The sequence below is a fragment of the Xanthomonas sp. LMG 12461 genome (genome assembly GCF_009192935.1).
Taxonomy (GTDB): Bacteria; Pseudomonadota; Gammaproteobacteria; order Xanthomonadales; family Xanthomonadaceae; genus Xanthomonas_A; species Xanthomonas_A sontii.
On record NZ_NQYT01000074.1, the window covers coordinates 1 to 44035 of the forward strand.

The window sequence follows — 44035 nt, forward strand, 5'->3', positions numbered from 1 at the left end:
GCCGGCGCGACCGCTGCTGGACCTGTTGATCGAGCAGAACCGCTACCTGCTGAGCCAGGAACATCCACCGTCGCCGCAGCGGCAGGCGGCGCTGGCCGAGCTCGAGCGCCGCGTGGCCAAGGTCCGCGGCAGTGGCGAGGTCGCGCGCAGCGATTCGCCATTGGACGTACCTGCCACCTATTGGCGCGCGATCGAACAGGTCGATCCGGTCGCCGACGTCCGCGCGCTCGGGCCGATGCCGGTGCTGTGGCTGCAGGGCGAGCGCGATTTCCAGGTCACCGCGCCGGACTGGCAACGGTGGCAACAGGCGCTGGCCGATGATCCGCATGCCACCCTGCACCGCTACGACGCGCTGAACCACCTGGGCATCGCCGGCAGCGGCGCCCCCGGACCGGCCGAGTACGCCACGCCCGGCCACGTCGACCCGGCCCTGATCGCCGATGTCGCCGCCTGGGTGCGCGCCCTGCCCGCCAGCCACGGCGCCACACCATGAGCCGGCTGCGATCCACGTCACCCTCCCCGGCACGGCGGTATCCGGTGGCGCCGGCGCATCGCCTGGGCCTGGCCTTGTGGCTGTGGCTGCCGCTGCTGCTCGTCGCCGCCGTGATCGGTGGCTTCGCGCTGCATGCCGCGCGGCCTGGTGCGCTGTGGTGGCATTTCGGGCTGCTGGCGCTGATCGGCGTGGCCGGCACCGCCACCTTCGCGCGGCAGCGCGTGCTGCTGCACGAGGGCCTGGTGGACGTGCGTGCGACGTTCCTGACCAAGCGCGTACCGCTGGCCGCGCTGCGCCTGGGGGACGCGCGCGTGATCGCGCTGTCCGAGCACACCGGCTTCAAGCCGGCCTTGAAGCTGCTCGGTTTCGGCTACCGCGGTTTCCATGCCGGCCACTACCGCACCCGCGACGGGGACAAGGCGTTCTGCCTGATCACCAGCGATCGCGTCCTGGCCGTTCCGCTGCACGCCGGCGGCTGGCTGCTGCTCAGCGTCGAACACCCCAGGCAGGTGCTGCAGGAATGGCAGACACTCGCGGCGCAAGCACACTGCGGCGAAGACACGCGCGGCACGGCGCGCCGCATGGCCTGAGTCCGGCGGGCCTCGCCGCGTCGGTCGCTGCTGCGACCGGCCGCGCAGGGCACGACATGCTGCGCGGTGCGGCAAGGTCTCGCCGCGCGACGCGCCCGATCCGTGGAGCACACCGCGTCGAGCGTTCTGGCGTACGCGAAGCGATATATGCTGGAACACCAGCCACGCGCGTCCTCGTCGCCAGCCGCGCGCGTCGCGACGACGGCGACGACGCCGCCTCCACATGACGCCTCAAGGATCGGTCCGATGGACCACACCGCGCCCCGCGAGACTCCCGCCACCGCACCGGCGCTGCCGCCGACGCTGTCGGCGCGGCTGCACGGCCTGCACTGGCACCGCAATCTGGTCGGCGAAGCAGGCGCCATGGTCTATCGGCTCGGCGGCACCGGCACGCCGGACCTGTACCTCAAGCGCGGCACCGGCGCCTCGCACGACGACGTGGTAGACGAGTTCGCGCGGCTGCACTGGCTGCGCGGAACGGGCTGCGTGCCGCGCGTGCTGCATTTCGAGGCCGACGCCGCCGGCGCCTGGCTGCTGAGCGAAGCGCTGCCGGGCAGGACCGCCTACCAATGGCTGCAGGACGCGCCCGCGCAGGCGCAACGCATCGCACAGGCGCTGGCCGAGTTCCTGCGCCGCTTCCACGCCACGCCGATCGATACCTGTCCGTTCGACGCCACTCACCCGCTGCGCCTGGCCGCTGCGCAACGCCGGCTGCAGGCGGGCCTGGTCGACACCGAGGACTTCAACGAGGCGCGTGCCGGCTGGTCGGCGGAGGCGGTGTGGCAGGCGATGACCGCGCTGCTGCCGCTGGCCAGCGAGCGCGTGCTGTGCCACGGCGACTACTCGCTGGACAACATCCTGCTCGATGCGCCAGACCACGTGGTCGGCGTGATCGACCTCGGCCGCGCCGGCGTCGCCGACCCGTACCAGGACCTGGCGATCCTGGCCAGTTGCCTGGACGAATTCGACCCGGCGCTCGCCGATCGCTTCTTCGCCGCGTACGGCATCGCCACGCCGGACCTCACGCGGCTGCAGTTCCACCAGTTGCTCGACGAGTTCTTCTGAGCCGCGTCTGCCGCGTCGTGTGCAACGCGGCAGGATCGCCCCACGACTGGCCGCCCGCGCTGCTTGGCCCTACCCTGTGCCGATGCGCACCGTCCCCAGCCTGCTGCTCAACACCGAGACCATCGAACTGCTACCGGCCGCGCGACTGCGCGCGCGCAGCAACGCCGACGCGCGCCAGCTCACGCAGGCGACCTGGCTGCTGCGGCGCAAGCACGACGGGCGCTACCTGGCGACCGCGAACGCACACGGACTGCACGCGCTGGTGCCGCGACTGATGCACGAACCCGGCATCGACGCGGCCCTGGATCGGCTCGACGCGCTGCCCGCACGCGGCACGATGGCGGCTGATGAGACCTGGTTGCCGCTGCACGCGCTGCAGGAGCAACTGGACCAGTTGGGCCTGGCCGCCGACGCCTACGCGCAACGCACCGGCCTGCCGCTGCAGCCGGAACCGGCCACCCTGCACGCGGCCGGCAACGACCGCTACCGACGCCCGCTGTGGCTGAGCGCCGGCGCCGCACGCGCCTGGCACGCGCTGCGCCATGCCGCCGCGCGCGATGGCGTGGTGCTGGAGGCGATCTCCGGCTATCGCAGCCACGCGTATCAACTGGGCATCTTCGCGCGCAAGTTCGCCCGCGGGCAGAATCTCGAGCAGATCCTCGCGGTCAATGCCGCGCCGGGGTTCAGCGAGCACCACAGCGGGCACGCCCTGGACATCGGCACACCCGGCGAGCCGCCGGCCGAGGAAAGTTTCGAGCGCACGCCGGCCTTCGCCTGGCTGCACGACCACGCCGGCGCCTTCGGCTACCGCATGAGCTATCCGCGCGACAACCCGCATGGCATCGTCTACGAACCCTGGCACTGGTGCTGGCAGGAGGCCGCTTGCGCATGACCCGTTCCGATACCCGCCGGCCGCGCGCCGGCACCGCCGCCTGGCGGGCCTTGACCCTGCTGGCCCTGGCCCTGCCCACCTGCGCCGCCGCGCAATGGCACGACCGGCAGGGCCAGGCGCTGCCGGACAGCGCCGAGCGCGGCCACGACAAGGCCTTCGCCGCCGCACTGCAGATCGCCGACGACGCCGACTTCAGCGCGTTCGCGCAGGAGTGGGGGCAGACCGAGGCCGCGCATGCGCCGAACCTGCGCACGATCGCGCGCGTGCAGCGCGGCCAGTTGCTGCGCGTGGCGCTGCTGTACTCCGGCTGCGCGCCCAGCCCCAACAACGGTGGCGCCTGCGATGCGCAGATGAGCCTGCGCGTGCTCGGCCCCGACGGCGGCACCACGCTGCAGGACCCAATGCGGCCCCTGGGCATGGGCGGCCCACCGGCCGCCGCCGGCCTGCTGGAACTGGCGCCGCTGTCGGTGCAACTGCGTTTCGAGGACAGCGACCCGCTCGGCACCTACACCGTGCAGGTCACGGTCAACGATCCCAGCCAGGACGCGTGGGTGCGGCTGCAGACGCGGATCGAGTTGGTGGCCGCCCCCTGAGCGACCCACTGCCCCATCGGCTCCAAGGACAGCGTCGTTGATGGACGAGCACATCGATCATAGCCGCCGTGCCGCCTGCGCCACGCTGCTCGGCGCGGGCACCGCCCTGGCGCTGCCGGGATGCGGCCGCAGCGCCCCGGATCCACTGGAGGTCGGCGACATCGCCGCCATCGACCGGACCCGCGTCGCACGTATCGCGCAACCGCGCAGCACCGCGGAGGTGGCCGCCCTGCTGCGCGACAGCAACGGCACGGTGTCGGTTGGGGGCGCGTGCTACAGCATGGGCGGCCAGGTCAGTGCCGCCGATTCGCTGCATCTGGATCTGCGCAGCCTGGTCGGCGTGGTGCGGCTGGATCGGGAAGCGCAGCGGATCCGCGTGCGCAGCGGCATGCGCTGGCGCGATGTGCAGGACCGGATCGATCCGCACGATCTTTCGATTGCGGTGATGCAGAGCTACAGCAACTTCAGCGTCGGTGGCTCGATCTCGGTCAATTGCCACGGCCGCTACCTGCACGCCGGCCCGATCGCGCACACGGTGCAGGCACTGCAACTGGTCGATGCGCAAGGCAACGTGCACGAACTCGATCGCCAGCGTGAACCGGCGCTGTTCGCCGCGGCGATCGGCGGCTACGGCGGGCTCGGCGTGATCACCGAGGCCGAGCTGTCGCTGGCCCACAACGATGTACTCGAACGCCACGTCCAGCAGCTACCACTGGCCGACTACCCGGCCTTCTTCGCCGAACGCATCGCCGGCGATCCGCTGGCGGTCATGCACAACGCCGATCTGATGCCACCACGCTTCGACCGGCCACTGGCGGTGACCTGGCGACGCAGCACCGCGACACCGACCGAGCCCCGCCGGTTGCTGCCCCGCGGGCAGGACTACGCGCGCGAACAGACCATGATCTGGGCTGCCTCGGAGCTACCGATAGGCCCGTGGCTGCGCGAGCGCTATCAGACCGAACCGCTGCTGCACACACCAGCGGTCATGCGCCGCAACTGCCAGGCCAGCCTGGATGCGAATGCGCTGGAACCGCGCACCCGGCGGCTATCCACCTTCCTGCTGCAGGAATACTTCGTGCCGGTGTCCGCATTCGCCGCATTCGCGCAGGAAATGGCCGCGATCCTGCGTCGCCACGCGGTCACTGCGCTCAACGTGTCCATCCGCCACTCGCCCGCCGATACGGTGGCGTTGCTGCGCTGGGCGACGCAACCGGTGTTCTCGTTCGTGCTGTACCACAAGCAGCGCAGCGGAATGGCCGCGGACCGCGCCTCGGCGATATGGACGCGGCAGCTGATCGATGCCGCACTGGCACACGGCGGCCGCTACTACCTGCCATACCGTCTGCATGCCAGCACACGCCAGTTCGCCGCGGCCTATCCGGAGGCAGCGGCGTTCGCGCGGATCAAGCGTCAGGTGGACCCAGAGGGACGTTTCCGCAACCATCTGTGGGACAAGTACCTGCCGCGCGCGTAGCCCGGTACGCGCGCCCGACACTGCCAGGGCCGGGACGGCATGCGGCGAATTGCCGGCCTCAGCGCCGCAACGCGTCCACCGCCCACAGCAGCCAGCCCAGCATCAGCGTGGTGCCACCGATCGGCGCCAGACGCGTCGGCCACTGCGCCAGCGCGTTGCCGGCCAGGCTGCCGGAGAACAGCACGGTGCCGAGCAGCAACAGGCACAGCGCCAGGCGCCCGAGCAGTCGCTCGCTGCGGCGTCCCAGCGCCGCCAGCGCCACGCCGTGGCCGAAGGCGTACAGCGCCGCGGTCTGCAGGTGCGATTGCGCCAGGGGCTCGGCCACGCCGTGCGAAGCATAGGCGGACAGGCCGATGGACACGGCCGCCAGCAGCGCGCCGGCACTGCACAGCCAGAACGGCCCGCGCGTACGGCGATCGAACGTCAGCATGAGGGTTTCCTCCGGGAGCGCGGCAGCGTTTGCCGGCCCCATAAACAGAACGCGCCGCAAGATGCGGCGCGTTCCGGTTCACTCGTCCACCAGGGCAGGACTTACTTGATCGCCCAGTAGATGTCGTAGGTGCCTTCCGGCGTGAACGACTTGTCCACCCCGCCCTTCCAGGCTTCGTACGGACGGTCGGTCACGTCGTAGCCGCTGGTCGCGGCCCAGGCGCGCAGCGCATTGCGCGCCGCATCCAGACCCGCCATGTGGCCGGTGTAGCTGGCGAAGGCGGAGCGGTGTGCTTCGGTACGCAGGTAGGTGACCGGGGCGCCCTGCGGGATGGTCACCTTCAGCGGCTCGCCGGAGGCGGCAACCGGGGTGGCATCGACCGGCGCGGCGGCCACGTCGTCCTTCTTGTCGTCCTTCTTCTCATCCTTCTTGGCGTCGTCCTTCGGCGCGCCACCGGCACGCTTGCGGACCGGCTGGGCGACGTCGAACGCGTACTTGTCCGAGCCGAAGTCGGTGGTGACGATGCGCACCGGACCGGCCGCTTCCAGGCCGTTGGCGTCCATCACCCGCTTGATCCACTCCTGGTTGTCCTTGATGGACTTCTTGATGGAGTCGTTGTCGCGGTCGATGTTGCCGGCGTTGACCACCAGCAGGTCCTCGGCCGGGACGTCGACGACCTTCAGGTCCTTCAGCGGGGTGTCGTCGGAGCGGTAGTCCACGTTCGGCACGGTGGCCAGCACGTTGCTCAGGCGCGACAGACCTAGCTTGATGTCGTCGCCGACATGGCGGCTGACGTACAGGCCGGCGTAACGACCCAGCAGGTCCCAACCGTACTTGACGGTGTAGTCCTGGGTGATCTTCACGTTGCGGCCGTTCTTGCCGGTCGACTCGAGCTTGAAGGTGGTGGTCTTGTCCTTGCCCTTGGTCTCGTCCTCGATGGCGATGACCACGTCCTTGTTCTTCTCGGTCGAGGTGATGGTCCAGCTACCCTTGCCGATGTAGCCCTCCTTGGAGCTGTAGTCCAGGCGCGCGCCGACACCGGATTCCGGGCCGGAGAGCTTCAGCTCGATGCGCGGGTCGCGCAGCACCAGGGGGTTCCAGTCCTTGAACCGACGCAGGCTGTTGACCGTGTCATAGACGATGGTCATGCGCCGATTGGTCTCGACGCTTTCGGACATGTGACGCTCCGAGGGCAGCACCACGCCGACAATGACGAACAGGCCAGCCACGATCCCCAGGGCGATCAGGAACTCGATAATACGGGTCATTCAGGAGGTCTCCGGGGCCGATCCCACGGCCGGGTTGATGAAGCGAAGCGCCCATCCTAGCAGGCTTCGCTGTCCGTGGTCAGCACATCACGGAATGCCGCTTCGCCCCGCGCCGCAACGGCCTTGCGCGTTGCCGGCAGCGCCGGTGCGCGCGACGCTGGGGACGACCAGACCATTGTCCCGGCGACGGCGGCGGACAGGCCGACGCACTCAGGACCTGCCCGCATCGAATCGAGCAACGGCGGCACTCTCGGACAGCCGGACGTGTCCGGGCCACGCCTAGCCGAGGCCAGACCACTTGCCTGCGTGCGACAGGCGCGACAACGCCATGCCTGCACGGTTTGCATGGCCTCCGGTGACACGGGACCCGGCCGGCGTGCGCGCGACCCGCCTCCGCCGGCAGTCATCCTGTCTCGTTCAGACCACCTGCGGCGCCGGGCGGGGGCATCCTGCTCGGTCAGACCAACTGCAGCTCGAACGCCTTCAGCACCGCACGGGTCCGGTCGCGCACGCCGAGCTTGGAGAGAATGTTGGAGACGTGGTTCTTGATCGTGCCCTCGGCCACGCCCAGCGAGTTGGCGATCTCCTTGTTGGAGAAGCCGCTGGCCATCAGCCGTAGGATCTCGGTCTCACGGTCGGTCAGCGGGTCGGGCCGGTCAAGGCTGACGAAGTCGTTGCGCATATGCTCCAGGCCGGACAGCAGGCGCTGGGTCACCGCCGGCTGCACCAGCGAGCCGCCGGCGGCCACGGTGCGGATCGCGCCGACCAGTTGCTCCAGCGACACGTCCTTGAGCAGATAGCCCTTGGCCCCGGCCTTGAGCCCGGCCAGCACCAACTGGTCGTCGTCGAAGGTGGTCAGGATGATGGTCGGCGGCAGCGCGGCGGCGCGCGACAGCGTCTGCAGCGCCTCCAGCCCGGACATCGACGGCATGCGCATGTCCATCAGCACCACGTCGGGCAGCACCTGCGGGATCAACTCCACCGCCTGGCGGCCATCGCTGGCCTCGGCCACCACCTCGATGCCGCCGTCCAGCGCCAGCAGCGAGCGGATGCCCTGCCGCACCAGGGTTTGATCGTCGACCAGACACACACGGATCATCACAACACTCCTTGGGGAACGGCGGGCGGCAGCAGGGTGGCGGCGCCGGGAACGGCGGCGCGCAGGCGGAAGCCGGCGCCCGGCGCGGCCGCCACGTCCAGGCTGCCGCCGTACTGGCTCAGGCGCTCGCGCATGCCGCGCAGGCCGTTGCCGGGGGCCAGGGTCTCGCAACCGCGGCCGTCGTCGCGCGCCTGGATCACCACCTGCGGGCCGTCGCGGCGCACCTCGATCCACAGATTGTCGGCCTGGGCGTGGCGCACCGCGTTGGTGATGATCTCCTGGGTGCAGCGCAGCAACACGTGCGCACGCTCGGGATCCTCCACGGTCAGCGGCTCCTCCACCTGCAGATGGATCTGCAGCGACGGCACCCGCTCGGCCAGCGGCCGCAGCGCCGCCGCCAGGTCGATCGCGCCGCTGTCGCGCAACTGGCTGACCGCCTCGCGCACGTCGGTCAGCAGCAGCTTGGCCAGGGTATGCGCCTGCTGCACGTGCTCCTGCGCGCGGCCCTCGGTGATGTGGCCGGCCACTTCCAGGTTCAGGCTCAGCGCGGTCAGGTGGTGGCCGAGCAGGTCGTGCAGTTCGCGCGAGATCCGCGTGCGCTCGTTGACCCGGGCGCTCTCGGCCAGCAGCGCACGGGTGGCGCGCAACTCGGCGTTGAGCTGGCGCTGCTCCTCCCGCGCCTGGGTCTGCTGGCGCGCGACCAGGCTGGTGACGAAAATGAACATGGAAAAGCCGCCGTACAGCAGCGACTGCATCAGCGCCTCGAATGGCGGGAAGCCGATGGTCAGGTACACCGGCAGCACCGCCAGCTGGCTCAGCAGCAGCCAGGCCACGCCGGCGCGCACCGGCAGCAGCCAGGGGATCACCCCGGCCGCGACCATCATCAGGATGCTGCCCAGCCCCGAGCGGTGCAGGTAGCCGACCGCCAGGGCGCAGATGGTCAGCAGCACCAGCATGCCGCGGTCGTACCAGCGTACGCCGTCGCCGCTGTGCAGGCGCCGGGTCAGCAGGAAATAGACCACGCCGAAGCCCAGGTAGCTGGCCAGCAGCAGCCACACCTCGCCGCTGGGCATCCGCCCCGATTCCTCGACCGGCTCCCAGTACAGGTACAGCAACGGCATGCAGATGACGGCCCAGGTGAACAGGCCGGCATAGCGCAGGACGCGGGTATGGCTGAGATATCCCAACATGCAGCCATCTTAGGATGAACGGCGCGCATTGCACTCCCACGGAAGTCATGCCGGCGCGGCTCGCCGCCCCGGGTCGCGCGTGCGATAATCCGCCCCTGCGGTCCGCACGGGGCCGCGCGCGCATCAGCAATGGAGTCTCAATGTCGATCGTCATCCGCGACGTGCGCGAGCACGAGCTCGATTCGGTCCTGGCCCTGAACAACAACGCCGGACTGGCGATCCTGCCGCTGGATTCGGCCAAGCTGCACCGCTTCTACGAAACCGCAGAGTACTTCCGCGTCGCCGAGCGCGACGGCAACCTGGCCGGCTTCCTGGTCGGCTTCGGCAGCGACAGCGACCACGACAGCAGCAACTTCGCCTGGTTCCGCGAGCGCTACCCGCAGTTTTTCTATATCGACCGCATCGTGGTGGCCAGCCGCCGCCGCGGCGGCGGCGTCGGCCGGGCGTTCTACGCCGACGTGCAGAGCTACGCCGAGTTGCGCTACCCGCAACTGGCGTGCGAGGTTTTCCTGGATCACGGCGCCGATGCGGCGCTGCTGTTCCATGGCAGCTTCGGTTTCCGCGAAGTGGGCCAGAACACGATGAACGAAGTGGAGGTGCGTGCGAGCATGCTGTTGAAGGATCTGTGCAGTTACGCCTGGGTGCGCGAAACCTACGGCGACACCCTGCCCGACCTGCCCTGGGCCGGCCACGCCCATCGTCTGCAGCGGGCGCAGCGCCCGACCGGGACCTGAGCGTGTCGTCGGTGAATCTGGACTTCGAGCAGGCCGGCGAACTGAAGATCGGCCAGGTCGGCATCGCCAACCTGCGCGTGCGCACGCTGGACGTGGCGCGGCTGAGCCAGGAGATGCGCGAGCGCGTGCAGCGCGCGCCCAAGCTGTTCGGCCGGGCCGCGGTGATCATCGATTTCGGCGGGCTGGCACAGACCCCTGACGTGGCCACCGCGCAGGCGCTGCTGGACGGGCTGCGCGACGCCGGCGTGCTGCCGGTGGCGCTGGCCTACGGCACCCGCGAGATCGAGGAGCTGTCGGTGGCGCTGGGGCTGCCGCTGCTGGCCAAGTTCCGCGCACAGTACGAGCGCTTCGATGGCGGCGCGCCCGCTGCGGCGGCGGCACCGGTCTCGCCGCCGCCCCCGCCTCCGCCGCCGCCCGCTCCGGCGGCACGGCCGCAACCCGGGCGCATGCAGAAGAGCGCGGTGCGCTCCGGGCAACAGCTGTATGCGGAGAACTGCGACCTGACCGTAGTGGCCACCGTCGGCGCCGGCGCCGAGGTGATCTCCGACGGCAGCATCCACATCTACGGCACGCTGCGCGGCCGTGCGCTGGCCGGCGCCCAGGGCAACACCGAGGCGCGGATCTTCTGCCGCGACTTCCACGCCGAACTGGTCGCCATTGCCGGCCACTACAAGGTGCTGGACGATATTCCCAAGGAACTGCGTGGCAAGGCCGTCCAGGTCTGGCTGGAGCAGGACCAGATCATGATCGCCGCGCAAGACTGACGCGGCCCAACCTCGAACGTATCAGGAGATAGTCCTTTGGCTGAAATTATCGTTGTCACCTCCGGCAAGGGCGGCGTCGGCAAGACCACCACCAGCGCGAGCCTGGCCTGCGGGCTGGCGCGACGCGGCAAGAAGGTCGCCGTGATCGACTTCGACGTGGGCCTGCGCAACCTCGACCTGATCATGGGCTGCGAGCGCCGCGTGGTGTACGACTTCGTCAACGTGGTGCACAACGAAGCCACGCTGAAGCAGGCGCTGATCAAGGACAAGCGCTTCGACAACCTGTTCGTGCTGGCCGCCTCGCAGACCCGCGACAAGGACGCGCTGACCCAGGAAGGCGTGGAGAAGGTGCTCAAGGACCTGGCCGCCGACGGCTTCGACTACATCGTCTGCGATTCGCCGGCCGGCATCGAGAAGGGCGCGTTCCTGGCGATGTACTTCGCCGACCGCGCGGTGGTGGTGGTCAACCCGGAAGTGTCCTCGGTGCGCGACTCCGACCGCATCCTCGGCCTGCTCGACTCCAAGACCCACAAGGCCGAGAGCGGCAAGAGCCTGCCCGCGTTCCTGCTGCTGACCCGCTACAGCCCGGCGCGCGTGGAAACCGGCGAGATGCTTAGCATCGGCGACGTGGAGGAAGTGCTCGGCCTGAAGGCGATCGGCGTGATTCCCGAATCCGGCGACGTGCTCAACGCCTCCAACAAGGGCGAGCCGGTGATCCTGGACGCCGAATCCCCGGCCGGCCAGGCCTACGAGGACGCCGTGGCGCGCATTCTCGGCGAGGAACGTCCGATGCGTTTCATCTCCGTGGAGAAGAAGGGCTTCTTCACCAAGTTGTTCGGAGGGTGAGCATGGGACTATTCGATTTCCTCAAGACCAAGAAGAACACCGCCGAAACCGCGAAGAACCGCCTGCAGATCATCATCGCGCAGGAACGCAGCCAGCGCGGCGGCCCGGACTATCTGCCGCTGCTGCAGCGCGAACTGCTGGAAGTGATCAAGAAGTACGTCAACATCGACGCCGACGCGGTCAAGGTGGACCTGGTCAAGGACGGCGAGCACGACGTGCTCGACATCTCCGTCGCCCTGCCGGAAGGGCCGACGCCCTGAGGCCGCGCGTCGGCCGTGGCAGCCGCCGCGGCTGACGCGTCGATCCGGGCCGGCGCCGCGACGCGCTGTGCCTGCCGTGATCGGGCGCGCCCGCCGCGCCTTTTCCATCCCGACGACCTCCACACGATGCAGACCGATACCGCCCTCCCCGCCGCCGCCCAGGTGCTGACCGTGGGCGCCATCGGCCTGGACGCGCCGCGTGCGCTGCTGGCCGGCTACGGGCTGACCCTGCACCGCGTCGCCGACGGCGCCGCCATTCCCGGCAGCTACTGGGGCGAGCCGGAGGCGGGGGTGATCGCCAGCGACGTCTATGTGCGCGACGACACGCCGGTGCATTCGCTGCTGCACGAAGCCTGCCACCTGATCGTGCTGCCGCCGCAGCGGCGCGCGCAGGTGCATACCGACGCCACCGACTCGGTGGAAGAAGAAGACGCCACCTGCTACCTGCAGATCGTGCTGGCTGACGCCCTGCCCGGCGTGGGCCGTGCGCGGCTGATGGCGGACATGGACGCCTGGGGCTACACCTACCGGCTGGGCTCCACCCGCGCCTGGTTCGAACAGGACGCCGACGACGCGCGCGCCTGGCTGGCGCAACGCGGGCTGCTGCCGGCGCAAGCCTAGCCCGTCGTCCTTACGACGCGGGCGACGGCGGCGACGCGCCGGGGCGCTTCAGCGCGCTGCTCAGGTCCAGCGTCGCGCGGGTGCCGCTGCCGGCCAGCGAATCCAGGTGCAGCGCCCAGCCCAGGTGCTCGCACAGCCGCGCGATCAGGTCAAGGCCGATACCGCTGCCCTCGCGGCTGCCGCCGCCGCGCGCCATGCGCATGTAGATCGCGCTGATCTCTTCCGGGCTCATGCCGTGGCCGGGATCGTCGATGCAGACCACGCCCGGCGCCAACATCGTGATCTGGATCTGCCCCTTGTCGCTGTTCTCGATGGCGTTGCGCAGCAGGTTACCGATGGCGACCTGCAGGATCGCCAGCGGCGTCTCCACCTCGCACGGCGGCATCGGCGCCAGGGCCAGCTCCAGGCGCTTATCCGCGCACAGGTGGCGGTGGTCTTCGACGATCTCCGGCAGCAACTGGTCCAGCCGCACCAGGTCGCTGCCACGCGCCATCCGCGCCGGATCCTTGGCCAGCACCAGCAGCAGCGAGATCAACTGGCCGACACCGTTGGCGGTGCGGCGGATGCGCAGCAACTGGTTGCGCACGCTGGGCGGTACGTCGTGCTGCTCCAGCGCCAGCTCGGCGGCGCCGCCGATCACCGCCACCGGCGTGCGCAGTTCGTGGCTGGTGCTGTCGATGAAGGCGCGCTCGCGCTCCACGAACAGGTCGTTGCGCGCCAGGTAGTCGTTCAGCGCTTCGGCGATCACCACCTGCTCGGCGCTGGCGCGCGGATGCACCTCGATGCGCTGCCCGGGCCGGTCCGGGCGCAGGCTGCCGATGCGCTGGGCCATGTCGATCAGCGGCTGCACCACCCGGCCCATGCCCCAGGCCACCAGCGCGCCGAGCAGCAGCACCGCCACCGCGTTGGACACCAGCATCCACAGCGCCAGGTTGTCCTCATGGTCGTGCAGTTCGGTGATGTCCAGCGCCAGCGCCAGGCGGCGGCCGCGCACGTCCTGCACCAGCACCACCTTCTCGCTGCCTTCCAGTTGCACTTCGTCGTGCAGGCCCGGACCCAGCGCCGTCACTGCCGGCGGCAGCGGTGCGCCACCCTCGTCGCCGTACAGGCTCACGGTGCGGGTGTCGATCCAGCGATAGTCCGGGTCGGCCGCGCTGCGCGCCAGGAAGTGGTCCAGTTCGGAAGTCAGCAACGAGCGCCAGGTGAGCTGCTCGGCCTGGTCGTTGACGATGTAGCCATGCACGAACACCGCCAGCGACAGCAGCGCCGCGTAGCCCACCAGCCACAGGGTCAGCCGCTGCCGCAGCCCGGCCCTAGTCGGCATGCTCGCCCTCGTGGGGGCCGACCACCGCCAGGCGGTAGCCGATACGCGGTAGGGTGTGGATCAGCTTGGCCGCGAACGGGCCGTCGACGCTGCGGCGCAGGTCGTAGATGTGCGAGCGCAGCATGTCCCCGTCCGGCGGCTCGTCGCCCCACAGCGCCTGCTCCAGGCGATCGCGGGTGACCGCGGCCGGGCTGGCCTGCATCAGCACCTCCAGCAGCTTGCGGCAGGCCGGGTACAGGTGCAGGGTGCGCCCGCCGCGGGTCACTTCCAGCGTGGACAGGTCCAGCTGCAGGTCGCCCACGCGCAGCAGCTTGCTGCGGCCGCGGCCGCTGGCGCGCACCAGCAGCGCTTCCAGCCGCACTTCCAGTTCCGGCAGCGCGAACGGCTTGGTCAGGTAGTCGTCGGCACCGGCACGGAAGCCGGCGATCTTGTCCGGCAGCTCGTCGCGCGCGGTCAGCATGATCACCGGCACGTCGGCATGGTGTTCCTCGCGCAGCGCACGCAGCACCTGCTGCCCGTCCAGGCGCGGCAGCATCCAGTCCAGGATCAGCGCGTCGTAGCGCTGGGTGGTGGCCAGGTGCAGGCCGGTCACGCCATCGGGCGCCGCGTCCAGGGTGTGGCCGCGCACCTCGAAGTAGTCGAACAGGTTGGCGACCAGGTTCCGGTTGTCTTCTATGACCAGCAGCCGCATGGGCGCGCTCGAATTCGGGGGACGGACCTGCCCATGCTAGCGGAAGCGTGTCGGAACGCCGTCAGAACGGCCGCGCGCCTTGATCGAATCTCAATAAAACCTGGAAAGGATCCCAACACGGCGACGTCAGGCTGCCTTCCGCGCCGGCCGCCGGTACGCGTGGCCCGGCGCTTGCATCAGTGCGGCGGTGCGCAACCTTCGCTGAAGCCCTGGCCCTCTCACCGACAGTTCCGACAGCTATCCGACACCGGCAACCCGACCATGCCCCCACTTTCCCGCCGTCCCTGGCCGCTTTCGTCGACCATGATCAGTACGCCCCTGCGATTGTCCGCTGCGGCGGCGCCCCACCTCGGCGCACGCCGGCATTTCTATTTGTTCCACCTCTGGATGCCGCTGGCGCTGGTGCTGCTGGCCAGTGGCGTGCTGATGGGCCTGGGCGGGGATTTCTGGATCGCCGACCTGCTGTATCGCTGGGAAGGCGGGCAGTGGGCGCTGAAGGATGCGGCGCTGACCCGTAGCCTGATCCACCACGACGGCAAGATGCTGAGCGCGGCGGCATGGGCGGTGACCGCCGCGCTGGCGGTGTGGGCCTGGCGCCGTCCGGATGCCCGCCGCTACCGGCTGCCGCTGCTGTACCTGCTGCTGGCGGTGGCGCTGAGCACCGGCGTGGTGTCGCTGCTGAAGTCGGTGACCCACATGGACTGCCCCTGGGACCTGACCCGCTACGGAGGCGAGCGGATCTTCGTGGGCCTGTTCGAGACCCGCCCGGCGGGCATGCCGCGCGGGGTATGCTTCCCCGCCGGTCATTCCAGTGCCGGCTATGCCTGGGTGGGGCTGTACTTCGTCGCGCTGGCGCTCAAGCCGGCCTGGCGTTGGCCAGCGCTGGCGATCGGCCTCGGGGGAGGCCTGCTGTTCGGTCTCGGCCAACAGCTGCGCGGCGCGCATTTCATGTCGCACGACCTGTGGACGCTGGCCCTGTGCTGGGGCGTGGCACTGGGCCTGTACCGGGCGATGCTGTGGCCGCGCGCGACCCTGTCGCAGGCCGATCGACGCCCTTCCACTACCAACGATTCAGCCGTATGAGCCATTCCGTCGCCCCGCCCTCGCCGTCCACCGCCTCCCGCGCCCGCTGGTGGGCCTGGCGTCCGCAGTTGAGCAACGAGATGCTGGCGCTGGCGGCCAGCGCGTTCTTCGCCCTGGCCTGCAACGGCATGTTCTGGCGCAGCGCGATGAGCGGCCATGGCGGCGACGTGAAGCTGGCGCTGTCGCTGTTCCTGCTGCTGCTGGCGGTGCACGGCCTGCTGCTGGGCCTGCTGCTGTGGCGCGGCATCGCCAAGCCGGTGCTGACGGTGCTGCTGATCACCACCGCGTTCGCCGCGCACTACATGAACAGCTACAGCGTCTACCTGGACGCGGACATGCTGCGCAACGTGCTGGCCACCGACCACAAGGAATCGCGCGAGCTGATGACCCCGGCGCTGATCGCGCCGCTGCTGTTCTACGCGGCGCTGCCAATCCTGGTGCTGTGGCGGGTGCGGCTGATCCGGCGTTCGCCGCTGAAGGCGCTGGCGATCCGCGCCGGCTTCCTGATCGGCATGCTGGCGCTGGGCGGCGTCGCTGCGATGCTGTCGTTCCAGGACCTGTCGGCGATGATGCGCAACCATCGCGAGATCCGCTACCTGGCCACGCCGATCAATTACCTGGTCGCGCTGCGGCAGAACTTCAAGTCCGACAGCCCCACGCGCAAGGCGCCGAAGCTGCCGCTGGAACACGACGCCAAGGCCACCGCCCGTGCGCCGGGCAGCAAGCCGCGGCTGCTGGTGGTGGTGCTGGGCGAAACCGCCCGCGCGCAGAACTGGGGCCTCAACGGCTATGCGCGGCAGACCACGCCGGAGCTGGCCAAGCGCGACGTGATCAATTTCCCCGACATGCACTCCTGCGGCACCAGCACCGAGGTGTCGGTGCCGTGCATGTTCTCGCCGTTCGGCCGCCACGACTACAACGAGAGCAACATCCGCAAGCACCAGTCGCTGCTGCACGTGCTCGAGCACGCCGGCATCAGCACGCTGTGGCGCGACAACCAGTCCGGCTGCAAGGGCGTGTGCGACGGCCTGCAGATCCAGCACCTGGACGACGCCAAGGATCCGCAGCTGTGCAAGGACGGACGCTGCATGGACGAGATCCTGCTGCAGGACCTGGCCGCGCAGGTGCGCGCCAAGCCCGGCGACCGCGTGGTGGTGCTGCACCAGCTCGGCAGCCACGGCCCCAGCTACTTCGAGCGCTACCCGGCCGCGTTCCGCCGCTTCACCCCGACCTGCGACACCGCCGACCTGGGCAACTGCAGCCGCGAACTGATCACCAACGCCTACGACAATTCGCTGCTGTACACCGACCACCTGCTGGCGCGCACCATCGACGCGCTGCAGGCAATGCCCGACTACGACACGGCGATGATCTACCTCTCCGACCACGGCGAGTCGCTGGGCGAGAAGGGCCTGTACCTGCATGGCGTGCCCTACGCGATCGCGCCGCAGGAGCAGACCCACGTGCCGATGGTGATGTGGTTCTCGCCCGGCTTCGCCAGCGCGCGCGGCCTGGACCTGGCCTGCCTGCAGGCGCGGTCGCGTCGCTACGCCGACCAGGACAACCTGTTCCCGTCGGTGCTGGGCCTGATGCAGGTCAGGACCGGCGTCTACGACCATGCGCGCGACCTATTCGCGCAGTGCGCCAAACCGCAATGACCGCCGGCCCACGCGCGGGCGTGGCGTAAGCGGACGCGGCGGCGCGACCCAGAGCGCGCCGCCCGAACTTGCGGCGGTGCGGGCGGGCCACTAGCCTTCCGGGCAATCGCCCTGCAAGGATTCGCCGTGACCCATCGCTCTCCGCTGCTCGCGCTGTGCCTCGGCGCGAGCCTGCTGACGCTGTCCGCCTGCCGCAAGGAACCCGCGGCCGAGACCGCCGCCCCCGCCGCGGCCCAGCCCCAGGGCGAGAGCGCCGACCAGTTCGTCGCCCGTATCAACGAGGAGTACCGCGCGCTGCTGCCGGAACTGACCGCGGCGCAGTGGCTGTCGGCGACCTACATCAACGGCGACAGCGAGCGACTGGCGGCCAGGGCCAACGCGCGCTGGCTGACCACGCTCAACGGCTGGATCGCGCAGGCCCGGCGCTACGACGGCAAGCCGATGTCGGCCGACAGCGCACGCGCACTGCGCCTGCTGCAGCAGATGACCGCGATGCCGGCGCCACGCGATCCGGCACGGCTGGGCGAACTGGCCGCGCTGGCGACGAAGATGGAAGGCGCGTACGGTGCCGCGTCCTACTGCACCGGCGAGGGCGACGCGCGCCGCTGCCGGCAGTTGGGCGAACTGGAGGACGTGCTGCGCCGCAGTCGCGACTACGACCAGCAACTGGACGCCTGGCAGGGCTGGCACGCCGCCGTGCAACCGATGCGCAAGGACTACCAGCGCTTCGTCGAACTGGTCAACGAAGGCGCGCGCGACATGGGCTACGCCGACACCGGCGCACTGTGGCGCAGCGGCTACGACATGCCACCGGCACAGCTCGCCGCCGAGACCGACCGGCTGTGGACCCAGGTCAAGCCGCTGTACGAACAACTGCACTGCTACGCGCGCGGCAAGCTCGACGCCGAATACGGCAAGGACAAGGGCGAACTGGCCGGCGGCCTGCTGCCGGCGCACCTGCTCGGCAACATGTGGCAGCAGGACTGGAGCAACCTGTGGGACCTGCTGCAGCCCTACCCCGGCGCCGGCAGCCTGGACATCACCGACGCACTGGAGCGGCAGTACCAGGGCAACCTGAGCGCGGCGCTGGCGCGGCGCAACGGCGACATCTCGGTGGACGCGCGGTTCATGGCCCAGCGCGAGGCGCAGTTGCTCAGCGCACGGCAGATGACCGAGCGCGCGCAGGACTTCTACACCTCGCTGGCGATGCCCAAGCTGCCCGACAGCTACTGGACGCGCAGCCAGTTCATCAAGCCGCTGGACCGCGACGTGGTCTGCCACGCCAGCGCCTGGGACATGGACATGGCCGGCGACGTGCGCACCAAGATGTGCGTCAAGCCGAACGAAGAGGACTTCACCACCATCTACCACGAACTCGGCCACGTCTATTACGACCTGGCCTACAACCCGCTGCCGCCGCTGTTCCAGGCGGGAGCCAACGACGGCTTCCACGAAGCCATCGGCGACACCGTGGTGCTGGCGATGACCCCGCAGTACCTGCATTCGATCGGCCTGGTCGACGCGCCCCAGGTGGGCCGCGAGGCGCTGATCAACGCGCAGATGCGCATGGCGTTGAGCAAGGTCGCGTTCCTGCCGTTCGGGCTGATGATCGACCGCTGGCGCTGGGGCGTGTTCGACGGCTCGATCGCCCCGGACCGCTACAACCAGGCCTGGTGGGAGCTGAAGGCCAAGTACCAGGGCGTGGCACCGGCGACACCGCGCGGCGAGGACTTCTTCGACCCCGGCGCCAAGTACCACGTGCCGGCCAACACCCCCTACACCCGCTACTTCCTCTCGCACATCCTGCAGTTCCAGTTCTACAAGAGCCTGTGCGACGCCGCCGGCTACAAGGGCCCGCTGTACGAGTGCACCTTCTACGGCAACAAGGAAGCCGGGCAGAAGTTCTGGTCGATGCTGCAACGTGGCGCCAGCCAGCCGTGGCAGGCCACGCTCAAGGAACTGACCGGCAGCGAGCGCATCGACGCCGGCCCGCTGCTGGAATACTTCGCGCCGATGCAGGAATGGCTCAAGCAACAGAACCAGGGGCGGATGTGCGGGTGGGAGGCGTCGGCGCCTGTCTCGGCGCAAACCACCTCGCCCGCATCCCCTACGCCGGCCCCGACCACGCCACCGTCTCGGCATTGAGCGCTGCCAGCCGCATGGGCCACCGCCAGCTCAGTCGTCCGCCAGCCGCGCCCAGCGCTCGTGGTCGCGCCACACCCCGCCGATGCGCAGGTAGCGTGGCGAATAGCCTTCGCGGCGGAAGCCGGCGCGCTGCGCCAGCGCCAGCGAGCGGGTGTTGTCCGGCTGGATGTTGGCTTCCACCCGGTGCAGGCCCAGTTCGGCGAACGCGTAAGCCACGCACAGGCGCAGCGCATGCGTCATCAGTCCGCGACCTTCGCAGCCGGCCATAGCGTGGTAGCCGAGGTAGGCGCTCTGGAAACAGCCGCCGACCACCTGGCTGAAGGTGAACAGGCCGGCGAGCGCGCCGCTGCTGCGTTCGCGCGCCAGTAACGCGATGTTGCTGCCGTCCAGAGTCTGCGCGTACCAGGCCTCGAAGCCGGGCACATCGGTGAACGGGTAGGTCCACGGGTGATGCAGGGCGACGCTGGCGCGGTGCGCCTGGATCAGCGCGATGCCGTCGCGGCGCCGCACCCGCGCCAGCGACACGGCCTCCTGCGCAGCCTGGCCGGCGCTCTGGCCCATGACCTCAAGCCGGAGCCGCCGCGCCGTCGTCGCGACGCATGACCTGGGCGTGGCGCGTCTTGAACTCCTCGAAGCTCAGGCCCTGCGCCTGCGCATCGGCCTGCGCCGCGTCCTTCAGCGCGTCCGAGTACATCAGCCGCACCGGCGTGCCGGCGCGCTCGTGCAGCTCCGCCGCCTGCATGATCAGCGACAGCACCTGCGCGGCGCTCTCGCTCTGCCCGGCGATGCGCCCGTCCATGCCCAGCACCCACTCGCCGTCGCGGCGCACGATGCCGGCCAGCAAGGTGCGCTGCTGGTCGCGCAGTTCCGCATGCGGTTCGATGTGCGTGGCCGGTACGGCGCCCTCGGCGCGGTGGCGCAGGCGCTCTGCCAGCTTCTTGCGCAGGTCGCGGCGCTGCTTGGACTGGATGGACATGCGGTTTCCTCAACGATGACCCGACGACGATAGCCCAACCGCGGCGATGCTCACAGCGGGTCGGCCGGTTCCAGCCGCGGCACCTGCGCGTCCGGCCGCGGCAGGCGCTTGCCGCTGCGCCGCTCCCAGCGCCAGAAACCCCAGCCGAGCAGGAAGAACGCGCCCGAGCCCAGCGCCAGGTGCAGCGCATGGCCGCTGAGCAGCGGCGACAGCACCCCGGCTACCAGCACGGTGACCATCAACTGGGTGAAGGCCTGCAGCGACGAGGCCAGCCCGCGCTGGCGCGGATACATGTCCAGCACCGCCAGCGCCAGGATCGGGAAGATCAGCGCGGTGCCCAGCCCGGCGAAGAAGATCGGCAGCACCGCCCACGGGAGCGCGATGGCCGGCGCCAGCGCGGTGTAGGCGACGTTGCCGGCCATCGACAGGCCGCAGCAGACAAAGCCGAAGCGCACCTGGCGCATCGGCCCGAGCCGCCCTGCCATGCGCCCGGACAGGAACGCGCCCAGGGTCATGCCGCCGATGGTGGGCAGGAACAGCCAGGCGAAGTCGCGCTCGGTCTTGCCCAGCAGGTCGATCATGAACACCGGCGCCGAGGCGATGTACAGGAACACCCCGCCGAAATTGAACGCGCCGGCCGCGGCCAGGCGCTGGAAGCGCGGATTGAGCGCGATGCCGATGTAGTCGCGCAGCAGCGTGCGCGGCGCCAGCGGCGTGCGCGCCTGCGGCGGATGGGTCTCCGGCATCCAGCGCAGGGTAGCGACCAGCAGCAACGAGGAGAAGCCGACCAGGAACCAGAAGATCGTCGGCCAGCCGCGGCCGCTGCCCAGGATCCAGCCGCCGATGATCGGCGCGATCGCCGGGGCGATGCCGAACAGCATCGACACCTGGCTCATCAACCGCTGCGCATCGTCGCCGTGAAACAGGTCGCGGATCACCGCCCGCCCGACGATCATGCCGACCCCGGCCGACACACCCTGCAGCGCGCGGAACACCAGCAGGGTCGGCAGGTCGCGCGACAGCGCACAGCCGGCCGAGGCCAGGATGAACACGACCAGCCCGGCCACGATCACCCTGCGCCGTCCCAAGGCGTCGGACAGCGGCCCGTGGGCCAGGCCCATCAGCGCGTAGGCCAGCAGGTACACGCTCACCGTCTGCTGGATCGCCACCGGATCGGCATGCAGGCGCTGCGCCAGCTGCGGGAACGCCGGGAAGATCGTGTCGATGGAGAACGGACCGAACATCGCCAGCCCGGCCAGCAACAGGGCCATGCGGCGTGTGGACACGGACGGGAGCGTCATGGGGACATCATCCTGAAAGCCGGCCGCGGCGGCCGCAGGACGGACGCACGCGCGGCGACGCCGTCCGGCATGGACGGGCGCGAGAAAAGGGAGTGCGGCCATGATACGCGCTGCGGCCGCAGGCGCGCATCCGCCGCGGCTCGCCCATTCAGGCTGGCGTGGGTGCGTGCGGCCCGCCGTGGGCGCCGCCGGCCACGTTATAATCGCGGCGCAGCAAGGTGGGAGAAGCGGGGCGACCCGCTGCCGAAGGCGCAAACGCCCGTAATCGCTCAGGCCCGATACCACCCGCACCAAGACTCTGGAGAGACCGGTCAAACCCGGCGCCGAAGGGGCACGAAGCGCAGCGCCAGCCGCCGCTTCCAAACTCTCAGGCAAAAGGACAGAGGGGCATTGGGAAGACGCGTGCTTCCCGTCGATCGTGCCCGCCGCTGCGGCCCGACGACGGCCTTGCGCGCGTCCCCGCCTCCTCGTGCCTTCCTCAGCCGGACGACTGCCATGTCTCACACCTCTTCGCTGCGCGACCTCGAACACCACTGCGCCTTCATCGAGCGCCACATCGGCCCGAACGACGCCGAGATCGCGCACATGCTGCGCACCGTCGGCCACGACTCGCTGGAGGCGATGACCGACGCCATCGTGCCTGGCAACATCAAGTCGCCCGCCGCGCTGGCGTTGCCCGACGCCATCACCGAGGAGGAGGCGCTGGCCAAGATCCGCGCCATCGCCGACAAGAACACCGTGTTCCGCAGCTTCATCGGCCAGGGCTACTACGGCACCCACACGCCGAAGGTGATCCTGCGCAACATCCTCGAGAACCCGGCTTGGTACACCGCCTACACCCCGTACCAGGCGGAGATCTCGCAGGGCCGCATGGAAGCGCTGATCAACTTCCAGACCATGTGCGCCGACCTCACCGGCATGGAAATCGCCAACGCCTCGCTGCTGGACGAAGCCACCGCCGCGGCCGAGGCGATGACCCTGGCCAAGCGCTCGGCCAAGTCCAGGTCCGACACCTTCTTCGTGCACGACGCGGTGCACCCGCAGACCCTGGAACTGCTGCGCACCCGCGCCGAGCCGCTGGGCATCGTGCTGCGCGTGGGCACGCCGGAGGAAGCCCTGCAGGCCGAATGCTTCGGCGTGCTGCTGCAGTATCCGGACAGCTTCGGCCACATCGGCGACCACAAGGCGCTGGCCGACGCGGTGCACGCGCAAGGCGGCCTGGTCGCCGTCGCCACCGACCTGCTCGCGCTGACCCTGATCGCCGCACCCGGCGAATGGGGCGCGGACATCGTGGTCGGCAACTCGCAGCGCTTCGGCGTGCCGTTCGGCTTCGGCGGCCCGCATGCCGCGTTCATGGCCTGCCGCGACGCCTACAAGCGTTCGATGCCGGGCCGCCTGATCGGCGTGTCGATCGACGCCGCCGGCAACGCCGCCTATCGCCTCACCCTGCAGACCCGCGAGCAGCACATCCGCCGCGAGAAGGCCACCTCCAACATCTGCACCGCGCAGGTGCTGCTGGCGGTGATGGCCTCGATGTACGCGGTGTACCACGGCCCCGAGGGCCTGGTGCGCATCGCCCGCCGCACCCACCGCCTGGCCGCGATCCTCGCCGCAGCGCTGCGCGGCGCCGGCGTCGCTGTCGGCGAGCGCTTCTTCGACACCCTGCACGTCACCGGCGTCGATGCCGAGGCCATCCACGCCAAGGCGCGTGCGGCCGGCATCAACCTGCGCGCGATCGACAGCGCGTCGCTGGGCATCAGCCTGGACGAGACCGCCACCCGCGCCGACGTGGTCGCACTGGCGCAGCTGTTCGGCGCGCAGGCCGACGTGGACGCGCTCGATGCCGCCACCGCCGATGCGCTGCCGCCGCAGCTGCTGCGGCACAGCGCGTTCCTGCAGCACCCGGTGTTCAACACCCACCACAGCGAGCACGAACTACTGCGCTACATGCGCGCGCTGGCCGACAAGGACCTGGCGATGGATCGCACCATGATCCCGCTGGGCAGCTGCACCATGAAGCTCAACGCCACCGCCGAGATGATCCCGGTGACCTGGCCGCAGTTCGGCGCGATCCATCCGCTGGCCCCGGCCGAGCAGAGCGTCGGCTACAAGCAGCTGATCGACGAACTGGAAGCGATGCTGGTCGAGTGCACCGGCTACGACGCGGTCAGCCTGCAGCCCAACTCGGGCGCGCAGGGCGAGTACGCCGGCCTGCTGGCGATCCGCGCCTACCACCGCGCGCGCGGCGAAGGCCATCGCGACATCTGCCTGATCCCCGAATCGGCGCACGGCACCAACCCGGCCTCGGCGCAGATGTGCGGCATGACCGTGGTGGTGACCAAGTGCGACGGCAACGGCAACGTCGACGTCGCCGACATCCGCGCCAAGGCCGAGAAGTACTCGGACCGCCTGGCCGCGCTGATGATCACCTACCCGTCCACCCACGGCGTGTTCGAGGAAGACGTGGTGGCGATCTGCGAAGCGGTGCACGCGCACGGCGGCCAGGTCTACACCGACGGTGCCAACATGAACGCGCTGGTCGGCCTGGCCAAGCCCGGCAAGTGGGGCTCGGACGTGTCGCACCTGAACCTGCACAAGACCTTCTGCATCCCGCACGGCGGTGGCGGCCCCGGCGTCGGCCCGTGCGCGGTGAAGGCACATCTGGCGCCGTACCTGCCGCGCACGCTCGGAGGCGACGGCGACGTCGGCATGGTCTCGGCCGCCAGCTTCGGCTCGGCCTCGATCCTGCCGATCAGCTGGATGTACATCACCATGATGGGCAACAGCGGGCTGCGCAAGGCCACCCAGGTGGCGCTGCTCAACGCCAACTACATCGCCAAGCGCCTGGCGCCGTACTACAAGACGCTGTACACCGGCCGCAACGGCCTGGTCGCGCACGAGTGCATCCTCGACGTGCGCCCGCTGGAGAAGACCAGCGGCATCGGCGCCGAGGACATCGCCAAGCGCCTGATCGACTTCGGCTTCCACGCGCCGACGCTGAGCTTCCCGGTCGCCGGCACGCTGATGGTGGAGCCGACCGAGAGCGAATCGCAGCACGAGCTGGACCGTTTCATCGACGCGATGATCCAGATCCGCGAGGAGATCGCCGCGATCGAGGACGGCCGCCTGGACCGCGAGGACAATCCGCTCAAGCACGCGCCGCACACCGCCGCGCAGGTCACCGCCAGCGAGTGGACCCACGCCTACCCGCGCGAGCTGGCCGCGTTCCCGCTGCCGACGCTGAAACAGCAGAAGTACTGGCCGCCGGTGGCGCGCGTGGACAACGTGTACGGCGACAAGAACGTGATGTGCGCGTGCATCCCGGTGGATGCGTACAAGGAAGACGCGGTGGTCTGAGCCGCGTTCTCGTTCGACGCTGCACCCGAGACCCAGCCTCGTGCGCGAGGCTGGGTTTTTTTATGCGTGCGCAATGCGCGTACCGAGGTAGACAAGTGCGCGCGATGCGGCGCGTTGCACGGCTCGTTCACGCCGCGCCGCCCAGGATCGGGACTTCCGCCGCGCCCGCATCCTCACGCACCGGGCACCCCACCGCGACGCCTTCTTCCGCCACGCACCGGAGCGATCTCCCATGGCCAGCCGCAAGCGCACGCCCAGCGATTCCGCATCGTCCACCGCCCTCGCCTCCACCGCCGCGCCCGCCGACCAGTGCGGCCATGGCGACGAACTGCACCAGCAGGCCGGCGGCACGCATCCGCCGCTGACCACCAACCAGGGCATTCCGGTCGCCGACAACCAGAACTCGCTGCGTGCCACGCCGCGCGGGCCGACGTTGCTGGAAGACTTCATCCTGCGCGAGAAGATCACCCACTTCGACCACGAGCGCATCCCCGAACGCATCGTGCACGCACGCGGCAGCGCCGCACACGGCTACTTCGAACTGACCAAGTCGCTGGCCAAGTACACCACCGCCTCGCTGCTCACCGAGGTCGGAGTGAAGACCCCGGTGTTCACCCGCTTCTCCACCGTCGCCGGCGGCGCCGGCTCGGTAGACACGCCGCGCGACGTGCGCGGCTTCGCGGTCAAGTTCTACACCAAGGAAGGCAACTGGGACCTGGTGGGCAACAACATCCCGGTGTTCTTCATCCAGGACGCGCTGAAGTTCCCCGACCTGATCCACGCGGTGAAGATGGAGCCGGACCGCGGCTTTCCGCAGGCGGCCAGCGCGCACGACACATTCTGGGACTTCGTCTCGCTGATGCCCGAATCGCTGCACATGATCATGTGGGCGATGAGCGACCGCACCATCCCGCGCTCGCTGCGCATGATGGAAGGCTTCGGCATCCACAGCTTCCGCCTGCTCGACGCCGAGGGCCGCAGCACCTTCGTCAAGTTCCACTGGCGGCCGAAGCTCGGCCTGCAGTCCACGATCTGGGACGAGGCGGTGAAGCTGGCCGGCGCCGACCCGGACTTCCACCGCCGCGACCTGTTCGAGGCGATCGAGCGCGGCGACTTCCCGGAATGGGAACTGGGCGTGCAGTTGTTCACCCAGGAACAGGCCGACGCCTTCCCGTTCGACCATCTGGACGCCACCAAGCTGATCCCGGAGGAACTGGTGCCGCTGCAGATCGTCGGGCGCATGGTGCTGGACCGCTGGCCGGACAACTTCTTCGCCGAAACCGAGCAGGTGGCGTACTGCCCGGCCAACATCGTGCCCGGCATCGATTTCTCCAACGACCCGCTGCTGCAGGGCCGCCTGTTCTCGTACCTGGACACCCAGCTCAGCCGCCTGGGCGGGCCCAACTTCCACCAGTTGCCGATCAACGCGCCGAAGTGCCCGTTCGCCAACATGCAGCGCGACGGCCACATGCAGATGGGCGTGCCCAAGGGCCGCGTCGCCTACGAACCCAGCTCGCTGCAGGCCGACAGCCCGCGCGAGACCGCGCGCGGCTTCGTCAGCCACCGCACCCAGCCCGACGACGGCGCCAAGGGCCGTGTGCGTGCCGAGAGCTTCGCCGACCACTACAGCCAGGCACGGATGTTCTACCGCAGCCAGACGCAGCCGGAGCAGGCGCACGTGGCCTCGGCGCTGGTGTTCGAGCTGTCCAAGGTCGACACCGCGCACGTGCGCGAGGCGGTGGTCGGACACCTGCGCCACGTCGATCCCAAGCTGGCGCAGCGCGTCGCCGACGGCCTCGGCCTGGACGCGCTGCCGCCGGCGCCGCCGGCCGCGGTCGCGCCGCAGGACCTGCCGCTGTCGCCAGCGCTGCAGCTCATCGGCCGCATGAAGCCGACCCTGCAGGGCCGCGCGATCGGCATCCTGATCGACGAGGGCTCTGACGCGAAACTGGTGCGCGACCTGCGCAAGGCCGCCACCGACGCCGGCGCGGCGGTCAAGATCGTCGCGCCCAAGCTCGGCGGCGCCGTCCTCAGCGACGGCAAACGCCTAACCGCCGACGGCCAGCTGGCCGGCACGCCGTCGTTCGTGTTCGACGCGGTGGCGGTGGTGCTGTCGACCGAGGCCGGCAAGCGGCTGAGCAAGGAGTCGGCGGCCATCGACTTCGTCAGCAATGCCTTCGCCCACCTCAAGGCGATCGCCGCCGACGCCGGCGCGCAGCCGCTGCTGAAGGCCGGCAATGTGCAAAAGGATGCCGGGGTGGTCGAAGCCAGCGACAGCAAGGGCTTCGTGACCGCGGCCAAGACCCGGCAGTGGAGCCGCGAGCCGAAGCTGCGCCTGCTGGCCTGAGCAGGGCAGCGGTTCCCGCCATGGCGCCGCACGGCTGGCGCCATGGCGATGCCGGGAAAGCTGACAGGGCGCCGGCTTCACGCGGAACCCGGGGCCACACGCTGGTCGCGATCCAGGATCTTCGACACGCTGGCGATGCCATTGCCCCGGGGCAGCCACACCCTCGCCTGATGGTCGCGCCCGCGCGTTCTCAGGACTGCCGTGCCGCACAGGCACCGACACGACCGCGAGGCGATCGGCGCCCGTCGCCACCGCCCCGACCGCGCCCCGGATATGCCCCCTGCGAGGTCACGGCACAGGCCCCAAGGTGCGGCCCACTGGCGGCCGCAAAATCGCCTGGTCAATTTTTCGCCACCCCTCTTGACACTGTTGTGTCACGGGCCGGCATCGGCCTTATCCACAACCTTATGCAGAAGTCATCCACACCCCCTGTGGACAAGCCACCGATGCCACCCTCACCGCACCGGAACATCCAAGTGATTGATTCGTGGTCAAAAAGCTTGTCACGCACTTGACAAGAAGCGGGCGGGCCACTCCCGCGTGGGCGCCTGACGGCGACGGCGGGAAAAACTTATCCCGAGCCTCGGGGCGGCGCGTCTACATCGGAGCAAGGTGAAGGGGGTGTGAAATCTTCACCTGCTCGCGACGGACGGCTGGCGCTATGTCCCCCACTCGCGCCAGGCAGGCCGAACGCCCATGCCCAGGGGCGCAGGACCGCCTCGCAGGTGGTGCAACGCACCATGCTTTACACCCGTTCCGACACCTTCAGGCGCGGGCCGGGTGACCCGCCATGGGGCACCCGGCCACACCACGGTCACGGCGTCAGGATCACCTTGCGGCAGTCCTGCTCCTTCTTGTCGAAGATCGAATACCCCTGCGCCGCCTCGGCCAGGCTCAGGCGGTGGGTGATGATCTCGTTGGGCCGCAGCCGGCCCTCGCCGATGTGCTCCAGCAGTTCGGGCATGAAACGCTGCACATGGGTCTGGCCCATCTTGAAGCTCAGCCCCTTGTCGAAGGCATCGCCGAACAGGAAGCCGTGGATGAAGCCGGCATACACGCCCGGCACGCTGACCGTGCCACCGCGGCGGGTGGCGGCGATGCACTGGCGCAGCGCCGTGCCGCTGCTGCCTTCCAGCTTCAGCGTGGCCATCACCGTCTCCACCGTGCTGCCCTTGGCCTCGAAGCCTACCGCGTCGATGCTGGCGTCCACGCCACGCCCGTCGGTCTGGCCGACGATGATGTCGGCCGGATCGTCGATCTCCTCGAAGTTCAGCGGAATCACCCCGTAGGTGCGCTGGGCGAAGTCGAGCCGGTACGGATAGCGATCGACCATGAAGATCCGCTCGGCGCCGAGCATGCGGCAGCAGGCCGCGGTCATCAGCCCGACCGGGCCGGCGCCGAAGATCGCCACGGTACTGCCCTGACGCACGCCCGCGTTGACCGCCGCCTGGTAGCCGGTAGGCAGGATGTCGGACAGGAACAGCACCTGCTCGTCATGCAACACGTCCGGCACCACCAACGGGCCGACATTGGCCTTGGGCACGCGCACGTACTCCGCCTGGCCACCGGCCACGCCGCCGTACAGATGGCTGTAGCCGAACAGCGCCGCCGGCGGGCGGATGCCCTTCTGGTTCAGCGCCGCGCCCTTGCCGGTGTTGGTGGTCTCGCAGGCGGCGTATTCGGTCAGGCGGCAATGGAAGCACTCGCCGCAGGCGATCACGAACGGGATCACCACGCGGTCGCCCTTCTTCACCCGCTGCACGTCCGGGCCGACGTCTTCCACCACGCCCATGAACTCGTGCCCGAGCACGTCGCCGGTGTGCAGATCGGGGATCTTGCCGCGGTACAGATGCAGGTCCGAGCCGCAGATCGCGGTGGCGGTGACGCGCAGGATGATGTCGTCGGTCTCGACCAGCACCGGGTCGGGAACGGTTTCCACGCGCACGTCCCGGGTGCCGTGATAGGTCAGAGCTTGCATGGGTAGGTCCTTTCGTCTGCGAACACGTGCCCGCAGTGTCGCCGCCGATGCCGTGCATCGTCGGTGACCACGCCGTGAGTCCGATGTCGCGACCGCAGTGCCTGCGCGCGTGATTGCTGCTTTACCATGCGCCGTCCCCACTGCGAGCCGATGCCATGCCCGACAGCCTCCACGACCTGCAGGCCGCCCAGCGCGCCTTCGCCGACGCCCGCGACTGGGGTCAGTTCCACAGTCCGCGCAATCTCGCCGCGGCGCTGTCGGTGGAAGCGGCGGAATTGCTGGAGCACTTCCAGTGGCTGGACGATGCGCAGAGCCGGCAACTGTCTGCAGAAAAAAAGCAGCAGGTCGGCAGCGAGATCGCCGACGTGCTGCTGTATCTGGTCCAGTTGTGCGACAAGCTGGAGATCGATCCGATCGACGCCGCGCAACGCAAGATGCTGGCCAACGCCGCCAAGTATCCGGTGGAGCGCGCCAAGGGCCGCATCACCAAGTACACCGAACTGTAAGACCCCGGCGAGTCGCGCCGATCGCGGATGCGTCGACGCGCGGCGGTGGCATCCGCCGCCGCGCGCCATGGAGCGACTAGCCGCTCGAGCGCGAACCGCGTGTGCGCAAGGACGACGTCTTGCCTGCGCGCTTGCTGGTCGTGCGTTTGCTGGATGCGCTCTTCTTCGCTGGTGTCTTCCTGGCGACCGCGGTTTTCGCCGTCGACTTTTTCGACGCTGTCTTCCTGGATGCCGTCTTCTTCGAGGCCGTCTTCTTGGTCGCAGTCTTCTTTGCCGAAGAAGTCTTGCTCGCCGCCTTCTTGCTCGCCGCCTTCTTGGCCGGCGCCTTCCTGGCCGAAGCGGTCTTCGCCGAGATCTTCTTCGCGGCGGCCGTCCGCGTGCCGGCCTGTTTGGCCCGGGTCTTCGCGGCCTTCTTGGCCGCGCTCTTGCGCACCGTCGCGCCCTTGGTCTGTGCGGCCTTCTTCGCCGCGGCCGAGCGGCTGCTGGCGCTACGCTTCTTCGCCGCGCGCTTGGTCTGCGTCGACAGCGCCTGGCTGCCCACGGTCTGCGTCGCGCTCTTGCCCTTGCTGGCGGTCTTCAGCGCCTTCTTGGCGCCGCGCGAGCGCGTTGGCGACGGCTTGGCCTGCTTGCCGCCCTTGGCCTCTTCCTGGGCAACCTTCTTCCTGGTGACTTTCGACGCGGTCTTCGACGCGCCGGTCTTGACCCCGGCGCGGCGCGCCTTGGACAGGCCGATGGCGATCGCCTGCTTGGTCGATTTCACCTGGGTCTTGCCCTCGCGCACGCGGTCGATTTCCTCGCGCACGAACTCGCCGGCCTGGGTCGTGCCGGCCTTGCCTTCGCGCTTGGCGCGGCGCGCACGGGTGGTGGTGGATTGCTCCGGCATCGATACATCTCCTGAAAGCGGCCACGACGGCCATCGGCTCCGGGTGTAGCAACGCGCAGGTCAAGAGCAGGCATACGACAGGCGAAGCGCACGTGCATATGCCTGCACACGGAAGACGGCGCCATCAGCTGTCGCGACCGCACAACGCCGGCGAATAGGTCTGGATGGCATGCTGGATCGGCGCGTGGCGTCCGTACATCAACGCGCCGACCAGGACCACCGACACGAGGGCGTACATGCGCAGCCGCGCGGGCAGCTGCGGCGCACCGCGCCACTGCAGATAGCACGCCGTCGTCGCTGCCCCGACCACCACACCGGCAGCGACCTCGGACAGGCTGTGCGCTCGCGCGTAGACGCGGGCAATGGCGATCACGCTGGCGATGGCGAAACCGCAGGCGATCGCCAGCCGCGGCCGCGGACGGGCGCGCAGGCACAGCATGCAGGCCATCGGCCATACGCAGGCGGCGAGCATGGTGTGTCCACTGATCACCCGGAACTGCAGCGCGCGCAGTTCCACCCCACAGCCGGCGTAGAGAATCTTGGTTGCCCCGACCAGGGCGGCGGCGCTTGCCAGCAGGCCAAGCCACGTCGCCGCAGCACGCCATCCCGCGCTACCCAGCGCCAGCCACAGTGCGCAGACGAGCGCGAGCGGCAGCGTCATCGCCGCGTCGCCGAAGTTGCTGATGGCAGACCACATGCTGGGGAAAACGTCCTTCGGCGTACGCGTCGTTCGGAGCCACCGACGCCGTGCGCCGGGGGCGGCCATGATACGGGCGATCGCTCGAACGGGAGGAACCTGGCACGCGCTCAGACCGCGCCCCCTCCTCCGACCAGCGCTATGGCATGACAGCGGACTCCCGGAGAGGCGCAACCGTGATCTTCTGCGCGAGTGCCGACGGCAGCGCTGACCACAAGTCCCTGCTTGTGGGAGGAACTTCAGTCCCGACTGCAACGAGGTCGGTTGCGCAGATGGACTCGCGCATCGCGGGCGAATCGCCGTCGACGCCTGCACGACACCCGACCGCCGGTTCGATCGCGTCGCACTCAGACCACTAGCCGAGCTCTTACTTTGCGCGTGCGGTGCGCCACTCCGCGACCGCCTGTGACACCGGCTCCCAGCCGAACACACTGCGCCCGCCATAGGCATGCGACTGCGCGCGTTCCTCGGCGATGTAGTCGTCCACCGACGGCCCGCGCACGGTCGGTTCGAGCAGGCGCGCCTGCGCGTCCAGGCGGCGGATCGCGTCCAGTTTCTCCTCGCGGCCCAGCTTGGCTTGCGCCACCGCCGTCTTGAGCACGCCGATGGTGTGGTCGTAGACCCTCGTCGGCACCGGGAACGGATGCCGGTCCTTGCCGCCATGGGCCAGCGAGAACCGTGCCGGATCGCTGAAACGGCACGGCGCGCCGTGCAGCACCTCGGCCACCAGCGCCAGCGCGCGCACCGTGCGCGCGCCGACGCCCGGCACCTGCAGCAGGTCGGCGAAATCGCGCGGACCGCATTCGGCAGCGGCGGCCAGCGCCCCGTGCAGTCGCCGCACCACGATGTCGCTGCCGCGCACGTCGTGGTGGTCGGGCAGCGACAGATGCGGCAGGTCGGCCGGCCGGCGCTCGGGCACCGTGGCGGCCGCCGGCGCGAACAGGTCGCCGGTCTCCGCGAACAGCGCATCGGCGGCCGGCGCGGTGGCGCCCCGCCCCTGCGCGGCGTGGGTCGGCGCCGTGGCGGCCGATGCCGGCGTCTGCGCGGCCTCCAGCGCGGCGTATTCGCGGGCGATGCGCTCCGGTGCCAGCGTCTGCAACAGCTCCACCTGCGCCGCACGCGCGGCGGCGGCGCGATGATCGGCGAGATTGACGATGTGGCCCTGGCGCGGGCCGTCGATCGCCGCATGCGGTGCATCGACGAAGCTGCTCAGGCCTTCCGACAGCCAGTGGTAGCGGCGTGCCTGCTTGCGCGCACCGTGCATGCCCTGCTGCACCACCACCCAGCGCCCGTCGTCGCTGACGATGAAACCGTGCAGGTACAGGTCGAAGCCGTCCTGCACCGCGGCGCTGTCGACCTTGGCCACCAGGCGGCTGACCCGCGCCAGGTCCGCGCCGTCCAGGCCGGTGCGCTCGCCCACCGCCTGCAGCTCGTCCGGCGTGGCCCGCGAATGCCGTCCACGGCCGCCGCACACGTGGATGCCCAGTTCGCCGGACAGCGGCGCCAGGCCGCGCTTGAGCGCGCCCAGCACGCTGGTGGTGATGCCGGAGGAATGCCAGTCCATGCCCATCACCGCCCCCAGCGACTGGAACCAGAACGGATGCGCCAGGCGCCGCAGCAATTCGTCGCGGCCATAGCTGTGCACGATGGCCTGGCACATCACCGCGCCGAGCCGGGTCATGCGCGCGCCCAGCCAGTGCGGCACGCGACCGCCATGCAGGGGCAGATCGGCGCTGCCGGAACGTCGGCTCATGGGGGCTCCGAGGAACGGGGTGCACCAGCGTAGCCAGTGCGGGTCTCAGCACGCGAGTCTGGAGGCGAGCGCAGGCTGAGTGATTCAGTGCGGCCGCAAACGCGAAAGCACCCAGGGCGCTGCATGGATCGACCCTGCTCGTTGCGTGTCCCGCAGCGCATGCCTTTCGACGACGCCGACGGGCAACTGGATCCCCAAGGGAGTCAGCGCCGCCCTCACGGGGACAAGCACCTCCGCGCAACCGCGCCTGCCATCGAGGCTTCAGCCCTGACAGGAGGCGTTACGGCTGGCGTCCCGATCCAGGCGAACGCATCGCGCGGCCTCCAGCCGACACGGGAGACGCGGCAGCGGATCGACGACGTTGCGACGAGGTAGGCTGCGAGACGCTGCATCCCGTTCCTTGCGCTGCCTTGCAGCTCACCTGGCCGTGCCGGGGCCGTCACATCCTGTCGTGCTTCGACACCGATGCGATCGATGTCTACCAGGTGGATCGCCCTGCGATTGCGCGGTTCGCCATGGACCACCAGCGCTTCGGCGGCGAGTTCAGCTGCCACCGGATGAGCTGGATCAAGCCGAATTTCCTGTGGATGATGTCCCGCGCCGGTTGGGCGCAGAAGCAAGGCAGGAGCGGATCCTGGCGATCCGGCTGCCACGCGCCTGCTTCGACCCCCTACTGCGTGCCACGGCCCCGTCGACCTTCGATCCGGCGCGCTTCGCCAGTCAGGCCGCGTGGAAAGACGCGATCGAGCGGTCCGATGTGCGCCTGCAATGGGACCCCGACAGCGTCGCGGCAGGTGCCGCACGAGCTGGTCCACGTGCCGCAAGCCAGCGCGGCGCAGAACACCGGGCTGGACAACCGGCCCTGTCGTCGGCCGCAGCGCCGCACGCGCCAGGTGCCCGTTGCAGGCACTGCCGGCACGGCATCACGCACACGGCGCACGACACGCGCCGGGCATAATGCGCCTCAGGTCGACTGTCGCCACACGCCCGATGTCCTACGCCACCCTCCGCACGCTGCTCGCCTCCTGGGGCGAACTGCGTCCGCAACCTGCATCCGACTGGCAGGGCACGCTGCCGCTGCCACAGGTGCTCGCCGACTTCTATGCGCAGGTGGGGCCATGGGGCGACATCCGCGACGCCACGGCCGGCCCGACCGGCCTGTCGCTGCAACTCGGCGGCAACCCGCTCGACATTCCGCCGTTGTGCAAGCTGTGGGCGCTGCAGGCCGGCTACCGCTGGAACGCGATCGACGGCAAGCCCATTGCCGCCTGGCGCGACCACTGGCTGGTGATCGCGGACCAGGGCGCGGACCCTGTCATCCTCGACACCGCCAGCGGCGGCGTGCTGTTCGCGTTCCACGGGGCCGGCGCATGGCGCCCCCGACCGCTGGCCGCCAGCCTGGAGATCGCATTCGGTGGTCTGGCGACCATGGCCAACACCATGGCCGAACTCGGCGATGCCGCATTCGACGACAGCGCCGCGCTGTGCGCCACTGCGCGCAACGCGGTCGCCGCGTCGCTGGCCGCCTATCTGGGCAGCGACGTCGAGGCCGCGCGCTTTCTGGAAACGCTGGATTGGTAGCGGGCTGAGCAAGCAAGGCGCGGCTGCGCCAAGCGCGACGTCTACGCCCACGTTGGCGACGGCATCGCCCCTGCCGGTCGCCCCATCGCGATCACGCGGCTGCACGGTGATGTTCCAGGGAGCGCGCCTGCCGACCCACGGTTATCGTGCACCGCATCACAACTTCTCGCTCCCGATGAGGTAGCGTGACCATCGGGGTCCAAACAGGGGATTTGCCGATGACGTTTCGTACCACGCGGCGCGGGCTGTTGCTCGGCGCCGGTTCGTTCGCGTTGCTGTCGCACGTGCCGATGGGCCTGGCCCTGCCGCGCGCGCCGGCGAAGACGCCGGCCTTCATCGATGCGCTGATCGCGCGGATGACGCCGGAAGAGAAGGCCGGGCAGCTGACCCTGTTCGGTTCGGCGCAGCAGACCGATGCGGCGGCCGCCGCCAATCCGGTCAACGTGCGCCCCACCGCCGAGGGCCAGTTAGCCGCGGCGCGCGCCGGACGCCTGACCGGCATCTTCAACGGCTCCAACGTGCGCTGGCACCAGCAACTGCAGCAGGCCGCGCTGGAGAGCCGGCTGAAGATCCCGATGCTGTTCGCCGCCGATGTGATCCACGGCTTCACCACCGTGTTCCCGGTGCCGCTGGGCGAAGCCGCCAGCTTCGAGCCGGAGCTGGCGCAACGCACCGCGCGTGCCGCCGCACTGGAAGCCAGCGCGGTCGGCATCGACTGGACCTTCGCGCCGATGGTCGACATCGCCCGCGATGCGCGCTGGGGCCGCGGCGTGGAAGGCAGCGGCGAGGACGTGCTGCTGGGCCGGCGTTTCGCCGAGGCCCGCGTGCGCGGCTTCCAGGGCGAAGGCATCGACCATGCCGATGCGCTGGCCGCCTGCGCCAAGCACTTCGCCGCCTACGGCGCGGCCGAGGCCGGCCTGGACTACAACACCGTCGACATCTCCGAGCGCACCCTGCGCGAGGTGTATTTCCCGCCGTTCCAGGCCGCCTTCGGCGCCGGCGCGGTGACCACCATGGCTTCCTTCAACGAGCTGTCCGGCGTGCCCGCCACCGCCAACACCTGGCTGCTGAGCCAGGTGCTGCGCGGCGAGTGGAACTACAGCGGCCTGGTCGTCTCCGACTACACCGGCGACCTGGAACTGGTCGCGCACGGCTACGCCCGCGATGCGCGCGACGCGGCGCGGCTGGCGTTCCTGGCCGGCGTGGACATCAGCATGCAGAGCGGGCTGTACCTGCAGCACCTGCCTGGCCTGGTCGCCGACGGTGCGGTGCCGATGGCGCGGCTGGACGACGCGGTGCGCCGCGTGCTGCGCTTCAAGGCCGCGCTGGGCCTGTTCGACGACCCGTTCCTGCGCATCGTGCCCGAGCGCGCGCAGGCGCGGCAGCGGCGCCCGGAGACGCTGGCACTGGCGCACGAGGCCGCACGCAAATCGGTGGTGCTGCTCAAGAACGAGGGCGAACTGCTGCCGCTCAAGCGCCAGGGCCAGCGCATCGCGCTGATCGGGCCGATGGCCAGCAACTGGGTGGAGAGCGCCGGACCGTGGACCCTGTTCGGCGGCGACGACAGCGGCAACGACCTGGCCACGGCCCTGCGCGCGCAATTGGCCGATCCGGCCGCGTTGCAGGTGGTGGAAGGCTGCGCGTTCGAACACGCACTGCCCGGCGGCGTGCAGGCGGCGGTGGCCGCGGCGACCGCGGCCGACGTGGCGATCCTGGCGATCGGCGAACCGCTGCGCTACTCCGGCGAAGCGCAGTCGCGCACCGACATCAGCATCCCCGGCGCGCAGCAGTCGCTGCTGGCCGCCGTGGCGGCCACCGGCACGCCGGTGGTGGTGGTGCTCAGCAATGGCCGTGCGCTGGTGCTCGAAGGCGCGGTACTGGACGCGCCGGCGATCCTGGTCAGCTGGTTCCTCGGCTCGGCCTCCGGCCCGGCGCTGGCCGACATCCTGCTCGGCGTGCACGGCCCCTCCGGGCGCCTGCCGGTGAGCTTCCCGCACGAATCCGGGCAGTCGCCGTACTACTACGCGCACAAGCCCACCGGTCGCCCGGATCCGCGCCCGAACGCGCTGACACCCTTCACCACCCACTACCGCACGATCTCCAACACCGCGTTGTTCCCGTTCGGCCACGGCCTGACCTATGGCCGCATCGAGTACGGCGAACTGACCTTGAGCACGTCGCGGCTGGCCGCCGGCGGCACGCTGAAGGTCGCCGCACGCATCCACAACCGCGGCCACCGCGACGCCGAGGAAGTGGTGCAACTGTACGTCCGCGACCGCAGCGCCAGCATCACCCGCCCGGTGCGCGAACTGAAGGATTTCCGCAAGGTCGCGGTGCCGGCCGGCGGCAGCGCCAGCGTGGACTTCGTGCTGCGCCGCGAGGATCTGCTGTTCGTGGGCCAGGCGCTCAAGCCGACGGTGGAACCGGGCCAGTTCGATCTGTGGGTCGCGCCTTCGGCGCAGGCACCGGGGCTGACGGCCAGCTTCGAACTGCTGGGCTGATCGCCGCCTCGGCAACCGCTGGCGGTGGCGGCCACGCGGTCGCCACCGCGGTCGGCGCGTGGCCAACGTGGGCGGCATTTCACGTCGGCGGCACTGCGGGCTGTCGCGTCACGATGCGCGATGCGCGATGCGCAATGCGCGATGCGGCATGGGACCTCATTGCGGGAGCGGCTCCAGGCGGTTTTGAGACTACACGGAGCCCTTCTCGCAGAGCCGTGCGGAGCCTTACCCGGGTGCACTGTGGGAGGGACTTCAGTCCCGACGCTTTGCAGGGTCTGGCGGTGGCGGCCACGCGGTCGCCACCGTGGCCGGCGCGTGGCCAACGTGGGCGGCATTTCACGTCGGCGGCACTGCGGGCTGTCGCGTCACGATGCGCGATGCGGCATGAGACTTCATTGCGGGAGCGGCTCCAGGCGGCTTTCAGACTACACGGAGCCCTTGCCGCAGAGCCGTGCGGAGCCTCACCCGGGTGCACTGTGGGAGGGACTTCAGTCCCGACGCTTTGCAGGGTCAGGCACCCGGCAGGCTCCGCTCGCTGCGACTACATCATCGTGCATTCCGACATGCCCTCGCCGTGTCGGAACTGACGAAGACCACGCGCCGCGACGTGCGCGCCTACCCCGCCAATTCCGCAGCCAGGAAAGGCGCCGTTCGGCTGCCTGCACGCGTCGCCACAACGCTCGGCACGCCCGCCGCCACGACCTTACCGCCCGCCCCGCCCGCGCCTGGCCCCATGTCGATGATCCAGTCGCTGGCCGCGGCCACGCGCATGTCGTGCTCCACCGCCACCACGGTGTTGCCCGCCTCCACCAGCCCGTGCAATTGCCGCAGCAGCGTGTCCACGTCGGCCGGATGCAGACCAGTGGTGGGTTCGTCCAGCACGTACACGGTGCCGCGGCGCTGCGCACGCTGCAGTTCGCTGGCCAGCTTGATGCGCTGCGCCTCGCCGCCGGACAGTTCGGTGGCCGGCTGGCCCAGGCGCAGATAGCCCAGGCCCACCTCCATCAGCACCTGCAGCGGCCGCGCGATCGCCGCATCGTCGGCAAAGAAATCCAGCGCCTGCGCCACGGTCATGCGCAGCACCTGGGCGATGTTCTGGCCGCGCAGTTCGATCTCCAGCGTCTTGGCGTTGTAGCGCGCGCCATGGCAGGTCGGGCACGGCGCATACACGCTAGGCATGAACAGCAGCTCCACGCTCACCGCGCCCTCGCCTTCGCAGGTCTCGCAACGGCCCTTGGCCACGTTGAACGAAAAGCGCCCGGCGTCGTACTTGCGCTTGCGCGCTGCCGGCGTGGCCGCAAAACGCTTGCGCACATGGTCGAACAGGCCGGTGTAGGTCGCCAGGTTGGAGCGCGGCGTGCGCCCGATCGGCGCCTGGTCCACCTGTACCAATCGCCGCACGTGTTCCAGGCCGCCGGCAATGTAGCCATCGGTGGCGACGCGCGCGCCGCGCTCCAACGGATCCAGCTCCTCCTCCGCCTCGGCCGGCGCCTGCCCCAGTTGCGTGCCCAGCAATTCCACCAGCGCCTGGCTGACCAGTGAGGACTTGCCCGAGCCGGACACGCCGGTGACCGTGGTGAACACGCCCAGCGGGATGTCCACGTCCAGCGCGACCACGTTGTTGCGGCTGACCTCGCGCAACTGCAGCCAGCCCTCCGGCGTGCGCGGCGCATGGGCAGCGGCGTGCGGTTCGGCGAACAGGTAGCGGCGCGTGGACGAGGCCTGCACCTGCGCCAGTCCCGCCGGCGGACCGCTGTACAGCACCTGCCCGCCGTGCTCGCCGGCACCGGGGCCGACATCGACGATCCAGTCGGCATGGCGGATCACGTCGATCTCGTGCTCGACCACGAACAACGAATTGCCCGCGCCCTTGAGCTGGTCAAGCGCGCCCAGCAACGCCTGCGTGTCGGCCGGATGCAGGCCTGCCGATGGCTCGTCCATCACGTAGACCACGCCGAACAGCTGCGAGCGGATCTGCGTGGCCAGACGCAGCCGCTGCAGTTCGCCCGGCGACAGCGTCGGCGTGCTGCGTTCCAGGGTCAGATAGCCCAGCCCCAGCGCCTCCACCACCTGGATCCGCGCCAGCAGGTCCTGGGCGATGCGCTGTGCGGCCAGCGCCTGTTCCGGATGTCGCGAACGGCCCTGCATGCGGCCTTCCGCCGCGGGCCGCAGCAGGTCGACCACCTCGCCGAGCGGGCGCTGCGACAGTGCGCCGATATCCAGCCCGGCGAAAGTCACCGACAGCGCCTCGCGGCGCAGCCGCTTGCCGTCGCAGCTGGGGCACGCGGTGCTGATCAGGTATTGCGCCACGCGTTTCTTGATCAGCGCGCTCTGCGTGCTGGCGAAGGTATGCAGCACGTAACGGCGCGCGCTGCTGAAGGTGCCCATGTACGCCGGCTCCTGCTTGCGCTTGAGCGCACGCTGGGTCTCGGCCAGGGTGAAGCCGGGATACACCGGCACGGTCGGTTGCTCGTCGGTGTACAGGATCCAGTCGCGGGTCTTCTTCGGTAATTTCGCCCACGGCACGTCGACATCGTGGCCGAGCGTGGTGAGGATGTCGCGCAGGTTCTGCCCGTGCCAGGCCGGCGGCCACGCCGCCACCGCGCGCTCGCGGATGCTCAGCGAACGGTCCGGCACCATCGACGCCTCGGTCGCGTCGTAGATGCGCCCCAGCCCATGGCAGGTGGGGCAGGCACCGGCCGGCGTGTTCGGCGAGAAGCCGTCGGCATGGATGATGTCCTGCCCCGGCGGATAGGTGCCGGCGCGCGAATACAGCATGCGCAGCGAGTTGGAGATGGTGGTGACGCTGCCCACCGACGAGCGCGTGCTCGGCGCACCGCGATGCTGCTGCAGCGCCACCGCCGGCGGCAGGCCGTCGATGGCGTCCACGTCGGCCACGCCGGCCTGGTCGATCAGGCGCCGCGCATACGGCGAGATCGAATCCAGATAGCGCCGCTGCGCCTCGGCGAACAGCGTGCCGAACGCCAGCGACGACTTGCCCGAACCAGACACGCCGGTGAACACCACCAGCGCATCGCGCGGCAGCTCCACGTCCACATCCTTGAGGTTGTGCTCGCGCGCGCCACGGACGCGCACGAAGCCGGAAGCGGCGAAAGCGGGAGGCGTGGACATGGGCAGGACCGGCAACGCGAAGGAGCGCGCAAGCTTAGCCGGTCGGCTGCCATGGGCGTGTCGCGGCGACTTTGCTGCGGCGTGTTCGGTAGCGTAGCGGCACGCAGCGCCGTTGAGGCGGAGATCAACCCACCACGGGCGCCGTCAGCGTGTCGGCATCCTCGGCGCGCGCGGCCAGCGCCTGCATCCGCGTCACCGCACTGGCGAAGGCACGCAGCACCGCCACGCCGCGTTCGGCGTAGATCGCATGCAGCGCCTGGTAGTACCACAGCGTGCCGTCGCGGCCGGCAGTGAAGCGCTCGAACACTGCCGCACCGACCTCGGGATCTTCCAGGTCGGCGACGATGCTGCGCGCGTTGTAGAGCTTGTCGCAGGCCGACACCAGCAGCACCGCGTCCGGGGCCTCGGCCAAGTGCGCCAGGTACGCCTGCTTGCGGATGCGCCAGTCGCGGCGCTTGGCCGGCACGTCCGCGGGCACCGCCTTGCGCTCGGCCGTGGCGTCGGTACACGCCATCACCATGTCCGCCACCGCCTCGCCGAACTGCGCGCGGATCACGCCCTCATGGCCGGAACCGCAATCCTCCACCACGTCGTGCAGCAGCGCCGCGATCGCCTGGTCCTCGTCGCCGCCGGCCTCCAGCACCAGCGTCGACACGCCCAGTACGTGGCTCAGATACGGCACCGTGCCGCCCTTGCGGAACTGGCCGGCGTGGGCGATGCGCGCGTAGTCCACGGCGCGCGCGTAACGTTCGGTGAGAGCGGTCATGCGGCGATCCTGACGGAACAGGCCGGCATTATCGCCAAACTTGCCGGCGTGAGCGCGTGGAGATACGGGTGGACGTGGCTGCTGTTCAAGCCGCGTGTCGCGTCCCATTGCATGCGTGATGGGCCGACAGCCCGCACGGACGCGGGCTGCCGCGCAGCCCTGCACTGGTCCAAGCGTGTTCCCCGCTTACACTTCCCTGTTCCCGCACCACCGCAACGCTCGCACGCATGGACGTCCGCCATCTCGACCAGCACGTCCCGGAACTGCCGCAGATCGCCGCCTGGTACCACGCGGCCTGGGGTCGCGAGGCCGGCTTCTCGCTGGACGACGAACTGCGCCAGCTCCAGCGCGCCCCGAATGCGCACGGCCTGCCGCGCGTGCTGGCGGCCTTCGACGGCCCTGAACTGATCGCCGTGGTGCAGCTGAAAGACCGGGAAATGGACGCCTTCCCGCAATACCCATACTGGTTGGGCGGCATGTACGTGGACACGGCCTATCGCGGACGTGGCATCGCCGGTCGCCTGCTTGCCCATGCCCTGGCAGACGCCGCGGACCTGGGCCTGGACGCCCTGTACCTGCAGACCGAGCACTTGGACGGCGGCCTGTACGCCCGCCACGGCTGGCAGCCCGTGCAGGAAGCCGATTCCTACGGCACCCGCGTGTTGCTGATGGTCCGCCAGGTCGGCTGAGCCAACGCCAGCGGGACCCGGGCGTCTGCACATTACTTTTCCCCCGCGCCGCGTTAACGTGGCGCTTGGAAAGATAGGGCGTCAGCCACCAACCGACCGCTCGATCGACAGACACGCATGAACGCAGCGCCGAGGATGCAACCCACCATGATCACCGACACCGTCCACGCCGTGGACGACACCGCTACCGACAGTGCCCCGACCCCACCCGCGCGCCGTGCCGCCATCTCCGGCCGCGCCGCCGCGCACAGCGTGTACCGCTCACCGCTGTCCGCCGACGACGCCAGCGGCGACGCCCTGCGCCTGCGCGAACAACGCGCCAAGCGCGCGGCACAGGTCGCCGCCGTCGGCACCGTCGCCGCCCTGGCTGCCGTGGCCCTGATCGCCTGGCGCCGCGCGCGGCGCTGACCGCGCAACAGCCCAAGACCGCATCCGGCATCATGCGCCGAGCAGGAAGCTCGCCACCGCCCACGCAAGGAACGTCCTCATGACGCCATGGCACCGCATCGCCCAATTCGCCTGCCTGGGGCTGGTCGCCAGCGCCTGCAGCATGCCCGCCGCCGCCCGCAAGACGCCCATGGCCTCGGCGGTGCTGCGCGTCCCGGCCGACCTGCCCAACCAGCGCCTGTTCGATTGCGCCGAATCCAGCATCGCCACCTTGTCCGAGACCAGCAGCTCCTGGCCCAAGGTCACCCGCGAAGATCCGGCCAAGGGCATCCTGGAATCGGGCGACTTCCCCGAAACGAACCGCAGCGGCTTTCGCCTGCGCCTTGAGCGCCCACCGGGCGCCAACCAGGCCAAGCTCGCCCTCAAGGGTGCCGGCGCCTACTTCGTCGACCTGGGCGTCGACAAGGCGATGCAGGATCTCAAGACCGCGTTGGATCGCTGCGTCGCCACGCAGCCGCTGTGAGCCCGAATAGGACACGGCGGTTCTGATCCCCGCGCCACCACAGCGACCAAGGAAGGACATGACCATGCCCACTTACGCCATCGAAGCCCGCTCGCTCGGTGTCATCGGCATCGCCGGCCACGCCTTCTGGGTGCTGCGCGATGAACACGGCAAGGCCGTGGCGGAACTGCACGGCCTGGCCACTGATCGCCAGACCGGCCAGGCCATCCCCATCGGCACCGACGCCACCCGCCACTCGCTGCGCGCCTGGCACCACCCGCACGATCCTGCCTATGCCCGCTCCATCGGCGAGAAGGTCGACAGTACCACCTACATCCGCGACGACCAGCCGACGCGCACGGTGGTCACGGGCGACAAGCACGAGATCCTGGAGCGCTGGAATACCGCGGTGCGCGCCTTGCCGGAACTCAACGCCCAGGACCGCGACTATCCGAACTACGGCTTCAAGGTCTTCAGCGAAACCGTCAACAGCAACTCCGGCTACCGCACCTTCGGCGAGCTGATGGACGTGCCCGTGCAGCGCTTCCCCGGACGCCTCGAACCGGGCATCGGCCACCGCATGCTGTCGGCGGAACGCACCGAGGAACTGCGGTATCACGCACCGGGCGAACAGGAACAACAACGCGCGCCAGCCCCCGCGGCCGATCCCACGCGCACCGACCATCCCGATCACACGCTGCTGCAGCAGATCCGCGACAAGGTCCAAGGCCTCAACGGACCTGGCCAGTTGAAACCGGCCGACAACGACCGCGTCAGCGCCAGCCTGTACGCCCTGGCGAAGCAACACCACTTCAGCAGCGTCGACTAGGTTGCGCTCAGCCAGCAGACCGCGACCGCCGCCGCTGGCGGAAACATCTTCATCGTGCAGGGGCTGCCAACGATCCGGCCAAGCAGCGTGCGCACATGTCAAAGGCGTGCCTCACCGCCGAGTACAAAGGCTAATCACGAGGCTGGATGCAACATCGACTCAGGATTCAGAAGTACGAACGATGCTGTATCCGTCTTTGCTGTAGAGACCATTGAGCCTTGAATCCAGCGCACACATGCGAACGGAGTAACCCAAAGCGGATAGGTGATGGAAGACTTTCCTGACATCCCCCAACTCGATCTGGTTTACGCTTCGATTGGCGCCAGTACCCGGCTGTGCAACCCGAAAGGCCACTCTACCTGTATCGCGGCGCTTTACTCTTCAGGGGTACAGCCGGACGCCGTTAAGGTGCTCGAACCAGAAGCTCGTATCTATACGTTTCACGTGCATAGCAACTCCCTGAAGTAGGCCCCGGTTTCCAGCTAGCTGTGTAAACCCACCACGTTGTTCAGTGGAATTCGGGAGATGGGAGGTTTGTAGCCGAGGCTGGCGTGTGGTCGATGCCAGTTGTAATGATGCAGCCAGCCCGAGAAGGCGTTGGCGCGTTGCGTGGAGTCGATATAGGAT

General features: G+C 69.6%; 37 protein-coding genes, 3 pseudogenes and 1 riboswitch. Of the genes and pseudogenes, 24 read left to right on the plus strand and 16 right to left on the minus strand.

From position 1 onward, the window contains the following. The 6 genes and pseudogenes from CEK68_RS17980 to CEK68_RS18005 all read left to right on the plus strand — a co-directional run. Positions 1-493: pseudogene (locus CEK68_RS17980) on the plus strand (hypothetical protein); the annotation flags it as partial. Further along, the gene (locus CEK68_RS17985; protein ID WP_226977945.1) at positions 490-1083 is read left to right on the plus strand and encodes a hypothetical protein; all 594 of its coding nucleotides are present in this window, start codon (positions 490-492) and stop codon (positions 1081-1083) included. The pseudogene CEK68_RS17980 and the gene CEK68_RS17985, both read left to right, overlap by 4 nt. A 246-nt stretch (positions 1084-1329) precedes the next feature. After that, on the plus strand, positions 1330-2148 hold the full coding sequence (locus tag CEK68_RS17990; RefSeq protein WP_152240195.1) for an APH(3') family aminoglycoside O-phosphotransferase: 819 nt from the start codon (positions 1330-1332) through the stop codon (positions 2146-2148). Positions 2149-2230: 82 nt separating this feature from the next. Further along, a complete protein-coding gene (locus CEK68_RS17995) occupies positions 2231-3040 on the plus strand; it encodes a D-alanyl-D-alanine carboxypeptidase family protein (protein WP_152240196.1) in 810 nt (269 codons plus the stop codon). Beyond that, positions 3037-3633, plus strand: coding sequence for a hypothetical protein (locus CEK68_RS18000; RefSeq protein ID WP_152240197.1), 597 nt, complete (start codon positions 3037-3039; stop codon positions 3631-3633). The genes CEK68_RS17995 and CEK68_RS18000 overlap by 4 nt, the downstream gene beginning before the upstream one ends. Positions 3634-3673: 40 nt before the next feature. After that, the gene (locus CEK68_RS18005; RefSeq protein ID WP_152240198.1) at positions 3674-5110 is read left to right on the plus strand and encodes an FAD-binding oxidoreductase; all 1437 of its coding nucleotides are present in this window, start codon (positions 3674-3676) and stop codon (positions 5108-5110) included. 58 nt (positions 5111-5168) lie between these two features. On the opposite strand, the gene CEK68_RS18010 is transcribed toward CEK68_RS18005, so the two are convergent. The 4 genes from CEK68_RS18010 to CEK68_RS18025 form a co-directional block, all read right to left on the minus strand. After that, positions 5169-5540 (minus strand): DUF423 domain-containing protein, encoded by a 372-nt coding sequence (locus tag CEK68_RS18010; RefSeq protein ID WP_017907695.1) that lies wholly within the window; start codon positions 5538-5540, stop codon positions 5169-5171. Between the two features lie 101 nt (positions 5541-5641). Next, the gene (locus tag CEK68_RS18015) at positions 5642-6808 is read right to left on the minus strand and encodes a polyketide cyclase (RefSeq protein WP_017907694.1); all 1167 of its coding nucleotides are present in this window, start codon (positions 6806-6808) and stop codon (positions 5642-5644) included. A 457-nt stretch (positions 6809-7265) separates the two neighbouring features. Continuing rightward, positions 7266-7907 (minus strand): response regulator transcription factor, encoded by a 642-nt coding sequence (locus tag CEK68_RS18020; RefSeq protein WP_017907693.1) that lies wholly within the window; start codon positions 7905-7907, stop codon positions 7266-7268. Then, entirely contained in the window at positions 7907-9097 is a 1191-nt protein-coding gene (locus CEK68_RS18025; protein WP_152240199.1) for a sensor histidine kinase, read from the minus strand. The genes CEK68_RS18020 and CEK68_RS18025 overlap by 1 nt, the downstream gene beginning before the upstream one ends. A gap of 140 nt (positions 9098-9237) precedes the next feature. Between CEK68_RS18025 and CEK68_RS18030 the strand changes: the two genes are divergently transcribed. The 5 genes from CEK68_RS18030 to CEK68_RS18050 all read left to right on the plus strand — a co-directional run bounded on the left by CEK68_RS18030 (position 9238) and on the right by CEK68_RS18050 (position 12322). Beyond that, on the plus strand, positions 9238-9831 hold the full coding sequence (locus CEK68_RS18030) for a GNAT family N-acetyltransferase (protein ID WP_010341204.1): 594 nt from the start codon (positions 9238-9240) through the stop codon (positions 9829-9831). A gap of 2 nt (positions 9832-9833) precedes the next feature. Beyond that, on the plus strand, positions 9834-10595 hold the full coding sequence (gene minC / locus CEK68_RS18035; protein ID WP_148828815.1) for a septum site-determining protein MinC: 762 nt from the start codon (positions 9834-9836) through the stop codon (positions 10593-10595). Between the two features lie 36 nt (positions 10596-10631). Beyond that, a complete protein-coding gene (gene minD, locus CEK68_RS18040) occupies positions 10632-11441 on the plus strand; it encodes a septum site-determining protein MinD (protein WP_010340244.1) in 810 nt (269 codons plus the stop codon). A 2-nt stretch (positions 11442-11443) separates the two neighbouring features. After that, a complete protein-coding gene (minE, locus tag CEK68_RS18045) occupies positions 11444-11701 on the plus strand; it encodes a cell division topological specificity factor MinE (RefSeq protein WP_017910131.1) in 258 nt (85 codons plus the stop codon). 126 nt (positions 11702-11827) lie between these two features. Next, positions 11828-12322: a hypothetical protein gene (locus CEK68_RS18050; protein WP_152240200.1), complete on the plus strand. Its 495-nt coding sequence runs from the start codon at positions 11828-11830 to the stop codon at positions 12320-12322. A gap of 10 nt (positions 12323-12332) precedes the next feature. On the opposite strand, the gene CEK68_RS18055 is transcribed toward CEK68_RS18050, so the two are convergent. After that, positions 12333-13646, minus strand: coding sequence for a HAMP domain-containing sensor histidine kinase (locus CEK68_RS18055; RefSeq protein WP_152240201.1), 1314 nt, complete (start codon positions 13644-13646; stop codon positions 12333-12335). After that, positions 13636-14337: a response regulator transcription factor gene (locus CEK68_RS18060; protein WP_010340248.1), complete on the minus strand. Its 702-nt coding sequence runs from the start codon at positions 14335-14337 to the stop codon at positions 13636-13638. The genes CEK68_RS18055 and CEK68_RS18060 overlap by 11 nt, the downstream gene beginning before the upstream one ends. A gap of 303 nt (positions 14338-14640) precedes the next feature. On the opposite strand from CEK68_RS18060, the gene CEK68_RS18065 reads away from it, so the two are divergent. The 3 genes from CEK68_RS18065 to CEK68_RS18075 all read left to right on the plus strand — a co-directional run bounded on the left by CEK68_RS18065 (position 14641) and on the right by CEK68_RS18075 (position 19223). Further along, positions 14641-15420: a phosphatase PAP2 family protein gene (locus CEK68_RS18065; RefSeq protein WP_152240202.1), complete on the plus strand. Its 780-nt coding sequence runs from the start codon at positions 14641-14643 to the stop codon at positions 15418-15420. Next, positions 15417-17078, plus strand: a complete 1662-nt coding sequence (locus tag CEK68_RS18070) for a phosphoethanolamine--lipid A transferase (protein ID WP_017915118.1) — start codon at positions 15417-15419, stop codon at positions 17076-17078. Before CEK68_RS18065 ends, CEK68_RS18070 begins: the two co-directional genes overlap by 4 nt. 126 nt (positions 17079-17204) lie before the next feature. Then, on the plus strand, positions 17205-19223 hold the full coding sequence (locus CEK68_RS18075) for a M2 family metallopeptidase (protein ID WP_017915119.1): 2019 nt from the start codon (positions 17205-17207) through the stop codon (positions 19221-19223). A 30-nt stretch (positions 19224-19253) separates the two neighbouring features. Here CEK68_RS18075 and CEK68_RS18080 read toward each other — a convergent pair whose 3' ends face one another. From CEK68_RS18080 to CEK68_RS18090, 3 genes are read right to left on the minus strand one after another with little or no spacing between them, the layout of a single operon-like run. Then, the gene (locus CEK68_RS18080; protein WP_017911298.1) at positions 19254-19784 is read right to left on the minus strand and encodes a GNAT family N-acetyltransferase; all 531 of its coding nucleotides are present in this window, start codon (positions 19782-19784) and stop codon (positions 19254-19256) included. Between the two features lie 4 nt (positions 19785-19788). Further along, complete coding sequence (locus CEK68_RS18085; protein WP_017915120.1) at positions 19789-20199, minus strand: hypothetical protein; 411 nt, start codon at positions 20197-20199, stop codon at positions 19789-19791. A 50-nt stretch (positions 20200-20249) separates the two neighbouring features. After that, positions 20250-21500: a multidrug effflux MFS transporter gene (locus CEK68_RS18090; RefSeq protein ID WP_026143374.1), complete on the minus strand. Its 1251-nt coding sequence runs from the start codon at positions 21498-21500 to the stop codon at positions 20250-20252. Between the two features lie 288 nt (positions 21501-21788). Next, a riboswitch (glycine riboswitch) is annotated at positions 21789-21893 on the plus strand. Between the two features lie 102 nt (positions 21894-21995). On the opposite strand from CEK68_RS18090, the gene gcvP reads away from it, so the two are divergent. Together gcvP and CEK68_RS18100 are read left to right on the plus strand one after the other, a co-directional pair. After that, positions 21996-24857, plus strand: coding sequence for an aminomethyl-transferring glycine dehydrogenase (gene gcvP, locus CEK68_RS18095; protein ID WP_152240203.1), 2862 nt, complete (start codon positions 21996-21998; stop codon positions 24855-24857). Positions 24858-25089: 232 nt separating this feature from the next. Further along, positions 25090-27204 (plus strand): catalase, encoded by a 2115-nt coding sequence (locus CEK68_RS18100; RefSeq protein ID WP_152240204.1) that lies wholly within the window; start codon positions 25090-25092, stop codon positions 27202-27204. A gap of 814 nt (positions 27205-28018) precedes the next feature. Here CEK68_RS18100 and CEK68_RS18105 read toward each other — a convergent pair. Next, entirely contained in the window at positions 28019-29182 is a 1164-nt protein-coding gene (locus CEK68_RS18105; RefSeq protein WP_017911294.1) for a zinc-dependent alcohol dehydrogenase, read from the minus strand. A gap of 155 nt (positions 29183-29337) precedes the next feature. On the opposite strand from CEK68_RS18105, the gene CEK68_RS18110 reads away from it, so the two are divergent. Further along, on the plus strand, positions 29338-29688 hold the full coding sequence (locus tag CEK68_RS18110; protein WP_017910143.1) for a nucleotide pyrophosphohydrolase: 351 nt from the start codon (positions 29338-29340) through the stop codon (positions 29686-29688). A 367-nt stretch (positions 29689-30055) separates the two neighbouring features. Here the strand turns inward: CEK68_RS18110 and CEK68_RS21080 are convergent. From CEK68_RS21080 to CEK68_RS18125, 3 genes and pseudogenes are all read right to left on the minus strand, one after another. Then, a pseudogene (locus CEK68_RS21080) lies at positions 30056-30571 on the minus strand (DNA-binding protein); the annotation flags it as partial. Positions 30572-30695: 124 nt separating this feature from the next. Next, positions 30696-31337: a phosphatase PAP2 family protein gene (locus CEK68_RS18120; RefSeq protein ID WP_226977946.1), complete on the minus strand. Its 642-nt coding sequence runs from the start codon at positions 31335-31337 to the stop codon at positions 30696-30698. A gap of 298 nt (positions 31338-31635) precedes the next feature. Beyond that, entirely contained in the window at positions 31636-33021 is a 1386-nt protein-coding gene (locus tag CEK68_RS18125) for a DUF763 domain-containing protein (RefSeq protein WP_152240206.1), read from the minus strand. A gap of 485 nt (positions 33022-33506) precedes the next feature. Here CEK68_RS18125 and CEK68_RS18130 point away from each other — a divergent pair. The 3 genes and pseudogenes from CEK68_RS18130 to CEK68_RS18140 all read left to right on the plus strand — a co-directional run bounded on the left by CEK68_RS18130 (position 33507) and on the right by CEK68_RS18140 (position 37103). Next, positions 33507-33979, plus strand: a pseudogene (locus CEK68_RS18130) (DUF4291 family protein). A gap of 32 nt (positions 33980-34011) precedes the next feature. After that, positions 34012-34602: a hypothetical protein gene (locus CEK68_RS18135; protein WP_152240207.1), complete on the plus strand. Its 591-nt coding sequence runs from the start codon at positions 34012-34014 to the stop codon at positions 34600-34602. A gap of 218 nt (positions 34603-34820) precedes the next feature. After that, complete coding sequence (locus CEK68_RS18140; RefSeq protein ID WP_152240208.1) at positions 34821-37103, plus strand: glycoside hydrolase family 3 N-terminal domain-containing protein; 2283 nt, start codon at positions 34821-34823, stop codon at positions 37101-37103. 615 nt (positions 37104-37718) lie between these two features. Here CEK68_RS18140 and CEK68_RS18145 read toward each other — a convergent pair. Further along, positions 37719-40235 (minus strand): excinuclease ABC subunit UvrA, encoded by a 2517-nt coding sequence (locus CEK68_RS18145; protein ID WP_152240209.1) that lies wholly within the window; start codon positions 40233-40235, stop codon positions 37719-37721. A gap of 124 nt (positions 40236-40359) precedes the next feature. Beyond that, positions 40360-41001, minus strand: coding sequence for an HD domain-containing protein (locus tag CEK68_RS18150; protein WP_152240210.1), 642 nt, complete (start codon positions 40999-41001; stop codon positions 40360-40362). A gap of 227 nt (positions 41002-41228) precedes the next feature. On the opposite strand from CEK68_RS18150, the gene CEK68_RS18155 reads away from it, so the two are divergent. The 4 genes from CEK68_RS18155 (at position 41229) to CEK68_RS18170 (ending at position 43408) form a co-directional block, all read left to right on the plus strand. Then, positions 41229-41690 carry a GNAT family N-acetyltransferase gene (locus CEK68_RS18155; RefSeq protein ID WP_152240211.1) on the plus strand — a complete coding sequence of 154 codons (462 nt, stop codon included), beginning with the start codon at positions 41229-41231 and terminating at the stop codon, positions 41688-41690. Between the two features lie 147 nt (positions 41691-41837). Then, the gene (locus tag CEK68_RS18160; protein WP_226977947.1) at positions 41838-42098 is read left to right on the plus strand and encodes a hypothetical protein; all 261 of its coding nucleotides are present in this window, start codon (positions 41838-41840) and stop codon (positions 42096-42098) included. A gap of 79 nt (positions 42099-42177) precedes the next feature. Beyond that, positions 42178-42600: a hypothetical protein gene (locus tag CEK68_RS18165; protein WP_152240213.1), complete on the plus strand. Its 423-nt coding sequence runs from the start codon at positions 42178-42180 to the stop codon at positions 42598-42600. A 58-nt stretch (positions 42601-42658) separates the two neighbouring features. Then, positions 42659-43408, plus strand: a complete 750-nt coding sequence (locus CEK68_RS18170) for an XVIPCD domain-containing protein (protein ID WP_226977949.1) — start codon at positions 42659-42661, stop codon at positions 43406-43408. A gap of 482 nt (positions 43409-43890) precedes the next feature. Here CEK68_RS18170 and CEK68_RS18175 read toward each other — a convergent pair. Next, a partial coding sequence (locus tag CEK68_RS18175) for an integrase core domain-containing protein (protein WP_152240214.1) occupies positions 43891-44035 on the minus strand: 145 nt, incomplete at its 5' end.

Coding starts and splice junctions, on each gene's coding strand:
- CEK68_RS17985 (WP_226977945.1), top strand. CDS start 490: ATGAGCCGGCTGCGATCCACGTCACCCTCCCCGGCACGGCGGTATCCG.
- CEK68_RS17990 (WP_152240195.1), top strand. CDS start 1,330: ATGGACCACACCGCGCCCCGCGAGACTCCCGCCACCGCACCGGCGCTG.
- CEK68_RS17995 (WP_152240196.1), top strand. CDS start 2,231: ATGCGCACCGTCCCCAGCCTGCTGCTCAACACCGAGACCATCGAACTG.
- CEK68_RS18000 (WP_152240197.1), top strand. CDS start 3,037: ATGACCCGTTCCGATACCCGCCGGCCGCGCGCCGGCACCGCCGCCTGG.
- CEK68_RS18005 (WP_152240198.1), top strand. CDS start 3,674: ATGGACGAGCACATCGATCATAGCCGCCGTGCCGCCTGCGCCACGCTG.
- CEK68_RS18010 (WP_017907695.1), bottom strand. CDS start 5,540: ATGCTGACGTTCGATCGCCGTACGCGCGGGCCGTTCTGGCTGTGCAGT.
- CEK68_RS18015 (WP_017907694.1), bottom strand. CDS start 6,808: ATGACCCGTATTATCGAGTTCCTGATCGCCCTGGGGATCGTGGCTGGC.
- CEK68_RS18020 (WP_017907693.1), bottom strand. CDS start 7,907: ATGATCCGTGTGTGTCTGGTCGACGATCAAACCCTGGTGCGGCAGGGC.
- CEK68_RS18025 (WP_152240199.1), bottom strand. CDS start 9,097: ATGTTGGGATATCTCAGCCATACCCGCGTCCTGCGCTATGCCGGCCTG.
- CEK68_RS18030 (WP_010341204.1), top strand. CDS start 9,238: ATGTCGATCGTCATCCGCGACGTGCGCGAGCACGAGCTCGATTCGGTC.
- minE (WP_017910131.1), top strand. CDS start 11,444: ATGGGACTATTCGATTTCCTCAAGACCAAGAAGAACACCGCCGAAACC.
- CEK68_RS18050 (WP_152240200.1), top strand. CDS start 11,828: ATGCAGACCGATACCGCCCTCCCCGCCGCCGCCCAGGTGCTGACCGTG.
- CEK68_RS18055 (WP_152240201.1), bottom strand. CDS start 13,646: ATGCCGACTAGGGCCGGGCTGCGGCAGCGGCTGACCCTGTGGCTGGTG.
- CEK68_RS18060 (WP_010340248.1), bottom strand. CDS start 14,337: ATGCGGCTGCTGGTCATAGAAGACAACCGGAACCTGGTCGCCAACCTG.
- CEK68_RS18065 (WP_152240202.1), top strand. CDS start 14,641: ATGATCAGTACGCCCCTGCGATTGTCCGCTGCGGCGGCGCCCCACCTC.
- CEK68_RS18070 (WP_017915118.1), top strand. CDS start 15,417: ATGAGCCATTCCGTCGCCCCGCCCTCGCCGTCCACCGCCTCCCGCGCC.
- CEK68_RS18080 (WP_017911298.1), bottom strand. CDS start 19,784: ATGGGCCAGAGCGCCGGCCAGGCTGCGCAGGAGGCCGTGTCGCTGGCG.
- CEK68_RS18085 (WP_017915120.1), bottom strand. CDS start 20,199: ATGTCCATCCAGTCCAAGCAGCGCCGCGACCTGCGCAAGAAGCTGGCA.
- CEK68_RS18090 (WP_026143374.1), bottom strand. CDS start 21,500: ATGACGCTCCCGTCCGTGTCCACACGCCGCATGGCCCTGTTGCTGGCC.
- gcvP (WP_152240203.1), top strand. CDS start 21,996: ATGTCTCACACCTCTTCGCTGCGCGACCTCGAACACCACTGCGCCTTC.
- CEK68_RS18100 (WP_152240204.1), top strand. CDS start 25,090: ATGGCCAGCCGCAAGCGCACGCCCAGCGATTCCGCATCGTCCACCGCC.
- CEK68_RS18105 (WP_017911294.1), bottom strand. CDS start 29,182: ATGCAAGCTCTGACCTATCACGGCACCCGGGACGTGCGCGTGGAAACC.
- CEK68_RS18110 (WP_017910143.1), top strand. CDS start 29,338: ATGCCCGACAGCCTCCACGACCTGCAGGCCGCCCAGCGCGCCTTCGCC.
- CEK68_RS18120 (WP_226977946.1), bottom strand. CDS start 31,337: ATGGCCGCCCCCGGCGCACGGCGTCGGTGGCTCCGAACGACGCGTACG.
- CEK68_RS18125 (WP_152240206.1), bottom strand. CDS start 33,021: ATGAGCCGACGTTCCGGCAGCGCCGATCTGCCCCTGCATGGCGGTCGC.
- CEK68_RS18135 (WP_152240207.1), top strand. CDS start 34,012: ATGTCCTACGCCACCCTCCGCACGCTGCTCGCCTCCTGGGGCGAACTG.
- CEK68_RS18140 (WP_152240208.1), top strand. CDS start 34,821: ATGACGTTTCGTACCACGCGGCGCGGGCTGTTGCTCGGCGCCGGTTCG.
- CEK68_RS18145 (WP_152240209.1), bottom strand. CDS start 40,235: ATGTCCACGCCTCCCGCTTTCGCCGCTTCCGGCTTCGTGCGCGTCCGT.
- CEK68_RS18150 (WP_152240210.1), bottom strand. CDS start 41,001: ATGACCGCTCTCACCGAACGTTACGCGCGCGCCGTGGACTACGCGCGC.
- CEK68_RS18155 (WP_152240211.1), top strand. CDS start 41,229: ATGGACGTCCGCCATCTCGACCAGCACGTCCCGGAACTGCCGCAGATC.
- CEK68_RS18160 (WP_226977947.1), top strand. CDS start 41,838: ATGATCACCGACACCGTCCACGCCGTGGACGACACCGCTACCGACAGT.
- CEK68_RS18165 (WP_152240213.1), top strand. CDS start 42,178: ATGACGCCATGGCACCGCATCGCCCAATTCGCCTGCCTGGGGCTGGTC.
- CEK68_RS18170 (WP_226977949.1), top strand. CDS start 42,659: ATGACCATGCCCACTTACGCCATCGAAGCCCGCTCGCTCGGTGTCATC.